This window comes from Vibrio sp. GLN_1 (genome assembly GCF_043106015.1).
GTDB lineage: Bacteria > Pseudomonadota > Gammaproteobacteria > Enterobacterales > Vibrionaceae > Vibrio > Vibrio parahaemolyticus.
In genome coordinates this window covers 1-51,232 of the sequence record NZ_JBICMD010000022.1, presented here as the reverse complement: position 1 = coordinate 51,232, position 51,232 = coordinate 1, and the positions used below count along the sequence as shown (strand labels likewise).

Below are 51,232 nucleotides of genomic sequence, written 5' to 3'. Positions count from 1 at the left end.
TTCTTCTTTGTGATTCACATCACTTCGGAAGAGGCGGCCATTCTAGCGAGATAATTTATTGTGTCAAACACTTTTTTAAAATTATTTCGTTTTTCTTTCTAGCCTTGCCAACCTTGCTGAAACCCTTGCGAGCCCTTGCCCTGTCGACGAGGTGGCATTATAGAGATCGCGCTCACATTGGCAAGTGTTATTTTGCAAAAATTGCAAAAATAATGATTAAACGACGACTTTTCGCCCAAAGCTTTATTTATCCAACTTTACCCAAAACTATCAAACAACTTATCCACAGAGTTATCCTAAAATGTGTATTTTTAATCCCATTATGTATGCCTATAAATAAAGAAAGCTGCGTGATCGCAGCTTTCTTATATAGATAGATATATCTTTAACTAGATACCTGAACCATCTTGTTCATTACCATCATCTTCATGAAGTCCACATTCACGCTTTAAACCAAAGAAGCGAGTTTCTTCCTCTGACATTCCTGGCTCCCATTTACGTGTCGTATGTGTATCCCCAACAGACAAGTAACCTTCTTCCCAAAGTGGATGATAGGTAAGACCATGTTGCTCGAGGTAGTAGTGAACATCTTTATTAGTCCAATCGATTACGGGCAGAAACTTAAACACGCCATTTTGAATCGACAGTATCGGTAAACCCGCTCGTGATTTACTTTGCTCTCTACGTAAACCTGAAAACCATGTTCCAACATTAAGTTCTTTCAATGCACGACGCATTGGCTCGACTTTATTTATTTTGTTGTACTTCTCGATCCCCTCAACGCCCTGCTCCCATAATTTGCCATAACGTGCTTCTTGCCATTGAGCACTTTGCTCCGCTCGATAAACTTTTAGATTAAGGTTGAGTTTTTCTGTCAACTCATCAATAAAGCGATACGTTTCTGCAAACAGATATCCGGTATCCGTAAGAATAATTGGGATGTCAGGTTTTTCTTGAGTCACAAGATGAAGCATGACAGCGGCTTGGATACCAAAGCTTGAGGATACCGCAAACTCTCCATCCAGATTTTCCAAAGCCCACTTTACTCGCTCTTGTGCCGACAGCTGTTCAAGTTCGACATTGATTTGTGCAAGACGGAGTATTTGCTCCGTCTTTGTTAATGTCAGTAACTCCGCCAGCTCCGGTTTGGAAGCCACAGAATCAAGCATAGAAGTCCCTCTTTGATACGAACACTTCTTGAATGATGCCTGCACGAATGGTGAAATCGCCAAAGGCTTCGCCTTCCTCACGCTCTTTCGACCATCGAGCCACCAGCAGATCAATCTCTTCTAGGATTTGTTTATCCGTGATGTTCTCTTTATACATTTTAGGTACACGTGTACCAGCACGATTCCCCCCCAAATGTAAGTTGTAACGACCCGGCGCTTTACCTACCAGACCAATTTCAGCCAACATCGCACGGCCACAACCATTTGGGCACCCCGTCACGCGCAGAATGATATTGTCATTTTCTGGCAATCCGTGTTTTTCCAGAATGCCTTCAACATCCGTGACAAACTGAGGGAGGAAGCGTTCAGCTTCTGCCATCGCTAGAGGACAAGTTGGGAATGCCACGCACGCCATTGAGTTTTTACGTTGCTCGCTGACGTTGTCATCCATTAAGCCATGTTCACGAGCGATCTTTTCAATCTTCGCTTTTTCGCTTTTAGGTACACCCGCAACAATTAGGTTTTGGTTGGCGGTCATACGGAAGTCGCCTTTGTGGATCTTCGCGATTTCAGCGACGCCCGTTTTCAGCGGCTTCCCCGGATAATCCAGCAATCGACCATTCTCGATAAATAACGCCAAGTGGAATTTACCATCGATACCTTCTACCCAACCAATACGGTCACCACGTTCAGTGAACTCATACGGGCGGCTAGCTTCAAACTGAATGCCCGCACGTTTTTCTACTTCTGCTTTAAAGACATCTGTACCGACGCGGTCGAGTGTGTATTTGGTTTTGGCGTTTTTACGGTTTGAACGGTTACCCCAGTCACGCTGAGTTGTTACAACCGCAGCCGCGACATCTAAGGTTTTTTCTAGAGGAATGAAACCAAAGTCATCAGCTCGACGTGGGTAAGTCGACGTATCGCCATGTGTCATCGCCAAACCACCACCCACTAGCACATTAAAGCCAACCAATTTGCCGTTATCGGCAATCGCAACGAAGTTCAAATCGTTCGCGTGGACATCCACATCATTTTGTGGAGGAATGACTACGGTTGTTTTGAACTTACGTGGTAAGTAAGTTTTGCCCAGAATCGGCTCATCTTCTTCGGTCGATTCGACTTTCTCTCCGTCTAACCAAATTTCAGCATACGCGCGAGTTTTAGGTAGAAGGTGTTCACTGATCTTCTTCGCCCACTCGTAAGCTTCTTGATGCAATTCAGACTCTACCGGGTTCGTGGTACACAGTACGTTACGGTTAACATCTCCTGCTGTCGCGATTGAATCAATACCGATGCTGTTTAGCGTTTGGTGCATCAACTTGATGTTTGGTTTTAGTACGCCATGGAACTGAAACGTTTGACGCGTCGTCAGGCGAATACTTCCATATAACGAGTGTTCTGTAGCAAACTTGTCGATCGCCAGCCATTGTGTTGGCGTAATAATACCGCCAGGCATACGAGCACGAAGCATCACGTTATGAAGAGGCTCAAGCTTTTGCTTGGTACGCTCGTTACGGATATCGCGATCGTCTTGCTGATACATACCGTGGAAACGAATAAGCTGGAAGTTATCCGCTGTAAAGCCGCCAGTGATTCGGTCTTGCAAATCTTCGGCGATGGTTCCACGTAATAGATTGCTTTGTTTTTTTAGGCGTTCGTTATCAGATAGTGGCCCTAGCTCTTCGCCTAATACAATCTGCTTGTTATTTTCAGTAGAAAAAGTCATTAGTACACATCCCTCTGATAACGTTTCGCTTTACGTAAATCATTAATAAATTGTTCTGCATCGTCACGTGGCATCTTGCCTTCTTGCTCCGCAACAATGACCAATGCGTCATGTACGTCTTTCGCCATACGAGTCGCATCACCACATACATAGATGTAAGCGCCATCTTGAATCCACTGCCATACTTGCGCGGCGTTTTCTAAAATGCGGTGCTGTACATAAACCTTTTCTACTTGGTCACGACTGAAAGCAACATCTAAGCGGCTTAACACTCCCGACTTAAGGTATTTTTGCCATTCCACTTGGTACAAGAAATCTTGTGTGAACGTGCGATCACCAAAGAACAACCAGTTTTTACCTTCAGCATCGCGGTTTTCACGCTCTTGAATAAAGCTGCGGAATGGCGCAATACCAGTGCCCGGCCCAACCATAATGATCGGTGTATTATCATTTTCTGGCAGTTTAAAGTTATTGTTGTGCTCGACAAATACTTTTACGTCACCGCCTTCTTCTAGACGTTGAGCTAAGAAGCTCGATGCGCCACCGTAACGTTTTTCATCGTTGTGGTCATATTCAACCAACCCGACGGTAAGGTGTACTTCTTCATCCACCTCAGCTTGGCTAGAAGCAATAGAGTAAAGACGAGGCGTCAAACGGCGCAATAAACCAACCAACTCATCCGCGGTCAGTTTGGTTTTCTTCTCTGCGAATACATCAACAATTTGAGTGTTGGCTGAGTACTCACGAAGCTTGTCTTTATCTTCCACCAGCTTTTGTAGTTTCTTGCTGCCAGATAACTCGGCAAACTTAGCCACTAGCTGTGGGTTAGATGTCGTGATCTCGAACTTACTCACTAAAGCACTGTGAATAGATAAGCTTTCGCCATCAACGTCAACTGTTTCAACACCAGACAAACCAACTTTGCCTAGAATTTGATTGGCAAGCTCAGAGCTGTTTTCGTACCACACACCCAAAGCATCACCTGGTTGGTATGTCAGACCCGAACCATCTAGATCGATTTCGATATGGCGAACATCTTTACCCGAGTCTCGACCCGTGATCTTTTGGCTGGTGAGTAACGTCGCTGTGTATGGATTTTGTTTGTTGTACTGAGAATGTGAAGCTGCCGCTTGTCCTACAGGAAGTTGAACAATTTCCGCTTCATTGCCAGAAGATAGTGTCTCTTTAACTTTACCTAGCGCATTCTTGCGCCATTCTTCCGCTGCCGCTTCGTAATCAACATCGCAGTCAATACGCTCAATAAAAGACGTCGCGCCCAGTTTTGCTAAGTAAGTGTCAAAGTCTTTACCAGTTTGGCAGAAGAACTCATAACTAGAATCACCCAATGCAATCACACCATATTGAAGGTTTGATAGCTTAGGCGCTTTCTTAGATTGTAAGAACTCGTGCAGCTCAATGGCATTGTCTGGCGCTTCACCCTCACCGTTGGTAGAAGCAACAATGATGACGTGCGTTTCTTTGGCTAAGTTTTTGCCTTTGTAGTCGCTTGCGTCAAACAGCTCTACTGCAATTCCTTCTGCTTTCGCTTCTTGTTCTAACGCTTCAGCAACACCTTTTGCGTTACCGGTTTGAGAAGCAAAAATGATGGTCAACTTACCGGCAGGCTTTGCTGATACTGCGGCAGCTGCTTGGGCGATTGGTGTTGCCGCCGCACTTGGTTGATGTTGAGCTAAACCCCAAAAGTACCCACTGACCCAAGCAAGTTGCTGCGAAGACAACTCAGAGACAGTTTGTTGGAGTGAATTAAATTGTTGGTCATTCAGAGGGCTTGCGATCGGAGGGTTTCCGCCTTGCCCATTATTATCTTCAGACACATTCTTGTGAGAATACTCATTCTTTTGAAAAGACATTATCACGACATCCCTATTCATTGCGTGACGATAGAGTACCCACTCTCCTTAATAACAAGAAAGAATAGAAGTGAATGTTTTATAACTTTTTGGAAGTAAGAACGGCTTACTTTTTGCTCAGCGATCTTCGATGCGGACTTGTTGAAAGCCCACCGCCATGGCTGATTTTGAGGCGGCATCTAAATCTTCATACAAACATTCTTCACCGTGACTGTCGGTCAGAAACACGAAACCACCTCGCGCATGCCTAAACTCAACAACCCATCCACCTTCTTGGATTGCTGGTTCAATAATGGCTTCAACAAGCTGGTTTTCACGAAATAGATGTCTTAGTTCATTTATTGTCATCGCTATCCCTGCTCTAACTTTCCCATTGCTCCTAAATAAGCATGGTCTACCTGAACAAAATAGGGAGAGAAATTCGAATAGATATAATGAAGTGGTATAAAAAAACGCCACTTATATCGTGGCGTTTTTAAAACTGAAGAAAGGAATCGAATTAAAATGAGTATTCCGCGCTAACAAAGAAGCCATTTGCGAAGATAAACTCTTTACCTAAGCTTGAAAGAAACACTTCCGACTCTAAATCGATCACGCGGTATCCACCACGGAAAGCCAACTGAGCGTCTTGTAATGGCACATGGTATTGAATGCCAGCCATTAAGTCCGTGCTCTTGATGCCTTTGTTGTCACCAAAGTTCATCTCACCAATCACATCAAAGTTCGTATTAGGCACTTGGATCTCTGCGTAGCCGTACCAAGCCCAGATAAGCTCATCAAACTCTTCAGTACGCTTATTTGTACCAGCATCAATGTATTTCGTATCGCTTAGATTGCTGAATGTAACACCCGCATCAAAATGCAATAGATCATGGTCTAGCACTTGGTAGTACATGGTTAAATCGAGTTTATCAAAGCCCATGTAATCGGCATCAACACTTGAGTAACGTAGACGTGCATTCGGTACGTATTTCACATCGTGCTCAATGGCAGCGTAAAAAGTACCCGTTGTACTGCTATCTCTTCTTACTTCATTAACTTTTGTATCTGCACCCCATACTTCTGCCCCCACTTTTGCGGAAAAAGAAGATTCTGCGAATGTAGGAAGAGATGCGGCTAATGATAATGCTGTTAAAGCGATGGTCGCTTTATTTGTCATGGAATGTGTACTCCGAGATAGCTGATATTCAACAATGAGGGCGTGAGGGGGAATATACCATACTCTCACGCCTCGCTATCAACTAAATCGTCTATACCCAACTATTTATAACGCGGTTGGGCAACGAAGTTTTTAAAGAACCAAATACCCAATGCTATGACTATCAGCCATGGCAATAGTTTGAGTACCGCGCCGATCATGCCAAGTAAAAACATCACAACCAACGCAATACCTGTTGCTGCGAACACTGTCATCATCGTGATGCCTGTTACTAACAAGGTCGCGGCAAATACTAAAATAAAGATCAGCTCCAACATAATCACTTCTCCATTTGTTTTAAACGACTAGAGCAGTTTCCATACCAACTTATCTAAAACAAATTAAGGTTATGATTTTTAAATAAAAATAAAGCCAGAGGCATTTCTGCGCTCCGGCTTCGCTGTCCGTAAGTTGGTATTTTTAACCAACCACTGGTGAATTTTACACATTCAGCTCTTTTGGAATCTTCGCTAACGCATCCTGCAGCACTTCTAGGCCAGAACCTGGCTTGTGCGCATTTTCACTGATGTGACGACGCCATTGTCTAGCACCCGGCATATTTTGGAACAAACCCAACATATGACGCGTGATATGACCAAGATACGCACCTTTCGCAAGCTGCGCTTCAATGTATGGGTACATCTCTTCAACAATTTCACTGCGCTTCTTCACTGGAGCATTAGAACCAAACAGTTCTTGGTCTACCGAGGCAAGCAAGTAAGGGCTTTGGTAAGCTTCGCGACCAATCATCACACCATCTAGGTGCTGGAGGTGCACTTTTGCTTCTTCCAGAGATTTCACACCACCATTAATAGCAATAGTTAAGTGAGAAAAATCTTGCTTCAATTGGTAAGCACGTGGGTAGTCCAGCGGCGGAATCTCGCGGTTTTCTTTCGGGCTCAGACCACTTAGCCACGCTTTACGCGCGTGAATAGTGAACTGCTCACAGCCGCCTTTCTCAGAGACGATCGATACGAAGTCCGTTAGGAACTCATAAGAATCTTGATCGTCAATGCCAATACGTGTTTTAACCGTAACAGGAACATCAACCACCTCTTTCATTGCAGCGACACACTCCGCGACCAATTGCGGCTCCACCATCAGGCAAGCACCAAAGCGACCGTTTTGCACACGATCAGATGGACAACCCACATTTAGGTTGATCTCATCATAGCCACGTTCTTGCGCCAACTTGGCACACTTGGCCAAATCTTCTGGGTTTGAACCACCCAACTGAAGGGCTAACGGATGCTCCTCTTCGTTGTAAGCGAGGAAATCTCCTTTTCCATGAATGATCGCACCTGTCGTCACCATTTCAGTGTACAGCAGGGTTTCTTTGGTCATTAAGCGATGGAAGTAGCGACAATGACGATCGGTCCAATCCAACATTGGTGCTACGGAGAGCCTGCAAGAATGAGTCATGATTTAAACACCCGTTTTTATGTTGCTAAGGTCGAGCGCAGCAGTACGCTCAAAAAATAAGTCGGGTATTGTATACCCAGTGTCCAGCGGATGCGAGCGTTGTCCATCAATCAAAGAAAAGTGAACAAGGGACGATTCCGGCACGGTTATCTCGTTCTGTGATGGCTATTCCGGCTTCAGACCCTGTGCGACTTGCTTTAATTCATGATTTTCGTTCTGATAGTGGGTAAAATGAAGCATTTCTAAACGAACTTCGTATAGAAATGATTTATCATAGAGCACGTCCGATAGTTATGGTGAAAGGTTTGAACCCAACAATCATTGAACAAATTGAAAGTATCTGCGCAGAGCGTGGAGTAAGATTGACTCCGCAACGCCGACGCGTGTTTGAACTCATTTGTTCTAATCGCCGCGCCTCAAGTGCGTATGAGCTATTGGAGCAACTAAAAGAGAGTGAGCCTCAGGCCAAGCCTCCAACTGTTTATCGAGCGTTAGATTTTCTCTTAGAGCAAGGTTTTATCCACCGAGTGGAATCGACAAATAGCTTTATTACTTGTTGTTCTTTCAATACTCAACAGCACTTTTTCCAATTACTAATTTGCGATAAATGTGGTGATGTCGTTGAACTCGAAGATGAGACACTGATATCCTTGTTAGCTGAAAACGCCGAGAAGCATGGATTCAAACTGACCAACCAAGTTATTGAAACTCATGGTGAATGCCAGGCCTGTTCCTCCGAGACGAAAGAAAAAGTATAGAAGAACGTTATGCGCGCTGAATTTGTAAACCCGTTTTTAGCTTCTTTAATGAACGTGCTAAAAACCATGGCTTCTCTTGAGCTGAAGCCACAAAAACCGCGAATCAAGAAGGATGAGATCGCACGAGGTGACGTTTCTGGTTTGATTGGCATGGTTGGCCCACAAACACGTGGTTCAATGTCAATTACCTTTGATGAAGCGTTAGCGCTAGAAATCATGCAGAACATGCTTGGTGAGCGTCCAAACGGACTCAACGAAGAAGTGACCGATATGGTGGGTGAGATCACCAACATGGTTACTGGTGGTGCGAAGCGCATTTTGGCTGAAAGCGGTTTTGATTTTGATATGGCAACACCCGTTGTGGTATCTGGCCGAGGCCATACGATTCGCCACAAGTGTGAAGGCTCAATCATCATCATGCCTTTCTCTTCCCAGTGGGGAAATGCCTTTATCGAAATCTGCTTCGAATAAAAGAGAAAAAATAGGTTGGCCAGTGCCAACCTATTTTGTTTCTGCCTCAGGCAATAAAAAGGTCAGCATTTGCTGACCTTTTCTTTTTCTTCTACTCAAACATTCACTAAGCTTTGAACGCTTTAAATGCGTTGATTAGACCGTTTGTTGAGCTGTCGTGCGAGTTGATTTGAGACGCATCTGCAAGCTCAGGTAGGATTTGGTTAGCCAGTTGTTTACCTAGCTCTACGCCCCATTGGTCAAAGCTGAAGATATTCCAGATAACACCTTGTACGAAGATTTTGTGTTCGTACATCGCAATCAAGTTACCTAGCGTACGAGGCGTGATTTGCTTCACTAGGATAGAGTTTGTTGGACGGTTACCCTCAAACACTTTGAATGGCGCAATCGCTGCCACTTCTTCAGCGTTCTTACCTGCTTTCACCAACTCTTCTTTCACCGTTTCTTCACTCTTACCAAACGCTAGTGCTTCAGTTTGCGCAAAGAAATTCGACATCAGTTTTTGGTGGTGGTCACCCGCAGGGTTGTGGCTGATTGCAGGTGCAATGAAGTCACATGGGATCAGCTTAGTGCCTTGGTGAATGAGCTGATAGAAAGCGTGCTGACCGTTGGTACCTGGTTCACCCCAAATGATTGGGCCTGTTTGGTAAGTAACAGCATTGCCTTCACGGTCAACGTATTTACCGTTTGATTCCATGTTGCCTTGCTGGAAGTACGCCGCGAAACGGTGCATGTACTGATCGTAAGGTAGAATAGCTTCTGATTCCGCACCGTGGAAGTTGTTGTACCAAATACCGATAAGCGCAAGGATCACAGGGATGTTGCTTTCTAGATCTGTTGATACAAAGTGCTTGTCCATCTCGTGAGCGCCATCAAGCAGCTCAACGAAGTTGTCGTAGCCTACCGCCAATGCGATTGATAGACCGATCGCAGACCATAGTGAGTAACGACCACCAACCCAGTCCCAGAATTCGAACATGTTCGCTGTATCGATACCGAATTCAGACACGGCTGTCGCATTCGTTGAAAGCGCAGCAAAGTGCTTAGCCACGTGAGCCTGATCGCCTGCTGACTCTAAGAACCAATCACGTGCTGTGTGCGCGTTAGTCATGGTTTCTTGCGTTGTGAACGTCTTAGACGCGATCAAGAATAACGTCGTTTCTGGGTTAACTTTCTTCAACGTTTCAACGATGTGAGTACCATCAACGTTAGATACGAAGTGAAGGTTTAGATGATTTTTGTACGGTGCTAGTGCTTCCGTCACCATGTAAGGGCCAAGGTCAGAACCACCGATACCGATGTTCACGATATCTGTAATTGCTTTACCAGTGTAACCTTTCCACTCACCGCCGATAACGCGGTCAGTGAATGATTTCATTTTTTCTAGAACCGCGTTCACTGCTGGCATTACGTCTTCGCCGTCTACCATTACTGGTGTGTTCGCGCGGTTACGTAGTGCAGTGTGAAGAACAGCGCGACCTTCTGTTTGGTTGATCGCTTCGCCACTGAACATCGCTTCAATTGCAGATTTCAGCTCAGTCTCGTTCGCAAGAGCGAACAGGTGCTTCAGAGTTTCCTCATTGATGAGGTTCTTTGAGTAATCGACTAGGATGTCTGAGCCGAAACGTGCAGAGTATTTGTCGAAACGCGCTGCGTCTTGAGCAAATAACTCTTTAAGATCCATATCTTGTGCAGATTCGAAATGCGCAGTTAGCGCTTTCCAAGCTTGTGTTTGCGTTGGATTGATATTTTTCAACATGGTCTTTATCCCGATGTTACAGTAGGTTCCATTCCTTACAGTCTAGCGAAAACTGTGGAATCCCCGATTTAGCAAATAGAATATTAATTAGATGTTTGGGCGAATTGCCACAAAACAAGTCTTTGTAATTTTTTTTCAGGCGCCAATTATGACCGAGTGCTTTTACACTCACATTGAGTTAGGTCACGTTCCCTGCCCTGAATTTGAACAATTCATTTATGGTGGCAAGAATCATATCATTTACTTATGACAGGCTCTAATTGGAATAGGATAGACGCCAATTTATAAATTTCCAAAGGAACACGTATGTGGGCACAAAAAACACTGCAATTAAAAGCGAGAAGTCGCGGTTTTCATCTAATTACTGATGAAATTGAACAACAATTACCGCAAATACACGAGCTTTCAGTAGGTTTGTTACATCTATTTATTCAGCATACCTCCGCCAGTCTGACCTTAAATGAGAATGCAGACCCAACTGTGCGCATGGACATGGAAGCGCATTTCAACAAGTTCGTGCCGGAGAGAGCTCCTTATTATCAGCACACCTATGAAGGTGATGACGACATGCCAGCACACATTAAAGCATCGCTGCTTGGCAGTAGTGTGACGATACCAATCAAAAATGGTCGATTAGCATTAGGAACATGGCAAGGTATTTACTTGGGAGAGCACCGAGACTTTGGCGGCAGCCGACGCATCATTGCAACCATCAATGGCGAGTAAGAGAGGTAAAAAAAGGCTAACCGTAAGATTAGCCTTTGTTTTTTTCATCTTGCTTAGAAGGGTTGATTAATCATCACTCGGAACGTCCCTTCGTCTGCGCCCTTGGCAACTTCAGCGCGAACCACAACACCTTCAACTTGGAAACGAACCGCGCCACCGACGCTCCATTTCATGTCTTCATGGAGTGTTTTTAAATCGTATTCGTCGGCAACTCGCCCCACCTCAACAAACGCTACCCATTGCCACCAAGGCATATCGTAGTAATTGATAATGGGAATATCGTCCAGAGGCTGCCAGTCTGGTAATACTCGATATTCGGCAGAATAGTGAATTGCAGAGCGTCCATGGTAACGACCTGCGGTATAGCCTCTCAAACGGTACAACCCACCCAAACGAACTTGTTCTTGTTCTGTCGGACGACTACAAACAACACCATCACATTGATTCCAAGTTGGTGTGTCGGCTGTATAAAAATCCAAGGCCAGCACTTGTTGATCAAACCAATCACCAAGAGGCCCCAGCGAGTAATATTGGCTATTTTGGAATTCCCACTTGAGCCACAGATCCTCTGATTGCCAACTTTCTGCGCCCGTCGTCAAATTCAAAGAGGTATGCGAGCCTCGGGTCGTGTTACGTGCGCTATCGCGGTTGTCCCAATCAAAACCCAATGTAAAACCGTAAGCTTGCTCTTTCTTATCATTGTATACATCCAACGCTCGTGATGAATAAAAAGGCGTCAGCAGGATAGAGCTAACGCCCGACGCCAAAGGCGATGCATAGCGAACGTCACGGCTGGGTAGAAACGCGCCTTTGAAACCATGATCTTTCACCGCGCCCCACGGCAACAGGTATTTGAATTCGAACTTATACTTTTGCTCATCACTGTTTGTGATCGTCTGAGATTCAAACGACGAGTTGTTATCGCCTTGATCACCTAAGTAATAGGGACTGTCATTAAAATGAGCTTGGTACATCTGAGTACTGAACAGCACATTGGGGGAGAGCGCATAATTAAATGCAGAGAGGAAACCAATATAGCTGTCTTTCTCCGAATACAGCCCCATACCAAATAGTGCAGCTTGAGGCTGACCAACCCCTTTAGCAACCCCCGCAACTCCAACGGTACTGCCCAACGTATCGGTACTGAAATAGAACGGGACAAAGGCTGAGTCTTTCTCTGAACTTAGCGCCGGAGAAGACAAAAAAATGCTGGCAGAAAGTGCCAGCATTGAGGTGATTCGTTTATTCATGGATTACTTGGTATATTCCATTTCGACGCGAGGCGTCAATTTGGTCACCAACTCATAAGCTATCGTACCAATGTGATTTGCAACCTCTTCGACAGGTAATTCTTTACCCCAAAGAATCGCTTCGTCACTGACCTTATCTGTGGCATCAGGACCTAAGTCTACCGTCAGCATATCCATTGATACTCGACCTGCAATCGGTACTGTACGCCCATTAACCCACACCGGTGTACCATTGGGTGCACTTCTTGGGTAGCCATCGCCATAGCCCACTGCGATAACACCGACTTTTGTGTCGCGTTCACTTGTCCAGATACCACCGTACCCCACGCTTTCACCTTTCTTGACTTCACGAACCGCAATAAGATGAGACTTCAACGTCATCACTGGCTGGTAACCCAAATCTTGGGCCGTCTTGTCGCTAAATGGTGATACGCCGTACATAATAATGCCCGGACGAACCCACTCTAATTGGCTTTGAGGCCATGCTAATAAACCCGCAGATGCCGCTAGCGAGCGCTCGCCCTGACAGCCCGAGGTTAATGACATAAACAGCTCAATTTGTTGCGGCGTGATGCTGCTATCAAGCTCATCCGCACAACCAAAATGGCTCATGTATCGCAATGGTTTCGCCACATTCGGGCACGTTTTTAAGCGAGAAATGAATTCATCATACTGCTCAGGGCGAACACCTAAGCGATGCATACCACTGTCGATCTTCAACCAAACGACCACTGGCGTTTCTAAATCCGCCTGCTCCAACGCGATAAGTTGCTCTTCACAGTGCACCACGGTTTGGATGTTGTTCGTCACTAACACAGGCAGATCGCCCGGCGAATAAAAACCTTCGAGTAAGAGAATTGGCTTTACCACGCCACAAGCGCGCAGTTGCAACGCTTCTTCAATGCGAGCCACACCAAAGGCATCGGCATGGTTAGCATGTTTCGCCACATGACGTAGACCATGGCCATAACCGTTGGCTTTCACTACCGCCATCACTTTACTTTCTGGTGCTTGCGCTTTCACACGCTGCAAGTTGTGCTGCAACGCAGACAAGTCAATGCATGCTTTTGCGGCTTTCATGTAGCTCATAGCATTACTCATCATCAATATCGAATGCTGGACCCGCGTAATTATCAAAGCGCGAGTGTTGTCCTTGGAATGTTAAACGCACCGAGCCAATAGGACCGTTACGTTGTTTACCGATAATTATTTCCGCCGTGCCTTTGTATGGGCTATCTGGGTGATAGACCTCATCACGGTAGATGAACATGATCAAGTCGGCATCCTGCTCGATGGAACCCGATTCACGCAAGTCCGAGTTAACAGGTCGTTTATCCGCTCGTTGTTCTAGGGAACGGTTTAGCTGCGATAGTGCAACGACAGGCACGTTCAACTCTTTCGCCAGTGCTTTAAGCGAGCGAGAAATCTCGGCAATCTCAAGAGTACGGTTATCGGTTAGCGACGGTACGCGCATCAACTGAAGGTAGTCGACCATGATCATTGACAGACCTCCGTGCTCACGAGCAACACGACGGGCACGTGAACGCACTTCGGTTGGCGTTAAGCCTGAACTGTCATCGATGTACATATTTTTCTTCTGCATCAGGATACCCATGGTAGAAGAAATTCGAGCCCAGTCTTCATCATCCAACTGACCTGTACGAATCTTGGTTTGATCTACGCGAGACAAGGATGCCAACATACGCATCATCAACTGTTCCGCCGGCATCTCTAGCGAGAAGATCAAAACGGGTTTGTCTTGCTGCATTGCCGCGTTTTCACACAAGTTCATCGCAAAGGTGGTTTTACCCATCGATGGACGCGCTGCCACGATAACTAAGTCAGAACCTTGGAGACCCGCGGTCTTTTTGTTGAGGTCAGTAAAACCAGTATCGACACCTGTCACGCCATCCTGCGGCGTTTTGTACAGCAGTTCGATACGTTCTAGCGTCTTTTCTAGGATGTTGTCGACGTTTTGTGGACCTTCGTTTTCACTGGTGCGAGACTCGGCGATAGCAAAAACTTTACTCTCCGCCATGTCTATCAAATCTTCAGAACTGCGACCTTGAGGATCGTAACCCGCGTCCGCAATTTCGTTCGCAACACCAATCAAACCACGGACGATCGCACGTTCAGCCACGATATCTGCGTAGGCATTAATGTTGGCAGCACTGGGCGTGTTTTTCGCTAAGTCAGCAAGGTAAGCAAAACCACCCACATCTTCTAGTTGCTCGTGTCGCTCTAGGTGCTCAGACAGAGTGATAAGGTCAAGCGGTTTGCCCGACTCAAGAATGGTTTTCACACCTTCAAAAATAAGACGGTGCGGACGGCTATAGAAATCACTGGCGACAACTCGCTCAGCAACGGTATCCCAACGTTCATTGTCCAGTAAGAGACCACCAATCACTGATTGCTCTGCTTCTAGTGAGTGAGGTGGCACTTTGATTGCGTCGACCTGACTATCTGAAGGTTTGCGATTTCTGTTTTCCGCCATGACTTTGCTCGATAACTACTAATGACCCACGATTATAACCTTAAAGTTAACTAAGATGCTTCCCCGAAGCGACAATTACTTGTTAAGAAATCAACATGCCGATAGCTAGCCTAAACGTTTTAAATTCACCCCTCTCATCAAAACATAGAACCCTTAGATAAAACGATTGAAGCGGAAGATTTGATGCAGGTGTCGCCTTAGCAATAAGTGGGAATTCCATTCAGCTCTAATAAAATTTAACCTACCATTGACCCAACAAAATATCTGTATCAGTATCATGCCCCTCCTTTTTAATTACGTTCGAGGTTGATGTGTCCCGATACTGGTTACTTGGCTTGAGCTTACTGTGCACGACTGCATCGTACGCTGAAGAATCAGTACAGCCAGAGCAAAATATTGATGTGCCCAACCCTCTACAAACTGAGGTAGAGTTTGGCTATCAAGCTCACACAGGTAACACGGACTCTCGTTCCCTGAATGCTCGTTTGAGTGCTGAATATACGTCTGGCAGGCACCGTTCAAACGGTGAATGGAAGTACTACAACCTGTACAAAGACGGCGAAGAAGACAAACGTTCATCGACATATTCTGTTCAAAGTGACTACAAGTTAGGACCAAAAACCTACTTGTATGGAAGCTTTAAAGGCGTTGATTCGCGCTATAGCGCCTATTTCAAAGATTACACCTTATCAGGCGGTCTGGGTTATCAGTTTTCCTACACCGAAAACTTTATCTTAGAAGCTGAGATTGGCCCTGGTTTTCGTTATCAGGAGCCGAACTTGGATGAGATTGATGATGACGATATCGTCTTCCCTAACATCGTTCGTGAAGGCATTTTCCGTGGCAACCTCAATACCACGTGGCACGCTCTGGATAACTTGAGCTTTGCCGCTGATATCACGCTTGTTACGGGTAAAAGTAATACGCGAGTGGATAGCGAACTCAGTGTCACTAATGACATTACCGAAGACATTGCCCTGAAACTGGCTCACTCGCGTCAATACCACGATAAAGTGCCAGAGGGATTAAGCAAAGCCGACAGTGTGTTCTCCGTCAATCTGCTTTTCGCGTTTTAATCTCCAATTTTTATCACTCAATTTCAGACCAAAAAAAAGCACCTCCGAAGAGGTGCTTTTTAGTATTTCGTCTTGATACTGAATTACTCAGCAGCAACAACCTGTACTTTCGCAGTAGCGAAAACTTCAGAGTGAAGTTGAACGCTGATCTCGAACTCACCAGTTGTACGTAGAGCACCTTCAGGAAGGCGAACTTCGCTCTTAGCAACTTCAACGCCTGCAGCTGTGATAGCTTCAGCGATGTCACGAGTACCGATTGAACCGAATAGTTTGCCTTCGTCACCAGCTTTAGAAGCGATAACAACTGCTTCTAGAGCGTTAACTTTCTCAGCGCGAGCTTCTGCAGCAGCTAGTTGCTCAGCAACTTTAGCTTCTAGTTCAGCACGACGTGCTTCGAACATTTCAACGTTGCCTTTAGTAGCCATAACTGCTTTACCCTGAGGGATAAGGAAGTTACGAGCGTAGCCAGATTTAACGTTTACTGTATCGCCAAGACCACCTAGGTTACCGATTTTATCAAGTAGAATAACTTGCATTGCTTAATCCTCTTTCTTAATAAACGGAACCGATTACTGATGCTTGTCAGTGTACGGTAGTAGAGCTAGGTAGCGTGAACGCTTGATAGCACGTGCTAGTTGACGCTGGTACTTAGCGCTTGTACCAGTGATACGGCTAGGTACGATTTTACCAGCTTCAGTGATGTAGTTTTTAAGAGTTGCTACGTCTTTGTAATCAATCTCTTGTACGCCTTCTGCAGTGAAACGGCAGAATTTACGACGACGGAAGAAACGAGCCATGGGCTATCTCCTGATCTTAAATTTGAGTAATATTGTCGGCATGTAACACTAATTTCCCAACGCCATTTCGGCCGGTCTGATAAGCGACAAAACCACTTACCTTAATGTTACTGCCTTGTACTAAATTCTGAGTAATTGTTTGTGACCTAAGCCCGCTGACGACTACCGGCATACGACAATAAACTTGTCTCGGTAAATCAGCTTCGATAACAGTAGAGCGATGCTCTAACCAAAACCGACAGTGTTCAATGCCACCAGGGCTTTTACTACGAATGGGCGGTTTGGCAATGGTGCCGCTCAGCTCCATTCGGTTGGTCATAACAAAACTTACTCAGCAGCTTCTGATTTAGCTTCAGGCTTAGCTTCAGAACGCTCTTCACGACGTGGAGCACGCTCTTCTTTTTGCTTAAGCATGATAGATTGCTCAGTGATCGCTGCTTTAGTACGCATGATCATGTTACGTAGAACTGCATCGTTGAAACGGAAAGCAGTTTCTAGCTCATCGATTACAGCTTGGTCAGCTTCAACGTTCATTAGAACGTAGTGAGCTTTGTGAAGCTTGTTGATTGGGTAAGCCAGTTGACGGCGGCCCCAGTCTTCTAGACGGTGGATTTTACCGCCAGCTTCAGTGATAGAACCAGTGTAACGCTCGATCATGCCAGCAACTTGCTCGCTTTGATCTGGGTGCACCATGAATACGATTTCGTAATGACGCATGGGTTGCTCCTTACGGATTATTCAGCTTCCACAAATGGCTCAGTCGTCCAGAGGAAGCAAGGAACTAAAGAAAATTGACTGAGTTTAAGGAGCACGAATAGTACAGAAAGGCCGCTAAATAGGCAAGTGATTATTTGCGCAGCGCGCGGGATATTTTTGTTTGGCTCGTGCCAGAAACGACAAAGGCTGCCAGCAAAGTGGCAGCCTTTAAAATCAGAGCGTTATAACGCTTATTTTTAGCACTTATTCTACTTGAGCAAGCTCAGTGCGCATTTGGTCGATCACTTGTTTGTAATCTGGCTGACTAAAAATCGCAGAACCCGCCACAAACATGTCCGCACCTGCTTCAGCAATTTCACGAATGTTGTCGACTTTCACACCACCATCAATTTCCAGACGGATATCGCGACCAGACTCATCGATCATCTTACGAACAGCGCGAAGTTTATCTAGCGTGTGAGGAATGAATGACTGGCCACCAAAGCCTGGGTTTACCGACATCAGTAGAATCAGGTCAACTTTGTCCATGATGAACTCAAGATGCGCAAGCGGTGTTGCTGGGTTTAATACCACACCCGCTTTACAGCCGTGTTCTTTGATAAGCTGAAGAGTACGGTCTACGTGATCAGAGGCCTCAACGTGGAAAGTGATCATTGATGCGCCAGCTTTTGCAAAATCAGGGATGATGCGATCTACCGGTTTCACCATTAGATGAACGTCGATTGGCGCAGTGATACCGTAATCGCGTAGCGCTTTACACACAGGAGCACCAAAAGTCAGGTTTGGTACATAGTGGTTATCCATAACATCGAAATGCACCACATCTGCACCCGCTGCGAGAACTTTTTCTACGTCTTCACCTAGACGTGCAAAATCAGCCGATAAAATGGATGGAGCAATAAGAAAATCTTTCATACCTGACCTCAGTAGTGACGAGCAAAACAGCAAACCAATTTGCGCGCAATTCTACCGAAGCCAGTGGGGAGATCCACTATTTAGAGAAAATAGTGTCAGAACTATGAAGCAGCGCTATCTGATTCCGGCGCTTTGAACAAGGCGAGCAGTTCGTCAACTTTGTTACGACCACTACCGTTTCGGCTAATGGTGCGTTTCACTTTCACCACACTTAAATCCGCACCGTGGTAAAGGCGGCGCGTTAATGTTGTGTCGTGGTTTGAAATCAACACCGGAATCCCACGCTCGGTAGCCGTTCTTTCTGCCATGTCGGCTAATGCCGCTTGGTCGTCCAACGTGAAACCATTACCTGCGTATGAAGTGAAGTTTGCCGTGTTTGAAAGTGGCGCATAAGGTGGATCGCAATACACAACGCTGCCCTTGCGCGCACGACGAAATGTTTCAGGATAACCTTCGCACACAAACGTGGCTTTTTTGGCTTTCTCAGCAAAAAACTCCAATTCCGCCTCTGGGAAATAAGGTTTTTTGTAAGAGCCAAACGGCACGTTGAAGCCACCTTTTTTGTTGTAGCGGCATAAACCATTAAAACCAAAGCGGTTCATGTAAAGGAACGCAAGTGAGCGATACATTACGTCATCGGTTTTATTAAACTCAGCACGAATGCTTAAGTACGCTTCTTTGCGATTGTTTTCGGCGACAAACCAGCGCTTCGCTTCTGAGATATATTCCTCAGGACGCTCTTTCAGCAGGTTGTAGAGATTAATCAGGTCGGGATTGATGTCTGCCAACAGATAGTGGTCATAGTCGGTATTAAGAAAAACCGAGCCAGCACCAACAAAAGGTTCAACCAGCTTTCGAGCCGGTGGCAAATGACGTTGGATGTCTTCAACCAGTCCGTATTTTCCTCCTGCCCATTTAAGAAAGGCTCGCTGCTTTTTCATCTACTGCTCTATCTATCGACCAAAAATTAAGGCTGCGGAATGTAACATATTTTTCAGCGAAGCTCAGGATTATTTCACGCGATCAATTTCTCGATGAACTTGGCCTAGCGATTTTGCCCATGGGCTCACCGACTTAAGTGAATCTGGCAGCTTCTCTACCGCGTCTCGAGCCATTTGAATTGTCGGATAATCTTGGTAAGTCACGATGTACCATTCCGTTCCACTGCGAACCGTCGGATAAATGCGTACCTTGTTATTCAGCTGATGCTCATCAAGAAAAGCTTGCACATCTTCCATTGATGTCATGGCTGCTAACTGCAAGGTGTACGCTCTTGGAGATAACGCTTTTAACTCTTCACGTGAAAACGAGAATTTGACGATAGGTTTACTTGAGGTCGTCTCTGTTTTCGCAACCTCTTCTGATGCGGCATCGCTTGGCTTCACCACTTTAATCAAAGAAGAGTTTGTCTCTGACTGGGTTTTCGCTTGAGGTTCAGCCCCTTCTACTAACGCTTTAATATTGTCTGTGTTCGCTTGCTCAGGCTTACCTTCTAACAGAGCATCAACCACGTCAGATTCAATCACTACACGCTGCTGGGTGTCATCATTTCCGACGCTTGCTACTTCTTCTGTCACCGTTGGTGGCAATGAGTTGGAATCGTCAGTCGCATCTGATAAATCGCCGTCATTTGGCAAGTCGTCAGTCACTGAGGTTAAATTAGATTCTGATGGCGAAAGAGTCGGCTCAGTGAGTGTCGGAATGGCAGTTTGCTCGATGCTTCCCGTGATCTGCTGCGCTTTGTCATCTGGGCTTGGCTGATTAAACATCCACCAATAACCACCAGCGGCCAGCAACAGTAGCACCAAAACCACTAATGCGATGTTGAGTGGCGATCCGACAATTGAACGGATAATGATCCTTTTTTCCACTTTCATCTCTCCTAATGCCATGATGTCACCCGGAATCGGGTCGACTTTCTTAAATGCATCTCGAACACGTTTCTCCGCATCGTCATCGACGTACCTAACCACTAGTGATTCGAAGAAACGACGCGCTTCCACTTCGGATAGCATATCGATATCAAGTTCAACTGGCTTAAGTTCTTGCCCATAACTCAATCGAGACAAGACCGACTCCAAACGCCCAGACTGAGTAAAAAGCAACACGTTGATCGTCCAGTTCGGCTTTTCATGCGCCTCTAAGACTAACGTCCATAACTCCGAAACGAGCGTTTCACTAAGTAAATGAGCGTCATCAATAACAATCGCAATATCGCAAGGCTCACCTTCGAGAATACGCTCTAGACTGTCGAGTAAAGGCTCTTGTTGATTAAACAATGCATCGGAAACCAGCTGACTCAAGATGAGGACGCGACGCTGCACGTCATCTTGGGTCGCATGGCAAAGTAACAAACATTGATTTTTGTTACTCGCACCCAGCTCAAGGTATCGTTGCGCCAGCCAAGATTTTCCATACCCATCAGGGCCATTGATCGCAATAAGGTTGGATCCAAAGTTAGTCAACAACTCCAATCTATCCAATAACTCGGTTTGAGAATCTAATTCCAGAACGTGAGCAAAACTCATCTAATAACCTTCTTAAACAACAAGAATGACGCCAGATGGCGTCATTACAAGGTTAAATACTGCGACCGAAATCAATAGCCTGCTGAATCACTTCTTGTGAAGTATCGGCTATCACTTCCGCACTGCCAATTCCGGTTGGTAGAACTAAGCGCAATTGACCTGACAGCACTTTTTTATCACGCATCATATGCTTGATAAAGTCATCAAAACTCATGCTGTCGGGTGTATGGACTGGCAATTTCGCTCTGCGCAACAATGCCACAATACGCTCAAACTGCTCTTCAGAAATCAGTCCACGCAGAAGTGACGTTTTGGCCGCCATCACCGTACCAGAAGACACCGCCTCACCATGTAACCAATTGCCGTAGCCTAATTCAGCTTCTATCGCATGACCGAAAGTGTGACCCAAATTGAGCAACGCTCGAATTCCAGACTCTTTTTCGTCTTGTGCAACCACTTCAGCTTTAATTTGGCAGCAACGTGCAATGGCATAGGTAAGCGCGTCTTCATCCAACGTGTATAAACGGTCTAAATTTTCTTCCAGCCAATCAAAGAATGCACCATCATAAATAATGCCGTATTTGATCACTTCAGCTATACCAGCAGCAAATTCACGCTCAGGTAGCGTCGATAAACAGTTGGTATCGATGATCACCGCTTTCGGTTGGTAAAATGCGCCAATCATGTTTTTACCTAGCGGATGATTGACTGCTGTTTTGCCGCCAACGGAAGAATCCACTTGGGACAACAACGTCGTTGGAATTTGGATAAAGTCCACACCTCGCTGATAACAGGCTGAAGCAAAACCGACGAGATCTCCGATTACACCACCACCGAGGGCGATAATGACCACATCACGAGCATAACTTCCCTCTAGCAGGAAATTCATGACTTGGTTAAACACATCCAGGTTTTTGTACTGCTCGCCATCAGGCAACTCAAGTAACGAAGCATCACAACCAAGTTGTTTTAGTTGATGAAGGATTTTATCGGCATACAAAGGTGCCACTGTGACATTACTGATCACAACGACTTTTTGATTGGTATTTTTGTTTGAGAGAACTTGAGAAAGGTACGCCGGGTCCTCAAACAACCCGGCGCCTATAGAGATTGGGTAGCTACGCTCTGCTAGATTGACCGTAATCCGTTCCATCGGTGTGCTCCAATTAAAAGAAGATAAGTACTTATCTCTCTTCTAGCATTTTTACGATCTGGTTGGCTACCACTTTTGCACTTTGATCGTCAGTGCGAACAGTGTAATCCGCTACTTCTTCGTATAACGGGTTACGTTCTTCAGCTAATTGCTCCAATACTTCACGAGGGTTGTCCGTTTGAAGTAGAGGACGCTTCTTGTCACGGTTAGTACGTGCAAGTTGCTTTTCAATTGTCGTTTCTAGGTAAACAACTACACCGCGAGCAGAAAGACGGTTACGGTTCTCTTTGCTTTTCACAGAGCCGCCGCCAGTTGCCAGCACGATGCCTTGTTCTTGAGTCAGATCTTCAAGTACCGCTTCTTCACGCTTACGGAAGCCTTCTTCACCTTCTACATCAAAAACCCAAGAGATGTCTGCACCAGTGCGTTCTTCAATCACTGTATCGGAGTCAACAAACTCCATATGCAGTTGCTGTGCTAGATGTCTACCAATTGTACTTTTGCCGGCGCCCATTGGGCCAACAAGGAAAATATTACGTTTCTCAGCCATGTTTAGCAGTAATTTACAACATTGATTCAATAAGATCGCCACAAGAAAACACAGCTAAACCGCTGTTCTACAAGGCTTGTGGCACCAGTTCCTCACAGATAATTCGTGATAAGACCCGAAATTATCCAAGCATGGTGCCACTAATGCAACTTTATTTTTGATCTAATCGCCTATTTACTTGATAGCCACTACTGAATAACGACCTTAGGCGTAACGAAAATTAGCAACTCACTTTTGCCAACGTTTTCGTAACTTCGGCGGAAAAGTGCGCCTAATAGCGGAAGATCGCCCAACAATGGCACTTTATCCACTGAGTTAGTAATGCTGTGCTGAAAAATACCACCGAGCACAACCGTCTCACCATTATTCACCAGAACTTGGGTGCCAATGCGCTGCGTATCAATTGCCATTGCCTCTCCTGTGCCCGTTTTCACTACCTTACCAGGTCGGTCTTGGGTCACACTCAGATCCAACACTAAACGATTGTCAGGTGTGATCTGCGGTGTCACCTTCAAGCTCAACACCGCTTTTTTAAAGGTCACTGACGTTGCACCACTCGATGAAGATTCTAGATAAGGAATTTCGGTACCTTGTTCAATGTACGCGGGCTTCTTATTGGTCGTGATCAATCGTGGGCTCGAAATGATTTCTGCTTTTGATTCTTGCTGCAATGCAGACAGCTCTAAGTCCAATAATGTATCAGAACCTAACTTTGCCACTTGAAACGCAATGCTCGCCGCATTCGGGTTGGTCGCGGCTAAATTCACATTAAGGAAATCATCGATACCAACACCATCACCCCCCTCTTCACCTTCGCCATCACCACCACCTTCGTACAAACCGATTGTCGCTAGGTTGTTCTCAATAGAGCCACCAACGGTGTTGTTACCATTAATAGAAGTGAAGCCCCAACGAATACCTAACTCGTCCATGTTACCTTCACTGATGGTCACAATTCGGGCTTCAATTTGTACTTGTTTGACTGGGATATCGAGCGATTCAATGATTTCGCGAATAACGGCGATGTTCTCTGGCAATTCTCTGATTAATAGCGAATTGGTTCGCTCATCAATGGTCATACTGCCACGCTCTGACAACATGCTAATGTTGCCTTCACCATTGATCATCTCTGCAATATCCGAAGCTTTAGCAAAATTGACTTTGATGATTTCTGATGAAAGTTCCCCCATTTCTTCCGTCAGCTTTTGTTTTTCTAACTGCTGCTTCTCGCGCAAATCCAGCTCATCGGTCGGGGCGACCAAAATCACGTTGCCATCAACACGCTTATCTAACCCTTTCACTTGCAAGATGATGTCGAGCACTTGCTGCCACGGCACACCATCAAGACGCAGTGTAAGGTTGCCTTCGACAGAATCCGAAACCACCAAGTTAAACTGGTTGTAATCTGCAATCAGCTGCAAAACGTTACGCACAGGAATATCTTGGAAGTTAATCGAGATCAGCTTGCCTTCTTTTTCTAAGATGCTCTTGTCTGGCACTTTTTCATTTGGTTTAAGCTTGCTGACAGTGATTTCAAGATAACGCCCCGTCAAACGATAGTCATGCGTGTATTCTTCATCGATATACGCAACTAATCGTGTGGTGGAGGTATCGCGGAACACTTCCACACTTTCCACCACCGTCGCGAAATCTTTCACGTCGAGAAGGTAAAGCTGTTCGTCTTTTACCGACGTGTTCATTAAATCAATGCTTAATCCTTCTTGAACACGTTTAACATCAACAATAGCCGCCGGGGATGCAAGCTCCACCACAATCACGGCATCTTTGCTTTTGTTAGTGCGAAAGTCGATGCTCTTGAGCGCATTAGACTGTACATCTTCTGCTGCTGCTAAAGGGGCTAGAAGTAAAAACAACCATAAGGAGAAGAGCCCAGTAAGCATCCTTGGTGTACGTGTTAATCCTTGTCTCATTTTCATTACTCAATATCAAAAATAAATGCAGCTATATCTATCTCAAAGCCAACTTAACTTTACGTTTTTGCCAGCACCCCAAACCATCGGGCAAGGTTTCATTAATCAACAAATAGGAGTGGGTAACATGGGTGACCTTACCGTTATTACGCCCGAGGTATTGACCTGGTTTCACTTTGTAAACCGTGCCATTCGGGGCTTGTACTAAACCAGAAACGGTGTTCCCCATACCCATCACTCCTTTTAAACGAAGTTGGCTGAGTGGGAATTTTTCTAACTTGCCAGATCTCGCTCGGTTCGGCGGTTGCCAACAATCTTTTCTCGCCACAGGTTGAGTCGCGATGGTCGCCTCTTTGGGCAATTCGAAAGGAGCACGCATCACTTCTGGGGCATACGCTACTGCGATGTATTTGTCAGCAGGTTTGAGCTTCTCCACATCTCGTCGCGCCTGACTCTCAACACCACGAATAAAATCCGTTAATGATTCATCATTCGCCTGGCACCCGACCAATAGAGCGCTTACCAACACCATCAGCAAAGATTTATTTCTCATCTTTCTTTTCCTCAGGCTTGAACTGATAAGTGTTTGCTCTCACTCGGAAGTGCAAAGTTTCACTCTCTTGGCTGACACGCTGCCAAGTCACATCTTTAAAGGTGATGATTCGTGGCAATGTGGCAATGGCCTGTGAAAAACGACCGATATCGTGGAAATCACCTGTTAGCTCGATATTTAGTGGCAATCGATACAGGAAGTTTTCAGATTGCTTTTCTCCCCAATCGATTCGAGTAAACGTTAACTTGTTGTCGATACCGAGTTCGTTTACCGACGCCAACATTGTGGCCAACTCTTTTTGTGCCGGTAGTTGTTGCAACAGCAACTCATAACGCGTAGTGAGCTCGTCCAGTTGAGATTGCAATTGAGGCAATGCAGCCACCTTGTTGGCTTTTATGCGCAATGCCACTTTTAATGTTTGCTCCTCTTGAATCAAATTGTTCAAGCGAGCCTCTTCTGGCTTTAAGTAAAACCAATAACCAAACCCTTGGATAAGAAGAACAAGCAGGCAGATCACTACAAGCTGAGGCAGTAATGGCCATTCAGCAATCTCATCCATTTCTAGATCTTGCCAATTAACCATGTTGTTTTCCCTCTTTCTGCTCTTCTACCGTGTTAAACATAAAGGACACTTTAAAGGTCTGAAACTCTTTACCGAAACGGGCTTTTCCGTGCACGATAGAGTGCATTTCAACGTCCAGTAGCTTGGCAGAACGCTCCATGTTATCGAGCATGGTTGCTAGCCGAGGTGTACTGTCTGAAATACCTGAGATTTCAATTTCTAGATCGTTCATTTTGATCTTGTCGACATACACGCCTTCTGGAATAACAGCAGGCATGAGGTTCATAAAATCAGTGGTTTTATTCCGACCATTTTGCAACGCTTCCACAACTTTCAAGCGTTCCAAGATTTTGCTGTGTTCAAGCTCCGCGATCTTCATCGCTTCTATCCGCTTATCTAGATCGGAAATGTACGTTGTTAGATAGTCGAGTCGCTCTTGTTGAAGATCTTGTTGATACTCATAATATTTGCCAACGCCCCACTGAATCCCCAACGCCACCATGACGCCCAATACCACTAAACCGACAAATCGACGACGATGCTCTTCCCTTTGATTTTCGCGCCAAGGCAATAAGTTAATGCGATAAAGCACGCACACCTCCTAACCAATGAATGCCACGGACCGCCAGCCCTGCAGCTGTCGAAAAATGTTGCCAATCAGCCGCTCGTCGCTTGCGTTTCGACACTTTCATTTCAAACAGTCCGAGTGGGTTTAGCAACTCGCACTCCAATGCCAACTGATGCGAGAGCTCTTCTGCCAACATTGGCGTCGATGCCCCCTCGCCCGATAACCAAATGCCTTTGATGTTTTGCGAACCATTGATCGAGGTATAGAGCTGCATTTGACGTTTTACGCGCTCAACCACTTGACGATTGAACTGTTCCGTTTTGGCTTGAGCATCATCAGAGAGTAAGTCTTCTTGTGACGTCCCCATTGAAATACGAGTACCGCACGCAAACTCCTTATGAAACAGTTCGCCTTGCTCGGTAAACATGGTGAATGAACTCGCTAGCGAGCCGATGTCTAACAAACAGTATTTGTTTTTTTCAGGAAAACGCTCTGCGGCAAGCTTCCAGATATGACCTAGGCTTTGAGAGTGCACGTCAACCAACACAGGCTTTAAACCAGACTGTTGTAACGCCTCAACTCGGCTTTCAACCACATCTTTGCGCGTAGCGAATACTTGATAACTGTCCGTTCCACGCATCCCTTCTTCAGCACGAAGGCGTACAAAATCCAAACTCAGTTCTTCCACAGGAAAAGGAGATTGATGAGAAAAAGCTTGTACCACTGCAAACTCGATTTCGCTCTCATCAAGGCTTTGTTCGATTTGCAGTTTCTTGCTAATAACTGAGTTGTCTGGAACAGAAATTGCCACTCGCTTGGCCCCAAAAGGCAGATCTTTTTTCATCTGCTTTAGGGTCTTTACAATTTCTTGATGATTTATAGTGTTATTTTCAGCGACAATACCTTCCTTAAGTAATATTTCTTTGTAACCCAGTAAGGCGTATTGATCGCCAATGGGTTTAAGTACTACGGCTTTGAGGCTGTTATGGCCAATATCTATGCCGGTAACGATTAGCTTATCCATCTCTACTCTCGCTCCGAAATTTCTTCGCGCAAAGGTTGTTATTAGCACCCAAATAAGAGTTAATATCTCTATGTGCTAAATTTTTGACCTAAGAGTACAAGGGTTTGCCGTTACACAGCCTCAACCAATCAGGGATTCTCCGGTGAAGTTCATAAAGCGTTTATTATTTTTAACATTGATTTGCATAATTCTTGGAGTCACCACAATTTTTGGCTTCTATCAGTACGTGAAGCCGGAATTGCCAGATGTTGCAACTCTAAAAGACGTTGAATTACAAACACCTATGCAGGTATTTAGTCAAGACGGGAAGCTGATCGCACAGTTTGGTGAAAAGCGTCGTATTCCTGTTACTTACGATGAAATTCCTCAAGATCTAATTCACGCACTGATCGCCACCGAAGACAGCCGTTTTTACGAGCACCCTGGTATCGATCCAATCGGTATTACTCGTGCAGCTGTCGTGGTTGCTCTTTCCGGCTCAGCAAAGCAAGGTGCGAGTACCATCACTCAGCAGCTAGCGCGTAACTTCTTCTTATCTAACGAGAAGAAACTAATGCGTAAGATCAAAGAGATCTTCATTGCCATTCACATTGAGCAACTGCTGAGCAAGCAAGAGATCATGGAGCTTTACGTTAACAAGATCTTCCTTGGCTATCGCTCATACGGTTTTGGTGCAGCAGCTCAGGTGTATTTTGGTAAGAGCCTAAATGAGCTCTCGCTTAGTGAAATTGCGACACTTGCGGGGATGCCAAAAGCCCCTTCAACCATGAACCCAATTTACTCGCTAGAACGTGCAACAAAACGTCGTAACGTTGTGCTAATGCGTATGCTCGATGAAAAGTACATTACGCAAGAGCAATTCGATGAAGCACGTAACGAACCAATCATTGCTCGTTACCACAGTGCAGAAATTGAAGTGTCTGCGCCTTACGTTGCCGAGCTTGCACGTGCATGGGCAGTAAAAGAGTACGGTGAAGAGAAAGCCTATACGTCGGGTTTGAATATCTACATGACGGTTGACTCTAAACTGCAAGACGCTGCCAATAACGCTGCGGTAAACAACCTAATGGCTTATGACGAGCGTCATGGCTACCGCGGCGCAGAAAAAGTGTTGTGGAAAGAAGGGGAAGCCGCTTGGGATGCAGAACAAATTGAGAAGCATCTAAAAGGCCAGCCAACTTACGGCGATCTTTACCCTGCTGTCGTGACAAAAGTGGAAGGCAAAACAGCGCAAGTTGTTGTGAAAAATAACGACGCACAAACCATCCCTTGGACTGGCATGAACTGGGCACGCAAATTCCTCACCGATAACCGTCAAGGTTCAACGCCAAAATCTGCACAAGAGGTTTTAGCTGCAGGTGAACAAATTTGGGTTCGCGAGCTAACGACCACCGATGAAGATGGCAACACTCAAAGTAGCTGGAAGCTAAGCCAAGTGCCTAGCGCGAACACCGCATTTGTCGCGATGAATCCTGAAAATGGCGGCATTTTGTCACTAGTAGGTGGTTTTAACTTTGTTCACAGCAAGTTTAACCGCGCAACCATGTCCGTGCGTCAGGTTGGTTCTAGTATCAAACCATTTATTTACTCAGCCGCTATCGATAAAGGCCTAACGTTAGCAACTCTAATCAACGATGCGCCAATCAACAAATGGGACGCAGGTTCAGGATCGGCATGGCGACCAAAGAACTCGCCTCCAACTTACGGCGGTCCAACTCGCCTTCGCATTGGCTTAGCGCAATCGAAAAACGTAATGGCGGTTCGTACCTTACGTGAAGTGGGTCTGGATGAAACTCGTCAGTACCTAACTCGCTTTGGATTCGATATCAACGAAGTACCTCGCTCAGAAACTATCGCATTGGGTGCGGGTAGCTTAACGCCAATGAAAGTGGCACAAGGTTACTCGGTTTTTGCAAACGGCGGTTACTATGTTGAGCCGTTCTACGTCGAACGCGTTGAAGATGCATTTGGCGAAGTTTTGTTTAAAGCCAACCCTAAGAGCGTTTGTCATCAAGATTGCCCACAAATGAGCCCACAACCAGAAATGGATCGCTTTGCCAGTGAGTTCGGTGAGCAAGACGTTGCCGTTGATGGCCAAGCTCCAGAGAACGCACTAGAAAATGATGAACCAAAATACGCACCACAAGTGATCTCTGAACAAAACGCATTCTTGATGCGTGAAATGATGTACAGCAACATCTGGGGTGGCGGCAACTGGCGTGAAGGAACTGGCTGGAACGGTACCGGCTGGCGTGCGCAAAAACTTGAGCGTCGTGATATTGGTGGTAAAACTGGTACGACTAACGATTCAAAAGATGCATGGTACAACGGTTATGGTCCGGGCGTGGTTGCTATTGCATGGGTGGGCTTCGATGATCACTCACGCGCGTTAGGCCGCACGACGGTGAACAGCAATTTGGGTCAAGGCCAAGTATCTGGTGCTGAATCAGGTGCGAAAACAGCAGAACCAGCATGGATTGACTTTATGCAAGTGGCATTGGAAGGCAAGCCAGAACAAGGCAAGAATATTCCAGATGACATCGTGCGCGTTCGCATCGATCGCAACAGCGGTCTGCTGACTCATAAAGTGGATAGCACGTCCATGTTTGAATACTTTGAGAAAGGCACGGAGCCAACCGAATACGTTGGTAACAGCCTCGAAGACAGCATTTATTCAAGCGGTTCTGGTGGCACAACGGAAGAGTTGTTCTAAACCAAACGAAAAAAAAGATAAGGGGAGAGCGTTGGCTCTCCCCTTTTTTATAACGTTAAGCGGCCATAGAAGATGGCTGCGACTCTAGAATTGCTTTGATTTTCGCTGCTAATGCTTCAAAACGAGCACGCAACGGAGAGCCAGGGCGGTACGCCAAAACAATGCTGCGTGAAGGCGTAGGGTTGACGGCAGGAATGTAGCAAACGCCATCTTTTTGTTTTTCGGCTGGAATAGAAAGCTGAGGCAACAAAGTAATACCCGCTCCCGCAGCAACCATATTACGCAAAGTTTCTAAACTGGTGGCTTTAAAGCGCTCATCATCTTTTGCTCCTGCCGCAAAGCAGAAACCTAACGCTTGGTCGCGTAAGCAATGTCCATCACCTAAAGCCAGCACAGTCTTCCCATTGAGCTCCAACATATCAACCTGGTCGAGCTGTGCCCATTCATGACCACATGGTACAGCAACACTAAGCGGTTCGTTGTACACTTCAATCTCTTTAAATGGGGCAGTTTCCGCCACAGAAGCCAATACCAAACAGTCCAGCTTCCCTTCCTCTAGCTGACGAACCAACTGATGAGTTTGAGCCTCATGCAGGAACAGCTCAAGCTCAGGGAACTCTTCTTTCAGCTGTGGAAGAATTTTAGGCAATAAGTACGGGCCAACTGTCGGAATAAAACCGATGTGCATTGGACCGGTCATCGCCCCACTCTGTCCGCTGGCCATATCTTTAAAGGTTTTCACCTCACTCAGAATGCGTTTAGCTTGATCCACCAGCTGTAAGCCAGAGTCGGTGAACAACACTCGGCGGCTGCTTCTTTCTAACAATGCCGTGCCGAGTTCATCTTCCAGCTTACGTATTTGACCACTAAGCGTTGGCTGACTGACAAAACACGCCTCTGCCGCTTTGCGAAAATGCTTGTGCTCCGCCAGTGCGACTAAGTACTCAAAATCCCGAATATTCATAACACACGATTCGCTTCTATTTGATGATAGTCAATGTCTATCAAAACCATAGCATCAAACGATTAGAGCTATCAAAGGATTTTTACAATAATGGGCTCAACAAAACGAAACAGAGCCAAACGACAAGTCACGCTCTAAACGCTTCACTCGAATATTTTAAAGGAATCAATATGTTTGTATCTAAAGAAGGTCAAAACGTACCACAGGTTACTTTCCCGACTCGCCAAGGTGATACTTGGGTGAACGTTACCTCGGATGATCTATTCAAAGGTAAAACCGTGATCGTATTCAGTTTGCCTGGAGCGTTTACACCAACTTGTTCTTCTAGCCACTTACCTCGTTACAACGAGCTATTCCCTGTGTTCAAAGAACACGGTGTTGATGAAATTTTGTGTATTTCGGTAAACGACACATTCGTTATGAACGCTTGGAAACACGACCAAGAAGCCGAGCACATCACCTTTATTCCAGATGGTAATGGAGAGTTCACCGATGGCATGGGCATGCTCGTGGACAAAAATGACATCGGCTTTGGTAAACGTTCTTGGCGTTACAGCATGCTGGTAAAAGATGGTGTGATTGAAAAGATGTTTATCGAACCAAATGAACCAGGAGACCCGTTCAAAGTATCGGATGCCGACACTATGCTGAACTACATCGCACCAGAGTACAGAACTCAGGAATCGATCACTGTATTTACCAAGCCTGGTTGTCCTTTCTGTATGAAAGCCAAACAAAACTTGATTGATCACGGTCTTCAATATGAAGAAGTCATTTTGGGGAAAGATGCAACTTCCGTCAGTCTTCGTGCTATTACAGGCCGTACGACCGTCCCGCAAGTATTCATCGGCGGTAAACACATCGGTGGTAGCGAAGAGCTAGAAACTTACCTAGGCTAACCTGTCCATAGCCTACACCCCCGGTCTCCGGCGTCTTTGACTCGGAGGCCACCCTGTTTCTTCCCGCTCAAATCTAAGTCCTTAGTTCTTAAATCGTTCTACTACCTGAATCAACGATTTTAAATACAACACTTTTTGTTCATCATAACGTCTTGTTTCTATTCCCAAGCCAAATACAAAAAAACCTCGCAGATACGAGGCTTTTTTCTGGACTAGAGTTTCATGGATTACATCATCGCATAACGACTCACTAGCACAATCGCGGTGAACCCAATGGTGAAAAATCCCCCGGCAAGTCCTAGTGCTACTCTCAGTTCTGTCGACATTATCTTTTCCTATTTTCGGCTGACGCGGCACCATACACCAGTTACGTGCTACAGAATTTCATCCAAGCTAATTTTTCATTTTTGGGTCCGTACCACCTAACAAGCGCACATGGTAAAGCCTATTCATCTTCTGCTAATCTTGGGCAAGTTGAATTGAGGTAAACATCATGGCTTGTCGTAGCTGCCAAGAACATTGGTTTTGGAAAAAGATCGGTCGTTGTCAACGATGCATGGATCAATTGACCGTACTTTCAGTTGTGTGTTGGATCATTTGGTGGTTTGCTTTTCGCGATCACCCACAAAGCATTGAATCGATCGCCCTGATCTTTGCGGGCTTTGCATTTAACATTTTATTGTTTCTGCACTTATGGATGCGTTTTGTCATCTTGCCGTGGCAGCGTCGTCGCGGGAAACAGAATGGAGAGGATCACCACAAATGACAGATAGAAAAAAGCCCCAAAATCAATCTCGATTCTGGGGCTCTCTTAGATTCTTCTAAGAAAAAGCAGTGGTACTTTAATAGACCGAGCTTCCTCTCAAAGGTTCAAAGTTTTTTCGATTTTTTTAGCAAAAACTTATGTAAATGATCGTTCTCTAATGATATCTGTTTAAATACTAACAAAATCAATACGCTATGCGACATGACTGCGTTGGATGATCTGTTCAACTAAATTGATCTCTAACGCCACTTCATCACAGGCATGTTGACGCGGGCATTGGTCGCAATCTTTCAACACTTTTTCTGGCAACAGAGACTTAGATGTTGGCAAGAAACTCTGCTTCATAAAGAACTCTGGCGTACGTGTTAGTACGAAGACTTTCTTAATCGCCATTTGACGTGCTTTATCCACCAAATAGTTCACAATCGCGCTGCCTTGCCCTTGTCCTTGCCAACCCGCCTCAATACCGAGCGAGCGAATTTCCGCAAGTCCAGAGTCATACACATACAGAGATGCGCAACCAGTCACTTCACCATGATGTTCAGCAACGGCAAATGAGCCAATGTCGCGAACGAGTTCATTACGAGAACGAGGTAAGTTTTCGCCCATATTCGCCCAGTACGCAACCATGCCCTCAAGCGTTTCGATATCCGTTAAACGTGCAGGACGTACTTTAACGGCCGAACTATCACGCTGCGCCAAACGCTTGTCCGCTTGATCAACGGCATAAGCGACTTGTTTTGGTGACACGCCACCAAGCGCGCTACGTTTTTCTAGACAAGACTCAATCGTTAGGATGTCGTACACATCGTTGTCGATGACGTCAGAGAACTCTTGTAACTCTTGCAGTGACAGCTCTTCCAGTGCACAACCTTTGGCAATCGCGCCAACGACAGCCACACCGACAATATGATGCGCTTCTCGGAAAGGAATGCCTTTCGCGACCAAGTAGTCCGCTAATTCTGTGGCATTGGCGTAGCCTTGTTTCGCGGCTTCTAACGTACGTTCGCCATTAACCTTAATCCCATCGAAACACAACGCTGCCATTTCCATACAGTCGTTCCATGTATCAAGAGCATCGAACAAACCTTCTTTGTCTTCTTGCATGTCTTTGTTGTACGCCAGTGGCAGGGCTTTGACTGTCATCATCATGCCAGCAAGTGCGCCGTACACGCGACCAGTCTTACCACGAATGAGCTCTAGCGCATCTGGGTTTTTCTTCTGTGGCATCAATGACGAGCCAGACGTCACTGTATCTGCCAACTCAATGAAGTTCGACTCACCTGAGTTGTAGAAAATCATATCTTCCGCGAGACGTGACAAGTGCAGCATAGAAATAGAAGCGACAGACATCAGTTCCATCACATGGTCACGATCCGATACCGAATCGAGTGAGTTACGCGTAGCACGGTGAAAACCAAGATTATGCGCCAGTTGTTCACGATCAATTGGGTAAGCTGTACCAGCTAACGCGCCAGAACCTAGCGGACAGGTATCTAAACGTTGCAGCGCATCACTCAGACGTGAGTAATCACGCTCAAACATTTCAACATACGCCAAACACCAATGAGCAAACGTCACAGGCTGAGCACGTTGTAAGTGAGTATAACCAGGCAAAACCGTACCTTGATGCTGTTTCGCCACTTGCACCATTTGCGATTGCAGACGATCAAGTGCAATAAGAAGTTGCTGCCCTTGCTGACGACACCAAAGCTTTAAGTCGGTCGCCACTTGGTCGTTACGAGAACGACCAGTGTGCAGCTTTTTACCTAAGTCGCCGACTTTGCTGATCAACTGCTGTTCCACCCACGAGTGAATGTCTTCAGCATCAGAGCGTAAAATCTGATGCGGATCTTCCATCACTTCGAGTTTCAACTCATTTAAAGCGAGCTCGAGCTTTTGCTGCTCTTCTGCTGATAATACACCAACCGAAAGCAATGCTTTAGACCACGCAATTGAGCCTACGATATCTTGCTCAGCCAATCGGTAGTCGAAACGCAACGAATCGTTGAACTCTTTGAATCTGGTATCTGCCGCTTGGGTAAATCTTCCGCCCCATAATGCCATTGCGTCTCTCCTGATGACTATTGCTTACTCTAACGTGTCTAATGAGTGATGACGAAATCGGTGGTCATTTGCTCACTTTTTCTTATACGCCAACGTTACGGCAATTCAATATAAAAATAAAGTATAAATTCAATATTTTTACATATATATTCACCCCCACTTAATTTGCGACTCTTTGGGTAATAAAAAAAGACCCGCCATATGTTGGCAGGCCTTTATTCAATCCGAGATGGGGAGTGATTATTTTTTCTGGCTATTCAATGCACGAATACGGCTTGATAGCGAGTAAAGACGGATGAAGCCACCAGCATGACTTTGATCGTAAACCTCATCTTCACCAAAAGTAGCGAACTCTTCTGAGTACAAGCTGTTGTCAGAACGTTTTTGCGTTACCGTTGCTTGACCTTTGTATAGCTTAACAACCACTTCGCCATTGACGTCTTGTGCTAGCTCTTCTGAGGCAGCAAGAATCGACTTACATAGCGGTGTAAACCAACGACCGTCGTACACAAGGTGAGAGGCTTTTAGACCAAGTTCTTCACGGAACTCGAATGACGATTTGTCTAGCACCAATTGTTCAACTGCGCGCAGAGCTTCCATCATGATGGTACCTCCCGGAGTTTCGTAACAGCCACGAGACTTCATTCCCACCAAACGGTTCTCTACGATATCAATACGACCCACACCGTGTTTTGCGCCTTTTTCGTTTAAGTAAACTAGCGCGTTGTATGGTGTCATCGCTTCACCATCCACTGCCACAACTTCACCTTTTTCGACTTTCAACGTAACGTATTCAGCTTCATTTGGCGCTTGTTCAGGGTCAACGGTCCAGACCCAGCAATCTTCGTTTGGTGCATTCCATGTATTTTCTAGCACACCACCTTCAGTAGAAATGTGCCATGCGTTCGCATCACGTGAATAAATCTTCGTTAGAGACGCTGAACAAGGAATGTTACGCTCTGCAAGGTAATCCAGACATTGTTCGCGGCTCACTAAATCCCACTCACGCCATGGAGCGATAACGTGTAGATCTGGTGCTAACGCAGCAAACGCGCCCTCGAAACGCACTTGGTCGTTACCTTTACCAGTACAGCCGTGACACAATGCGTCCGCGCCCACTTTACGTGCAACTTCAACCTGCGCTTTAGCAATGATAGGACGCGCCATTGATGTACCCAACAGGTATTTACCTTCGTAGTAAGCACCGGTTTTTAGTGTTGGGTAGATGTAGTCTGCTACCATTTCTTCTTTTAGGTCAGCGATGTAGCACTCTGATGCGCCAGATGCTTTTGCTTTCGCTTCGATGCCTTCAAGCTCTTCAGCACCTTGACCTACATCGGCCACGAAAGCGACGACTTCACAGTCATAATTCTCTTTTAGCCACGGGATGATTACTGAAGTATCTAGACCGCCTGAGTATGCGACTACCACTTTATTTACGTTCACTTTGCTCATGTTTTTTCTCCAAACTTAACTGGCGCTGCGCTCGGCGGTCAGTGCCAACCACTTCCTAATGTTGAATTCTTTAACTGTTTTGCTTCCGCTTATTGAGGCAGAAACTGTGTTCCAATACTTTCACCAGCAAATAACTGCGTGAGTTTTTCTGGGTAGCGCCACGTCGCCACTTCTATCGGACGACCAAGATCGTTTGCGGCTTCGAGAGCAGCTTTCACTTTGACGATCATCCCATCAGTGATCACTTGGCCTTCGATCAGCGCATTGGCTTCTTTCTCAGATAAGCTTTTAAGCAGATGACCTTTGCCATCTAACACACCGCTTACATCTGACAACAGCACCAACTCCGCGTCCAAAGCACCTGCGACGGCAACCGCTGCTTGATCCGCATTCACGTTCATCATTTGACCTTCAGTCGTGAGACCAATAGAGCTGATGATAGGCAGTGCGCCCGTATTTAAAATCGCTTGAAGTAGGCCTGAATCACCCGGCGTCGCTTTGCCCACCGCGCCTAATTCAGGGTCTAACTCTTCGACGTGACAAAGACCACCATCCGCTAGGCTCAAGCCCACCGCATTCAAACCATCGGCAATCGCTTGACCTTGCAGTAACTTATTTGCCGTTCCAGCCAGCGCACCGGCAATGACTGGAATTTGATCGTATGGCGTCACACGTAGACCATGTTTCTTTACGGTCTTAAGTTGAAGTTTCGCCATCAACTCATCCACCAAGTAGCCACCGCCATGAACGATGGCGATTTGTCGCTGCGCCGACTTCTGGTATGCCGCGATGGCACCAAACAGTTGGCTTAAGGTTTGAGTGCAAGATAAAGCCGCACCGCCTAGCTTAATGACTAAAGGAGCTTGATTGGTTTGCGTCATTGCTTTTCCCTCTTTCAACGACTATAGCAACGCTGTCAGTTCTGGGTAACCGTAATGAATATTTAAACACTGCATCGCTTGACTCGATGCACCTTTAAGTAGGTTGTCGATGGCCGAAATAACAATGATGTGTTCGCCTTGCACCCTCCAGCCGATATCGCAAAAAGGGGTATTTTCAACATCCTGAATACGTGGAATGCCATCACCTTTGAGGCGTACGGCTGGCTTACCTTGATAAGCTTGTTCAAAAGCTTGAGCAACTTGTTGCTCCGTTACACCTTGCGCCAACTTCATCGTGACAGTAGCAAGAATGCCGCGTTTAAAGTTGCCAAGATGAGGAGTAAAAATCACATCACATCCTAAATGCTGGGCAATTTCTGGTTGGTGACGATGATTGAATACACCGTAAGGCTGAAGGCTAACCTCACAAAAACTGTTGGTCATTGAGGCTTTACGCCCTGCACCAGAGACACCGCTTGTCGCGTTAATGACTGGCCATTGCTGAGTATCCAGCAAGCCACTGACAAGTAGTGGTTTAATTGCCAATTGCGACGCCGTTGGGTAGCAGCCAGCTACCGCAACTAAAGGAGCGCTTTTAATCTCTTCTTGGTTCCACTCCGCTAAGCCATACGCCGCTTTATCTAGCCAGTTGTTGAATTGATGCTCAAAGCCGTAAAAGGTGTCGTAAAAGCCATCGCTTTTGACACGAAACGCGCCGGACAAATCAAAGACCTGACATCCAGCGTCGAGAAAGATAGGAGCAAGATCATGGCTGACCTCATGAGCCGTAGCTAAAAAAACCACATCAGAGTCTTGCGCAACTTGCTTTGGATCGGTCAACGCATTCACCACCATATCGACCACGTTCGCCAATTTACCGTGTAACTGTGCAATGGTTTTTCCTGCATCGACACTGTTGGCGGAAACGTATAAACCTGATAGCGTGAGTTGTGGGTGTTTATTAACCATGAACGCTAACTCTGCGCCGGTGTAACCGCTGGCTCCGATAATTGTGGTTTTTAGCATTGTGTGACATCCATATACTTAAAGCTCAAAATGATTATTCATATTTAAAATTAGCTTTATTTTGATTTTTTATTCATTAAATATGAGTTAATATGTGTTTTACATTTTTGTGCTCTGTCTGTCAATAGGAGAATTGAAGAATCCATGCAATTACCAACTTTTCTAGAGGTCTATGAAGGACTCATTAGTACCTCTTCGATCAGCTCGACTGATCCAAGCTGGGATCAAGGCAATGCCAAAGTGATCGAGAAACTCGCCACTTGGTTTAAAGATCTTGGTTTTCACGTTGAGGTGATCGAAGTCGAATCAGGCAAACACAATATGATTGCACGCATGGGCGAAGGCGAAGGCGGTCTTTTGCTTGCTGGGCACAGCGATACCGTGCCATTTGATGAAGGACGCTGGAGCTTTGATCCCCATAAGCTCACTGAGAAAGACAACCGCTTCTACGGTCTGGGTACTGCAGACATGAAAGGCTTCTTTGCTTTCATTTATGAAGCAGTAAAAAAAGTGGATTGGAGCAAGCAAAACAAGCCGCTTTACGTATTGGCCACCTGTGATGAAGAAACTACCATGCTCGGTGCAAGACACTTCACCACAAACGCGCCGTTCAAGCCGGATTACTGCATCATTGGAGAACCCACTAGCTTAGTTCCTATTCGTGGCCACAAAGGGCATGTCGCCAATGCGATTCGGGTTACCGGTAAATCCGGCCACTCCTCTGACCCAGCTTTGGGCGTCAACGCGATTGAAATCATGCATGAAGTGTTGTTTGCGATGATGCAACTGCGCGACAAACTCATTAAAGAGTATCACCACCCAGGATTTGCCATCCCTAGTCCAACGTTGAACTTAGGCCATATCCATGGCGGTGATAGTGCCAACCGTATTTGTGGTTGTTGCGAGTTGCACTATGACGTTCGCCCATTGCCGGGCATCAGTTTGGACGGTTTAGAAAACATGCTGCGCAGCGCACTACAAGAAGTAGAAGCTAAATGGCCGGGACGAATCGACATCGTACCGTTGCATGAGCCAATTCCAGGATATGAATGTCAGCACGATCATCCATTTATCGGTGGTGTTGAAGAGATCTGTCAAACCAGTTCGCAAACCGTCAACTACTGCACGGAAGCGCCTTTCTTGCAGCAACTGTGTCCGACTCTGGTACTTGGCCCTGGTTCTATCGAACAAGCGCACCAACCAGATGAGTTTCTCTCCTTTGATTTTATCGACCCAACCATTGATGTGCTCTCAAAGGCGATGGTTAAGTATTGTTGTTGATTGAGTTTAAAAAAAGCCTTTATGCAGCTCCGATGAGCTGCATATTTTGGCTCTCAAAGCACAAGGTTTTATGCACCGTTAACACGAATTTAACTTGTTATTTTGTAATTAATTTTCACTTTTAATTCTATGCTCGTCGAAACTTTGCTCTAAATCAGGAGAGACGCCGAATAATTGCAAACTTAGTCTGCTTTATTTGACTAGAACTGGTGCTTTTCGCTAGATTGGAGTCTTAACAAGGACAATGGATGTAGTTTTTTTACGAGGCAGGACGACAATGAACGAGAAATACGCCGCACTTAAAAGCAATGTGCGCATGTTAGGCCACTTACTGGGTAACACGATTCGCGATGCCCACGGCGAAGAAATCTTCGAGAAAGTGGAGACCATTCGTAAATTATCCAAATCGGCTCAAGCAGGTAATCAAGCAGACAGGGAAAGCTTGATAGAAGAAATCAAACACCTACCCGATGAGCAACTAACGCCAGTCACCCGTGCGTTTAACCAATTTCTAAACCTCACCAATATTGCCGAGCAATACCACACCATTTCACGTCACTGTGAAGAGCACATCTGTGAACCAGACGCGATCAACTCGCTGTTTTCAAAACTGGTACAAAACGATGTTAGCAAACTCGATACGGCTCAAGCGGTACGTGATTTGAATATTGAACTGGTATTAACCGCGCACCCAACGGAAATCACTCGCCGCACCATGATCAATAAACTGGTCAAGATCAACGAGTGTTTATCCAAACTAGAACTCAGCGACCTGTCTTCTAAAGAACGCAAAAAAACAGAGCGTCGCTTAGAGCAACTTATCGCACAAAGCTGGCATTCTGACGTGATTCGTCAACAACGCCCTACTCCATTGGATGAAGCGAAATGGGGCTTTGCCGTAGTAGAAAACTCACTGTGGGAAGCAGTGCCAGATTTCCTACGTGAAATGAATGATCGTCTGAAGTCTTACCTAGGTGAAGGTTTACCAATTGATGCTCGTCCAGTGCATTTCTCTTCTTGGATGGGGGGTGACCGTGATGGCAACCCGTTCGTTACTCATAGCGTAACGCGTGAAGTACTGCTTCTGTCTCGTTGGAAAGCCGCTGACCTTTATCTCAATGACATCAATGAATTGATCAGCGAACTCTCTATGACCGTTTCTAACGATCAAGTTCGTGAACTTGCTGGTGAAGATCAACATGAACCATACCGCGCAATCCTGAAACAACTACGTGCTCTGCTCAATGAAACCAAAGATATTCTTGATGCGAAGATCCACGGTCAAAAACTGGCAGTCAAAGCACCGCTACAAAAAGTTGAACAGCTTTGGGATCCTCTGTACGCGTGTTACCAATCACTGCATGAGTGCGGCATGGGCGTCATCGCTGACGGTTCGTTGCTAGATACGCTGCGTCGTGTGAAAGCGTTTGGCGTTCACCTAGTTCGTCTTGATATCCGCCAGGAAAGTACGCGCCACGCAGATGTACTCTCTGAGCTGACTCGATACCTCGGCATTGGTGATTACGAACAGTGGAGCGAGCAAGATAAAATTGCTTTCCTCACCAATGAACTTGCGTCTAAACGTCCGCTACTGCCACGCGATTGGGAACCATCAGAGCCTGTCAAAGAGGTTTTAGACACCTGTAAGATCATCGCTCTGCAACCGCGCGAAGCGTTCGGTGCTTACGTCATCTCAATGGCTCGTACCGCCTCAGACGTACTCGCTGTGCACCTATTACTGCAAGAAGCGGGCTGCCCTTACCGTATGGATGTTTGCCCTTTGTTCGAAACTCTAGACGACTTGAACAATGCAGAATCGGTCATTAAGCAGCTAATGAGTATCGACCTTTACCGTGGCTTTATTCAAAACCACCAAATGGTTATGATCGGCTACTCTGATTCAGCAAAAGATGCAGGCGTCATGTCGGCAGGCTGGGCTCAGTACCATGCTATGGAATCTCTAGTTAAAGTGGCAGAAGGCGAAGGTGTTGAGCTGACTCTGTTCCATGGTCGTGGCGGCACCGTTGGTCGCGGCGGCGCACCTGCACACGCGGCTCTGCTGTCTCAACCACCAAAGAGCTTGAAAGGCGGGTTACGCGTAACAGAACAAGGCGAAATGATCCGCTTTAAACTGGGTCTACCAGATGTTGCGGTAAACAGCTTCAACTTGTATGCAAGCGCCATTTTGGAAGCAAATCTACTGCCACCACCAGAGCCAAAACAAGAATGGCGCGACTTGATGGAAGTGCTGTCGGAAGTGAGCTGTGAAGCTTACCGTGGCGTCGTCCGTGGCGAACCAGATTTTGTTCCATACTTCCGTCAAGCGACGCCTGAACTAGAGCTAGGAAAACTGCCGCTTGGTTCACGCCCTGCGAAACGTAATCCAAATGGCGGTGTAGAAAGCTTACGTGCAATTCCTTGGATCTTCTCGTGGAGCCAAAACCGTTTGGTGCTTCCGGCTTGGTTAGGCGCAGGTGAAGCTATTCAGTACTCAGTAGACAAAGGTCATCAGGCGCTACTGGAAGAAATGTGTCGCGAATGGCCGTTCTTCTCAACTCGCCTAGGTATGCTTGAGATGGTGTACACCAAGTGCAACATGGAAATCTCTCGCTACTATGACCAACGCCTAGTTGAACCTCAACTTCAACCATTGGGTGACCGACTGCGTGAACAGCTTCAACGTGATATTAAGTCCGTACTGAACGTAGAGAACAACGAAAACCTAATGCAAAGCGACCCATGGGGCCAAGAATCAATTCGCCTACGTAACATCTACGTAGAGCCATTGAACATGCTTCAAGCTGAATTGCTATACCGTACTCGTCAAACAGAAGAGGCGTCTGCAAACCTTGAAGAGGCTCTGATGGTGACCATCGCGGGTATTGCAGCAGGTATGCGTAATACGGGTTAAAAATAACCATTCGTAATACAAAAGGCTGAGTTCATACTCAGCCTTTCTTATATTCATAACTTCCCACCACATAATTGCGCAGCAAATAACCAGATATTTACACTACAAAAAACCCATAAAATACCAACAAATTAGAATTATTAACTACAAAATAACTCTATTGAGTATTATGTTAGTTTTTCAGGGTAATTTTGTCCTAGTATTCCACTTCATGCTTATTATTTATATACTACTTGCCTGCTGAGAGCTCATAAATCCAATCATACCTGCTCCAGCCCTGATGGGGATCCCCATCTCTAGGTGATAAACGGCTTTAAGGTGACAGGACCAACTTTGTTGGTGCTACTTATACATTAAAAAACTCAAGCGCCAGTAAGAGCGCAGCTGAAAGTGTAAGTAGCTTGTTTACAAGTTTATTGACCATTTGGATTGAAGACATGTCATTACCACACGTAATCTTAACTGTTCTTAGCACTCGCGACGCAACCGGTTACGATATCACTAAAGAATTCTCTGCTAGCATCGGTTACTTCTGGAAAGCAAGCCACCAACAAGTTTACCGTGAGCTAAATAAAATGGCCGAGAAAGAGCTGGTTACTTGCGTACTAGAACCTCAAGAAGGCAAACCAGACCGTAAGGTTTACTCCATCACAGATGCAGGCCGTAGCGCTCTTGGAGAATGGTTTGATCAACCAACTGCACACCCAACCGTTCGTGATGAATTTTCAGCGAAACTTATGGCTTGTGCAGTTCAACCATCAACACCTTTCCGTGATCAACTAGCAGAACTTGTTGAAGAGTCTCGTAAATTGGTTTCTCACTACAAAGAAATTGAAGCTGCTTACTACGCAACGCCTTCAACTTTGGACAAACAAGCTCGTTTAGAGCGCCTAACGCTTCGTCGTAACCTACTGTTACGTGAAACGTGGATCACTTGGGCAGAAGAAGTCCTAACAGAACTTGAAGTGATTGGTTAATTTCCTTTTACTTAGAGACAACGAAAAAGGCTTGCCACTTGGCAAGCCTTTTGTCTTTTTGAAACCGGATTTACGCTTCTACGGCTACACGAGGGCGAACACCCAAAGTATGGCATAGCGCATAAGTCATCTCCGCACGATTCAGCGTATAGAAGTGGAAATCTTTTACACCTTCGCGACTTAGTACACGAACCATATCAATAGCTTGGCTTGCACCTACAAGTTGGCGAGTCACAGGATCATCATCCAAACCTTCAAACTGTTTGCTCATCCATCCTGGCACTTTAACGTTATTCTGCGCCGCAAAACGTGAGGCTTGCTTAAAGTTCGAAACTGGCAAAATACCCGGTACGATTTCTACATCGATTCCCGCCGCAACACAGCGGTCACGAAAACGCAGATAAGATTCCACATCAAAGAAGAACTGAGTAATGGCACGGTTTGCACCAGCATCCACTTTACGCTTTAGGTTTAGCAGATCCGATTGAGCACTTTTTGCCTCTGGATGCACTTCTGGAAAAGCCGCCACAGAAATATCAAAATCGTGACGAGATTTTAGTAGCTCAACCAAGTCCGAAGCATACATATCTGGAGCACCGCCACCAGGTGGGATGTCACCACGCAGCGCAACGATATTTTCGATGCCGTTATTCCAGTAATCATCAGCAATCTCAATCAACTCTGAACGTGTTGCATCGATACAAGTGAGGTGAGGCGCAGCAACTAAGCCAGTCTCTGCTTTGATTTCCTTGATAATAGAGTGAGTTCTATCACGCTCACCAGAGTTTGCTCCGTATGTTACCGAAACAAATTTAGGCTTGAGCGTTTTGAGACGATGCACAGAGTTCCACAGCGTTTCTTCCATCTTTTCACTGCTTGGCGGAAAAAACTCAAACGAGACATTAATGTTATCTGACAACTCAGCGATATTCTGGTTTAAGGCGTCGATATGGCCTGCGTGCGTGTATCCCATCTTACTCTCCCTGTGGCACTCCGCCACGAAATCAAAATCCTTGAATCGACGTTTAGACGTCTATATGTCTACAGAATGTATTGAATGTTATTTAATGTCAACCTTGTGATTATGAATTTTTCTCGCGTTAATAATGAGGATAGTTCAAGTTAATTCGCATCTGCTATTTACTCATAACAACGTTTGAAAATGGCAAATCTTATTTTAAGTATGGCACTGAGGAAGGAATAAAAAACCCCGGATGAATTCCAGGGTTTTTAGGTATCTCGCAAAGTTTAGAATAATCCAGCTAAGCGGTTGAGATCCGATTGGATTGCACCAGCGGTCACCTCGCGTCCTGCTCCTGGGCCACGAATCACCAAAGGGTTGTCCTTGTACCATTTACTTTCAATCGCAAAAATGTTGTCGCATGGCAGCAAGTTAGCCAGTGCATGTTCGCGCGGTAATGCTTCTACGCCCACCGTCGCTTTGCCATTTTTCTCTAAGCGCGCCACATATCGAAGCACCTGCTCATCTCTTTGTGCTTTGGTTAGACGCTCTTGAAGAATCTCACTGAGCAGTGCGCCATTATCAAAGAACTCATCCAAACTCAGAGAGCGCAGCTCTTCAGGTACCAGTGATTCCACTTTTACGCTGTCCGGTTCAATATCCAGACCAGACTCACGCGCTAAGATAACCAGTTTACGCATGACATCCGAACCATCTAAATCAGCACGCGGATCCGGTTCTGTTAATCCTTGTTGCCACGCTAAATCGACCAACTCATTAAACGGCACCGAGCCATCAAACTGCTGGAACAACCAAGAAAGTGTTCCCGAGAAGATTCCGGATAACGCCACAATCTCATCACCACTTTCACGCAGATCTCGCACGGTATGGTTGATAGGTAACCCTGCCCCAACCGTCGCGTTGTAGAGCCAGTAGCGACCGATTTTCACGAATGCATCTTGCACTTGGTGGTAGTATTGACTGTCGGCAGAGCCTGCAACTTTGTTAGCAGAAATTAAATGGATGCCTTGTTGGGCGATATCAACATAACGTTGCGCCAACTCTTTGCTCGCGGTCACGTCCAATACCACGGCTTCATCATAACTTTGTAAATCGCCCAACCGACTCAGCCACGTCCCATCGTTCTCAATACTTTCATCATCAAACTTGTCGGCAACCGCCGCCGCATCGATACCCTTTTCAGCAAACCAATATGTCTGGCTATCGACGACGACGACTAAGTCAAAGCTCATACCGTGGCGTTTTTCGAGTTCTGTTTTCTGAGTCGCAAATAGATTTAACCAGCTAGAACCGATATTGCCTTTGCCACATAACGCTACCGCTACGCGCTTTTGCGCTTGGAATAACTGGCTGTGAATCAACTGCACTAATGCTTCGGTATCGGTGCGACGCAGTACCGCAACTAGGCTTAAACCTGATTCAGTTTCAGAAACAAATTCAACTGGTGCGTGCTTCAATTTTTGGTAAAAACCGAAACAATGGTTGGCATTCTTCGTTACGCCCGCTCCGACAGCTGCCACAAGTGAATAGCCTTCTTTGAGTTTGATTTCAGCTTCAACCGCAAGATCTTGTAGATACTTCAGCGCACCTGTCGCAATCTCTGTGGTGTACGCTAAGCGTAATTTTTGCTGATCGGCTTGGGCTTCGTAAGAGAGTGGCTCGAGTTGCGCACGTTGAAGAGACTTTAAAACATCACTTTGGGTTTTGTTGAAGTCATGACCATGTCTAAAGGACAATTGAATCAACAATACCTCATCCAAAGAAGTGATGATTTTCGCTCCACGCCCAGAAGCAAGTACACGCTCAATACGCGTTGACCCCGATTCAGGTTGATAACTGCACTTGAGGCTTAAGTCCATCGTGCTTTGCGCGACAGGTTGTAACGTACGGCTATGCAAGACCGGCGCTGCAAGGCGGGCCAGTTCACTCGCTTCGTCTAAGCGCAGTAAAGGCAACAGACATGCGTCCGACACCAAACGGGGATCCGCACTGTAAACACCAGCAACATCACTCCAAATGGTTACGGTTGTCACTTCCGCCAAAGCACCGATTACGGTTGCGGAATAATCCGAGCCATTCCGCCCCAACAGCACGGTTTCTCCTGCCTCATTTTGCGCCATAAATCCGGTGATGATGACGCGTTTGTGGCTGTGTTGCGCCAACGCCTCCTTAATCAGGGGATAAGAACGCGCACGGTCAACTTCTGGTTGAGTACCTGCTTCTGCACGTAAAAATGCACGTGCATCTTGTGCGACCGCAGGAACATTTTGCTGTGAAAGCAAGGAAGCCAATAAACGTGAAGACCACACTTCACCGTGACCCAACACTGCCGCTTTTTGCGCATCCGTCAGTGGCGCAGTCAGCTCGGCTAAGGTACTGAACTCATCATGCAAAGAAGCGAGCAATTGCGTCTGCACCTCGCCTTCTAATAAAGATTCAATTAGCTCCGACTGGAATTGTCTTAAGCCTTGCAGTGCTTCATGCGCAATACGGCCATCTTTGTCTAAACCTTCCAGAAACTCGATCAAGCGATTAGTGGTCTTCCCCGCGGCGGATACCACCACCAGATCATTCTCGGCAGAGTATTCTTTGAGAATATCGGCCACACGTAAGTAACATTCAGGGTTTGCTAAGCTGCTGCCACCAAATTTATGTAACTGACGTTGTACACTCATTTTTTAGTTCTCCTATTACTGAGCAGCTTTTACAAAGGCTTGATCGAGATCGGCAATCAGGTCTTGTGCATCCTCTAAACCCACAGACAGACGAAGCAGCTGATGCGACACGCCTGCTTCAGCTAACGCCTCTTCCCCCATGGCTCGATGCGTCATAGATGCGGGGTGACAAATCAAACTCTCCACGCCACCAAGCGACTCTGCAAGAGAAAACAGTTCGAGCTCTTTAACAAACACTTTAAGTTGCTCAAATGAGCCTGCAAATTCAAAGCTCAACATAGAACCAAAACCCGACTGCTGCTTTTTCGCGATTTCGTGACCAGAGTGATCTGACAAGCTCGGATGGTAAATCTTCGCGACCAAAGCCTGCTGTTGTAGGTAGTTGAGTACGTGTTGAGAGCTTTCTTCGTGCACTCGCATACGGGCGCCTAAAGTGCGGATCCCACGCAACGTCATGTAATTATCGAAAGGCGTACCCGTGGCGCCAATACAGTTTCCCCACCATGCAAGCTCTTCTGCGTGCGCTTCTGTTTTGGTGATCACCACACCACCAATCACGTCCGAGTGACCGTTAATGTATTTTGTAGTTGAGTGGATAACAAAATCAGCACCGAGCTCCAAAGGCTTTTGGTACACCGGTGTCAAAAAGGTATTGTCTACCGCAACCAAAGCGCCCACTTGTTTGGCTTTTCCGCATACCGCTGCAATATCAACCACACGAACCAAAGGGTTCGATGGAGTTTCTAACAAAATAAGCTTTGGCTTTTTCGCCAATGCGGCATCAAAAGCCTGCTCGTCGGATTGATCAACGAACTGCACTTTGAAGTCGCCTTTGTTAGCCCGTGTATTGAACAAACGGTATGTGCCACCATAGCAATCATGCGGTGCAACAATCAGATCATCTGGCCCAAGAAAAGCCGATACCCACAAGTTAAGTGCGGAAGTACCGCAGTTAGTCACCACTGCGCCTTTGCCAGACTCTAACTCTGATAACGCACTCTCTAGCAAACCACGGTTTGGGTTACCTGAACGCGTGTAATCGTATTTAGGGACTTCACCAAAAGCAGGGAAACCATAGTTGGTTGAAAGGTAGATTGGTGGAACAACAGCGTGGTATTGGCTGTCTGATTCGATACCAGTGCGTACAGCAATGGTCGCAGGCTTGCGGGTGCTCATGGGTGTATCCTTTCACAGGTGATGACTTCTAAATAGGAATGCGCTATATCTAATTTGTCAGATCTATCTGAACAACACTCTTCCTTAACTGTTCTGTTCACTTTACTTGTCAAAAAATGAGACGTCAACACTTCTAGACGTCCATATGTCTTTGCTTGTGGCAGTAAATGCGGCTAAAATCAGCACCTATATTAATTTTCAACTTATTACATAAATGAAGGTGTGCAATGGCTGACTGGAATGGTGAATACATTAGCCCATATGCTGAGCACGGTAAAAAAAGCGAACAAGTAAAAAAAATTACCGTTTCTATCCCGCTAAAAGTTTTAAAAGTGCTGACTGATGAGCGTACACGTCGTCAGATCAATAACTTACGCCATGCAACCAACAGCGAACTACTATGTGAAGCATTCCTGCACGCATATACAGGTCAGCCATTACCAACGGATGAAGACCTTCGTAAAGACAGACCGGATGACATTCCAACTGAAGCAAAAGCGTTAATGACGGCGATGGGTATCGAATTCGAAGCATTTGACGAAGAATAATTGCTTACAAATTCATCCGCTTTAGGAGCTGCGCCGGGGGCAGTTTTTGGAGATATAAAAAATGGGACGTCAATGCGTCCCATTTTTGTGTTCAATGTGGCTGAGTAAATTACTCTGCCATGTAGTTTTCTGGCATCTCGATACGAGCAACACCGGAATCTACTGCCGCTTGAGCTACCGCTTTTGCTACGCGAGGTAGTAGACGTGGATCCATTGGCTTAGGAATGATGTAGTCGCTACCAAATTCTAGCTTCTCAACACCTGCAGCTTTTAGTACCGATTCAGGTACAGGCTCTTTTGCCAATGCACGAATTGCGTCAACCGCCGCCAGCTTCATGTCGTCATTGATTTCACTCGCACGTACATCTAACGCACCACGGAAAATGAAAGGGAAACACAACACGTTGTTCACTTGGTTTGGATAATCACTGCGACCAGTACCCATAATTAAGTCATCACGTACTGCATGTGCTAGCTCAGGTTTAATTTCAGGATCTGGGTTTGAACAAGCAAACACAACTGGCTTGTCAGCCATGAGTTTCAACGCTTCTGGTGGCAATAGATTTGGACCAGATACACCTAGGAATAGGTCTGCACCTTCGATCACATCTTCTAGTGTGCGCTTGTCTGTATTGTTTGCGAACAGTTGCTTGTACTCATTCAGATCATCACGACGAGTATGGATCACCCCTTTGCGATCCAGCATGTAGATCTTCTCGCGCATTGCGCCACACTTGATAAGCAGCTCCATACACGCAACGGCTGCAGCACCAGCACCAAGACAAACAATCGTTGAATCTTCAAGCTTCTTACCCTGCAGCTCGATAGCATTGAGCATACCTGCAGCTGTCACGATAGCCGTACCATGTTGATCATCGTGGAATACTGGTACGTCACAACGCTCAATCAAACGCTTTTCAATTTCAAAACAGTCTGGTGCTTTGATGTCTTCAAGGTTGATACCACCGAAAGTGTCAGCAATGTTCGCAACCGTATCAACGAACTCGTCAATCGTGCGATGCTTCACTTCAATATCAATTGAATCAAGGCCAGCAAAACGCTTAAACAGTAACGCTTTACCTTCCATTACAGGCTTAGAGGCAAGTGGGCCAAGGTTACCTAGACCAAGAATAGCGGTACCGTTTGAAATAACCGCAACCATGTTGCCTTTCGCTGTGTACTTGTACACGTTGTCAGGGTTTTGTGCGATTTCACGTACAGGCTCAGCCACGCCAGGACTGTATGCAAGAGCAAGGTCACCAGCAGTTTCGGCTGGTTTAGTTAATTCGACAGCGATTTTACCCGGGGTTGGGTAAGCATGGTAATCCAGAGCTTTTTGGCGATGTTCTTCTTCTGGGGTGGCTGCTTGGCGATTGTCTTCAGACATGGATCGTTTCTCTTTGTTATTTTTAGGTAAGGGGGCATAAATTCTAAAGGATAGAAATCAATCTTCATAGGTAAGATTGCGAGCAATATCCTTAAAAAGCCGATAATAAAAGAGATTAGACCAGATAAGTGTGTTAAGCACCTGATTTTCTGGTCAGGTGCTCTTTTTATGATATGAATTCTTTTTGAACAATGCGTCAGTATGTTCGTTACTCTTCATCGACATACTGAGCTTGAAGGTAGTTTTCAATGCCTGACATTTCAATCAAGCCAAGTTGGGTCTCAAGCCAGTCCACATGCTCTTCTTCATCTTCGAGAATATCTTGAAATAAATCACGCGAAACATAGTCGCGAATATCTTCGGCATAGGCAATCGCATCTTTTAGATCCGGAATGGCCGCCATCTCCAGTTTAAGGTCGCATTCGAGCATTTCCTTAGTATCTTCACCAATCATTAGCTTTCCAAGATCTTGAAGGTTCGGTAATCCCTCCAAGAACAAGATCCGCTCGATAAGGTGGTCAGCATGCTTCATTTCATCAATCGACTCGTGGTATTCCTTATCGGCAAGGTGCTTTAACCCCCAGTCTTTATACATACGAGCATGAAGAAAATATTGATTGATAGCGATGAGCTCGTTACCGAGCACTTTATTGAGATGTTGGATGATGATTGGATCGCCTTTCATGACAAAGCCCTCCTATTTGGCTTCTATTAACTTTAGAAGCAAATGAGAAGGTGTCAAAGAGACCAAGTAATCCTCAAAAAGCAATGAGGTAGTTAACTGGCTTGTCTTAATTCTGTGTAATGTGTTTCTGCTAGGATTTCTTTCGCCTGCTTAATGCACTTACCACACTGGCTCCCCAAAGCAGTGCATCTCTTAATACCTCGAATATCAGTGACACCTTCATCTATCGCCAACTTCCTAATTTTTTTGTCGGAGACGCCATGGCAAAGACAAACGTACATATAAAAACCTTTCTAATAAAAACCGAAGACAAGAATATAAACGGGAATGGTTCTTGTTACCACTCGTATTGAGAACGTGTTGAGAACATTTCGTTATATAGGTTTTTGTTGGGAAAGAGAGGATCAATCACTTATGAGGGAACTGCGAATCAGAAAAAACATACTTCAAGTAAGAGGTTGTTTTTTTTAAAACAAGAAGGGAGCACCTTCAGTTTGTGCTTATAACTAAATAAAAAACAAATACGAAAAAGGGAAGCCGAAGCCTCCCTTTTCTTGATGCGCTTTCTTCAAAAAGAAGAAGAGTGCAAGATTTCGTTTAATTCGTTAAGAATTATTC

The 51,232-nt window shown here is 45.7% G+C and carries 47 protein-coding genes; 11 read left to right on the top strand and 36 right to left on the bottom strand.

Features of this window, described 5'->3' with window-relative positions:
* Window positions 1-389: 389 nt before the first annotated feature.
* From ACF8OV_RS11685 to dusA, 7 genes are all read right to left on the bottom strand, one after another.
* Window positions 390-1,169 (bottom strand): phosphoadenylyl-sulfate reductase, encoded by a 780-nt coding sequence (locus ACF8OV_RS11685; RefSeq protein WP_021449750.1) that lies wholly within the window; start codon window positions 1,167-1,169, stop codon window positions 390-392.
* A complete protein-coding gene (gene cysI, locus ACF8OV_RS11680; protein WP_015297344.1) occupies window positions 1,162-2,898 on the bottom strand; it encodes an assimilatory sulfite reductase (NADPH) hemoprotein subunit in 1,737 nt (578 codons plus the stop codon). The genes ACF8OV_RS11685 and cysI overlap by 8 nt, the downstream gene beginning before the upstream one ends.
* Entirely contained in the window at window positions 2,898-4,769 is a 1,872-nt protein-coding gene (locus ACF8OV_RS11675; RefSeq protein WP_203505228.1) for an assimilatory sulfite reductase (NADPH) flavoprotein subunit, read from the bottom strand. Before ACF8OV_RS11675 ends, cysI begins: the two co-directional genes overlap by 1 nt.
* A gap of 117 nt (window positions 4,770-4,886) precedes the next feature.
* Window positions 4,887-5,117 (bottom strand): hypothetical protein, encoded by a 231-nt coding sequence (locus tag ACF8OV_RS11670; RefSeq protein ID WP_005455817.1) that lies wholly within the window; start codon window positions 5,115-5,117, stop codon window positions 4,887-4,889.
* A 151-nt stretch (window positions 5,118-5,268) separates the two neighbouring features.
* Window positions 5,269-5,928 carry a TIGR04219 family outer membrane beta-barrel protein gene (locus tag ACF8OV_RS11665; protein WP_005455819.1) on the bottom strand — a complete coding sequence of 220 codons (660 nt, stop codon included), beginning with the start codon at window positions 5,926-5,928 and terminating at the stop codon, window positions 5,269-5,271.
* A 101-nt stretch (window positions 5,929-6,029) separates the two neighbouring features.
* On the bottom strand, window positions 6,030-6,245 hold the full coding sequence (gene pspG, locus ACF8OV_RS11660; protein WP_005496590.1) for an envelope stress response protein PspG: 216 nt from the start codon (window positions 6,243-6,245) through the stop codon (window positions 6,030-6,032).
* A 163-nt stretch (window positions 6,246-6,408) separates the two neighbouring features.
* Window positions 6,409-7,389: a tRNA dihydrouridine(20/20a) synthase DusA gene (gene dusA / locus ACF8OV_RS11655; protein WP_203505230.1), complete on the bottom strand. Its 981-nt coding sequence runs from the start codon at window positions 7,387-7,389 to the stop codon at window positions 6,409-6,411.
* Window positions 7,390-7,682: 293 nt separating this feature from the next.
* Between dusA and zur the strand changes: the two genes are divergently transcribed.
* Window positions 7,683-8,147, top strand: a complete 465-nt coding sequence (zur, locus tag ACF8OV_RS11650; protein WP_005381268.1) for a zinc uptake transcriptional repressor Zur — start codon at window positions 7,683-7,685, stop codon at window positions 8,145-8,147.
* A gap of 9 nt (window positions 8,148-8,156) precedes the next feature.
* The gene (locus tag ACF8OV_RS11645) at window positions 8,157-8,618 is read left to right on the top strand and encodes a chemotaxis protein CheX (RefSeq protein ID WP_005381269.1); all 462 of its coding nucleotides are present in this window, start codon (window positions 8,157-8,159) and stop codon (window positions 8,616-8,618) included.
* A gap of 106 nt (window positions 8,619-8,724) precedes the next feature.
* Here the strand turns inward: ACF8OV_RS11645 and pgi are convergent, their stop codons facing one another.
* Window positions 8,725-10,377: a glucose-6-phosphate isomerase gene (gene pgi / locus ACF8OV_RS11640; RefSeq protein WP_029784682.1), complete on the bottom strand. Its 1,653-nt coding sequence runs from the start codon at window positions 10,375-10,377 to the stop codon at window positions 8,725-8,727.
* Between the two features lie 306 nt (window positions 10,378-10,683).
* Here pgi and ACF8OV_RS11635 point away from each other — a divergent pair, with 306 nt between their 5' ends.
* Window positions 10,684-11,103 (top strand): secondary thiamine-phosphate synthase enzyme YjbQ, encoded by a 420-nt coding sequence (locus ACF8OV_RS11635; protein WP_023622890.1) that lies wholly within the window; start codon window positions 10,684-10,686, stop codon window positions 11,101-11,103.
* Between the two features lie 53 nt (window positions 11,104-11,156).
* Here the strand turns inward: ACF8OV_RS11635 and ACF8OV_RS11630 are convergent, their stop codons facing one another.
* Genes ACF8OV_RS11630 through ACF8OV_RS11620 form a run of 3 tightly spaced genes read right to left on the bottom strand, consistent with a single transcriptional unit; the run spans window position 11,157 to window position 14,847 of the window.
* Complete coding sequence (locus ACF8OV_RS11630) at window positions 11,157-12,353, bottom strand: BamA/TamA family outer membrane protein (RefSeq protein WP_029795351.1); 1,197 nt, start codon at window positions 12,351-12,353, stop codon at window positions 11,157-11,159.
* A 3-nt stretch (window positions 12,354-12,356) separates the two neighbouring features.
* Window positions 12,357-13,433, bottom strand: a complete 1,077-nt coding sequence (gene alr, locus ACF8OV_RS11625) for an alanine racemase (protein WP_005496583.1) — start codon at window positions 13,431-13,433, stop codon at window positions 12,357-12,359.
* A 13-nt stretch (window positions 13,434-13,446) separates the two neighbouring features.
* Complete coding sequence (locus ACF8OV_RS11620; protein ID WP_005455859.1) at window positions 13,447-14,847, bottom strand: replicative DNA helicase; 1,401 nt, start codon at window positions 14,845-14,847, stop codon at window positions 13,447-13,449.
* Window positions 14,848-15,158: 311 nt separating this feature from the next.
* On the opposite strand from ACF8OV_RS11620, the gene ACF8OV_RS11615 reads away from it, so the two are divergent.
* Window positions 15,159-15,923, top strand: coding sequence for a DUF481 domain-containing protein (locus tag ACF8OV_RS11615; RefSeq protein WP_005455861.1), 765 nt, complete (start codon window positions 15,159-15,161; stop codon window positions 15,921-15,923).
* 83 nt (window positions 15,924-16,006) lie between these two features.
* On the opposite strand, the gene rplI is transcribed toward ACF8OV_RS11615, so the two are convergent.
* The 14 genes from rplI to pilM form a co-directional block, all read right to left on the bottom strand.
* Complete coding sequence (gene rplI, locus ACF8OV_RS11610; RefSeq protein WP_005480442.1) at window positions 16,007-16,459, bottom strand: 50S ribosomal protein L9; 453 nt, start codon at window positions 16,457-16,459, stop codon at window positions 16,007-16,009.
* A gap of 33 nt (window positions 16,460-16,492) precedes the next feature.
* The gene (gene rpsR / locus ACF8OV_RS11605) at window positions 16,493-16,720 is read right to left on the bottom strand and encodes a 30S ribosomal protein S18 (RefSeq protein WP_000090472.1); all 228 of its coding nucleotides are present in this window, start codon (window positions 16,718-16,720) and stop codon (window positions 16,493-16,495) included.
* Between the two features lie 16 nt (window positions 16,721-16,736).
* Window positions 16,737-17,039, bottom strand: a complete 303-nt coding sequence (gene priB / locus ACF8OV_RS11600; protein WP_203505232.1) for a primosomal replication protein N — start codon at window positions 17,037-17,039, stop codon at window positions 16,737-16,739.
* Between the two features lie 8 nt (window positions 17,040-17,047).
* The gene (gene rpsF / locus ACF8OV_RS11595) at window positions 17,048-17,437 is read right to left on the bottom strand and encodes a 30S ribosomal protein S6 (protein ID WP_005381299.1); all 390 of its coding nucleotides are present in this window, start codon (window positions 17,435-17,437) and stop codon (window positions 17,048-17,050) included.
* Window positions 17,438-17,680: 243 nt separating this feature from the next.
* Window positions 17,681-18,352, bottom strand: coding sequence for a ribulose-phosphate 3-epimerase (rpe, locus tag ACF8OV_RS11590; RefSeq protein ID WP_005496581.1), 672 nt, complete (start codon window positions 18,350-18,352; stop codon window positions 17,681-17,683).
* Window positions 18,353-18,453: 101 nt separating this feature from the next.
* Entirely contained in the window at window positions 18,454-19,293 is an 840-nt protein-coding gene (locus tag ACF8OV_RS11585) for a Dam family site-specific DNA-(adenine-N6)-methyltransferase (RefSeq protein ID WP_005486862.1), read from the bottom strand.
* A 69-nt stretch (window positions 19,294-19,362) separates the two neighbouring features.
* Window positions 19,363-20,880 (bottom strand): SPOR domain-containing protein, encoded by a 1,518-nt coding sequence (locus tag ACF8OV_RS11580; RefSeq protein WP_025532850.1) that lies wholly within the window; start codon window positions 20,878-20,880, stop codon window positions 19,363-19,365.
* A gap of 52 nt (window positions 20,881-20,932) precedes the next feature.
* The gene (gene aroB, locus ACF8OV_RS11575) at window positions 20,933-22,033 is read right to left on the bottom strand and encodes a 3-dehydroquinate synthase (protein WP_023622897.1); all 1,101 of its coding nucleotides are present in this window, start codon (window positions 22,031-22,033) and stop codon (window positions 20,933-20,935) included.
* Between the two features lie 31 nt (window positions 22,034-22,064).
* Window positions 22,065-22,583 carry a shikimate kinase AroK gene (aroK, locus tag ACF8OV_RS11570; protein WP_005381319.1) on the bottom strand — a complete coding sequence of 173 codons (519 nt, stop codon included), beginning with the start codon at window positions 22,581-22,583 and terminating at the stop codon, window positions 22,065-22,067.
* A gap of 188 nt (window positions 22,584-22,771) precedes the next feature.
* On the bottom strand, window positions 22,772-24,520 hold the full coding sequence (locus ACF8OV_RS11565; RefSeq protein ID WP_005488227.1) for a type IV pilus secretin PilQ: 1,749 nt from the start codon (window positions 24,518-24,520) through the stop codon (window positions 22,772-22,774).
* A gap of 31 nt (window positions 24,521-24,551) precedes the next feature.
* Complete coding sequence (locus ACF8OV_RS11560; RefSeq protein WP_025554074.1) at window positions 24,552-25,067, bottom strand: pilus assembly protein PilP; 516 nt, start codon at window positions 25,065-25,067, stop codon at window positions 24,552-24,554.
* The gene (locus tag ACF8OV_RS11555) at window positions 25,057-25,650 is read right to left on the bottom strand and encodes a type 4a pilus biogenesis protein PilO (protein WP_005480482.1); all 594 of its coding nucleotides are present in this window, start codon (window positions 25,648-25,650) and stop codon (window positions 25,057-25,059) included. The genes ACF8OV_RS11560 and ACF8OV_RS11555 overlap by 11 nt, the downstream gene beginning before the upstream one ends.
* Window positions 25,643-26,221 carry a PilN domain-containing protein gene (locus ACF8OV_RS11550; protein ID WP_005480484.1) on the bottom strand — a complete coding sequence of 193 codons (579 nt, stop codon included), beginning with the start codon at window positions 26,219-26,221 and terminating at the stop codon, window positions 25,643-25,645. Before ACF8OV_RS11550 ends, ACF8OV_RS11555 begins: the two co-directional genes overlap by 8 nt.
* Window positions 26,205-27,221 (bottom strand): type IV pilus biogenesis protein PilM, encoded by a 1,017-nt coding sequence (gene pilM / locus ACF8OV_RS11545; RefSeq protein ID WP_140067326.1) that lies wholly within the window; start codon window positions 27,219-27,221, stop codon window positions 26,205-26,207. Before pilM ends, ACF8OV_RS11550 begins: the two co-directional genes overlap by 17 nt.
* A gap of 142 nt (window positions 27,222-27,363) precedes the next feature.
* Between pilM and ACF8OV_RS11540 the strand changes: the two genes are divergently transcribed.
* Complete coding sequence (locus tag ACF8OV_RS11540) at window positions 27,364-29,934, top strand: penicillin-binding protein 1A (RefSeq protein WP_140265672.1); 2,571 nt, start codon at window positions 27,364-27,366, stop codon at window positions 29,932-29,934.
* A 55-nt stretch (window positions 29,935-29,989) separates the two neighbouring features.
* On the opposite strand, the gene oxyR is transcribed toward ACF8OV_RS11540, so the two are convergent.
* The gene (gene oxyR, locus ACF8OV_RS11535) at window positions 29,990-30,898 is read right to left on the bottom strand and encodes a DNA-binding transcriptional regulator OxyR (RefSeq protein WP_005465160.1); all 909 of its coding nucleotides are present in this window, start codon (window positions 30,896-30,898) and stop codon (window positions 29,990-29,992) included.
* Window positions 30,899-31,068: 170 nt separating this feature from the next.
* Here oxyR and ACF8OV_RS11530 point away from each other — a divergent pair, with 170 nt between their 5' ends.
* Window positions 31,069-31,797: a redoxin family protein gene (locus tag ACF8OV_RS11530; RefSeq protein ID WP_015297397.1), complete on the top strand. Its 729-nt coding sequence runs from the start codon at window positions 31,069-31,071 to the stop codon at window positions 31,795-31,797.
* 493 nt (window positions 31,798-32,290) lie between these two features.
* A complete protein-coding gene (locus tag ACF8OV_RS11525) occupies window positions 32,291-32,563 on the top strand; it encodes a DUF3624 domain-containing protein (RefSeq protein WP_005480479.1) in 273 nt (90 codons plus the stop codon).
* Window positions 32,564-32,755: 192 nt separating this feature from the next.
* On the opposite strand, the gene argH is transcribed toward ACF8OV_RS11525, so the two are convergent.
* The 4 genes from argH to argC all read right to left on the bottom strand — a co-directional run bounded on the left by argH (window position 32,756) and on the right by argC (window position 37,992).
* Window positions 32,756-34,630, bottom strand: coding sequence for an argininosuccinate lyase (argH, locus tag ACF8OV_RS11520; protein WP_005465154.1), 1,875 nt, complete (start codon window positions 34,628-34,630; stop codon window positions 32,756-32,758).
* A gap of 240 nt (window positions 34,631-34,870) precedes the next feature.
* Window positions 34,871-36,085, bottom strand: a complete 1,215-nt coding sequence (locus tag ACF8OV_RS11515; protein WP_005465152.1) for an argininosuccinate synthase — start codon at window positions 36,083-36,085, stop codon at window positions 34,871-34,873.
* A gap of 89 nt (window positions 36,086-36,174) precedes the next feature.
* On the bottom strand, window positions 36,175-36,966 hold the full coding sequence (argB, locus tag ACF8OV_RS11510; RefSeq protein ID WP_025442306.1) for an acetylglutamate kinase: 792 nt from the start codon (window positions 36,964-36,966) through the stop codon (window positions 36,175-36,177).
* Between the two features lie 21 nt (window positions 36,967-36,987).
* Window positions 36,988-37,992, bottom strand: coding sequence for an N-acetyl-gamma-glutamyl-phosphate reductase (gene argC, locus ACF8OV_RS11505; protein ID WP_062852349.1), 1,005 nt, complete (start codon window positions 37,990-37,992; stop codon window positions 36,988-36,990).
* A 144-nt stretch (window positions 37,993-38,136) separates the two neighbouring features.
* Between argC and argE the strand changes: the two genes are divergently transcribed.
* The 3 genes from argE to ACF8OV_RS11490 all read left to right on the top strand — a co-directional run bounded on the left by argE (window position 38,137) and on the right by ACF8OV_RS11490 (window position 43,161).
* The gene (gene argE, locus ACF8OV_RS11500; RefSeq protein ID WP_005465145.1) at window positions 38,137-39,273 is read left to right on the top strand and encodes an acetylornithine deacetylase; all 1,137 of its coding nucleotides are present in this window, start codon (window positions 38,137-38,139) and stop codon (window positions 39,271-39,273) included.
* A gap of 277 nt (window positions 39,274-39,550) precedes the next feature.
* Entirely contained in the window at window positions 39,551-42,184 is a 2,634-nt protein-coding gene (gene ppc / locus ACF8OV_RS11495) for a phosphoenolpyruvate carboxylase (protein WP_017449458.1), read from the top strand.
* Between the two features lie 437 nt (window positions 42,185-42,621).
* A complete protein-coding gene (locus tag ACF8OV_RS11490; protein ID WP_005395734.1) occupies window positions 42,622-43,161 on the top strand; it encodes a PadR family transcriptional regulator in 540 nt (179 codons plus the stop codon).
* A 70-nt stretch (window positions 43,162-43,231) separates the two neighbouring features.
* Here the strand turns inward: ACF8OV_RS11490 and metF are convergent, their stop codons facing one another.
* The 3 genes from metF to ACF8OV_RS11475 all read right to left on the bottom strand — a co-directional run bounded on the left by metF (window position 43,232) and on the right by ACF8OV_RS11475 (window position 47,994).
* On the bottom strand, window positions 43,232-44,134 hold the full coding sequence (gene metF, locus ACF8OV_RS11485) for a methylenetetrahydrofolate reductase (protein ID WP_005465139.1): 903 nt from the start codon (window positions 44,132-44,134) through the stop codon (window positions 43,232-43,234).
* Window positions 44,135-44,409: 275 nt separating this feature from the next.
* Window positions 44,410-46,818, bottom strand: a complete 2,409-nt coding sequence (locus ACF8OV_RS11480) for a bifunctional aspartate kinase/homoserine dehydrogenase II (RefSeq protein WP_140268928.1) — start codon at window positions 46,816-46,818, stop codon at window positions 44,410-44,412.
* A 15-nt stretch (window positions 46,819-46,833) separates the two neighbouring features.
* The gene (locus ACF8OV_RS11475) at window positions 46,834-47,994 is read right to left on the bottom strand and encodes an O-succinylhomoserine (thiol)-lyase (protein ID WP_203505236.1); all 1,161 of its coding nucleotides are present in this window, start codon (window positions 47,992-47,994) and stop codon (window positions 46,834-46,836) included.
* A gap of 227 nt (window positions 47,995-48,221) precedes the next feature.
* Here ACF8OV_RS11475 and metJ point away from each other — a divergent pair, with 227 nt between their 5' ends.
* Window positions 48,222-48,542 carry a met regulon transcriptional regulator MetJ gene (gene metJ / locus ACF8OV_RS11470; protein WP_005432736.1) on the top strand — a complete coding sequence of 107 codons (321 nt, stop codon included), beginning with the start codon at window positions 48,222-48,224 and terminating at the stop codon, window positions 48,540-48,542.
* A 109-nt stretch (window positions 48,543-48,651) separates the two neighbouring features.
* Here the strand turns inward: metJ and ACF8OV_RS11465 are convergent, their stop codons facing one another.
* From ACF8OV_RS11465 to ACF8OV_RS11455, 3 genes are all read right to left on the bottom strand, one after another.
* Window positions 48,652-49,929, bottom strand: coding sequence for a malic enzyme-like NAD(P)-binding protein (locus ACF8OV_RS11465; protein WP_005465132.1), 1,278 nt, complete (start codon window positions 49,927-49,929; stop codon window positions 48,652-48,654).
* Window positions 49,930-50,137: 208 nt separating this feature from the next.
* Complete coding sequence (bfr, locus tag ACF8OV_RS11460) at window positions 50,138-50,614, bottom strand: bacterioferritin (protein WP_005395745.1); 477 nt, start codon at window positions 50,612-50,614, stop codon at window positions 50,138-50,140.
* Window positions 50,615-50,706: 92 nt separating this feature from the next.
* Complete coding sequence (locus ACF8OV_RS11455) at window positions 50,707-50,895, bottom strand: (2Fe-2S)-binding protein (RefSeq protein WP_005496545.1); 189 nt, start codon at window positions 50,893-50,895, stop codon at window positions 50,707-50,709.
* Between the last annotated feature and the right edge of the window lie 337 nt (window positions 50,896-51,232).

What these genes read in the sequence shown, in the direction of transcription:
- rpsF (WP_005381299.1), bottom strand. Translation starts at nt 17,437, where the DNA reads ATGCGTCATTACGAAATCGTATTCATGGTGCACCCAGATCAAAGCGAG.
- ACF8OV_RS11685 (WP_021449750.1), bottom strand. Translation starts at nt 1,169, where the DNA reads ATGCTTGATTCTGTGGCTTCCAAACCGGAGCTGGCGGAGTTACTGACA.
- argC (WP_062852349.1), bottom strand. Translation starts at nt 37,992, where the DNA reads ATGCTAAAAACCACAATTATCGGAGCCAGCGGTTACACCGGCGCAGAG.
- zur (WP_005381268.1), top strand. Translation starts at nt 7,683, where the DNA reads ATGGTGAAAGGTTTGAACCCAACAATCATTGAACAAATTGAAAGTATC.
- rpsR (WP_000090472.1), bottom strand. Translation starts at nt 16,720, where the DNA reads ATGGCTCGTTTCTTCCGTCGTCGTAAATTCTGCCGTTTCACTGCAGAA.
- oxyR (WP_005465160.1), bottom strand. Translation starts at nt 30,898, where the DNA reads ATGAATATTCGGGATTTTGAGTACTTAGTCGCACTGGCGGAGCACAAG.
- ppc (WP_017449458.1), top strand. Translation starts at nt 39,551, where the DNA reads ATGAACGAGAAATACGCCGCACTTAAAAGCAATGTGCGCATGTTAGGC.
- cysI (WP_015297344.1), bottom strand. Translation starts at nt 2,898, where the DNA reads ATGACTTTTTCTACTGAAAATAACAAGCAGATTGTATTAGGCGAAGAG.
- alr (WP_005496583.1), bottom strand. Translation starts at nt 13,433, where the DNA reads ATGAAAGCCGCAAAAGCATGCATTGACTTGTCTGCGTTGCAGCACAAC.
- metF (WP_005465139.1), bottom strand. Translation starts at nt 44,134, where the DNA reads ATGGGATACACGCACGCAGGCCATATCGACGCCTTAAACCAGAATATC.
- ACF8OV_RS11675 (WP_203505228.1), bottom strand. Translation starts at nt 4,769, where the DNA reads ATGTCTTTTCAAAAGAATGAGTATTCTCACAAGAATGTGTCTGAAGAT.
- ACF8OV_RS11585 (WP_005486862.1), bottom strand. Translation starts at nt 19,293, where the DNA reads ATGAAAAAGCAGCGAGCCTTTCTTAAATGGGCAGGAGGAAAATACGGA.
- bfr (WP_005395745.1), bottom strand. Translation starts at nt 50,614, where the DNA reads ATGAAAGGCGATCCAATCATCATCCAACATCTCAATAAAGTGCTCGGT.
- ACF8OV_RS11580 (WP_025532850.1), bottom strand. Translation starts at nt 20,880, where the DNA reads ATGAGTTTTGCTCACGTTCTGGAATTAGATTCTCAAACCGAGTTATTG.
- dusA (WP_203505230.1), bottom strand. Translation starts at nt 7,389, where the DNA reads ATGACTCATTCTTGCAGGCTCTCCGTAGCACCAATGTTGGATTGGACC.
- ACF8OV_RS11620 (WP_005455859.1), bottom strand. Translation starts at nt 14,847, where the DNA reads ATGGCGGAAAACAGAAATCGCAAACCTTCAGATAGTCAGGTCGACGCA.
- ACF8OV_RS11630 (WP_029795351.1), bottom strand. Translation starts at nt 12,353, where the DNA reads ATGAATAAACGAATCACCTCAATGCTGGCACTTTCTGCCAGCATTTTT.
- ACF8OV_RS11565 (WP_005488227.1), bottom strand. Translation starts at nt 24,520, where the DNA reads ATGAAAATGAGACAAGGATTAACACGTACACCAAGGATGCTTACTGGG.
- ACF8OV_RS11455 (WP_005496545.1), bottom strand. Translation starts at nt 50,895, where the DNA reads ATGTACGTTTGTCTTTGCCATGGCGTCTCCGACAAAAAAATTAGGAAG.
- ACF8OV_RS11645 (WP_005381269.1), top strand. Translation starts at nt 8,157, where the DNA reads ATGCGCGCTGAATTTGTAAACCCGTTTTTAGCTTCTTTAATGAACGTG.
- rpe (WP_005496581.1), bottom strand. Translation starts at nt 18,352, where the DNA reads ATGAAAGATTTTCTTATTGCTCCATCCATTTTATCGGCTGATTTTGCA.
- ACF8OV_RS11530 (WP_015297397.1), top strand. Translation starts at nt 31,069, where the DNA reads ATGTTTGTATCTAAAGAAGGTCAAAACGTACCACAGGTTACTTTCCCG.
- argB (WP_025442306.1), bottom strand. Translation starts at nt 36,966, where the DNA reads ATGACGCAAACCAATCAAGCTCCTTTAGTCATTAAGCTAGGCGGTGCG.
- ACF8OV_RS11525 (WP_005480479.1), top strand. Translation starts at nt 32,291, where the DNA reads ATGGCTTGTCGTAGCTGCCAAGAACATTGGTTTTGGAAAAAGATCGGT.
- ACF8OV_RS11555 (WP_005480482.1), bottom strand. Translation starts at nt 25,650, where the DNA reads ATGGTTAATTGGCAAGATCTAGAAATGGATGAGATTGCTGAATGGCCA.
- pspG (WP_005496590.1), bottom strand. Translation starts at nt 6,245, where the DNA reads ATGTTGGAGCTGATCTTTATTTTAGTATTTGCCGCGACCTTGTTAGTA.
- ACF8OV_RS11560 (WP_025554074.1), bottom strand. Translation starts at nt 25,067, where the DNA reads ATGAGAAATAAATCTTTGCTGATGGTGTTGGTAAGCGCTCTATTGGTC.
- ACF8OV_RS11490 (WP_005395734.1), top strand. Translation starts at nt 42,622, where the DNA reads ATGTCATTACCACACGTAATCTTAACTGTTCTTAGCACTCGCGACGCA.
- argH (WP_005465154.1), bottom strand. Translation starts at nt 34,630, where the DNA reads ATGGCATTATGGGGCGGAAGATTTACCCAAGCGGCAGATACCAGATTC.
- ACF8OV_RS11480 (WP_140268928.1), bottom strand. Translation starts at nt 46,818, where the DNA reads ATGAGTGTACAACGTCAGTTACATAAATTTGGTGGCAGCAGCTTAGCA.
- ACF8OV_RS11465 (WP_005465132.1), bottom strand. Translation starts at nt 49,929, where the DNA reads ATGTCTGAAGACAATCGCCAAGCAGCCACCCCAGAAGAAGAACATCGC.
- metJ (WP_005432736.1), top strand. Translation starts at nt 48,222, where the DNA reads ATGGCTGACTGGAATGGTGAATACATTAGCCCATATGCTGAGCACGGT.
- pilM (WP_140067326.1), bottom strand. Translation starts at nt 27,221, where the DNA reads ATGGATAAGCTAATCGTTACCGGCATAGATATTGGCCATAACAGCCTC.
- aroK (WP_005381319.1), bottom strand. Translation starts at nt 22,583, where the DNA reads ATGGCTGAGAAACGTAATATTTTCCTTGTTGGCCCAATGGGCGCCGGC.
- pgi (WP_029784682.1), bottom strand. Translation starts at nt 10,377, where the DNA reads ATGTTGAAAAATATCAATCCAACGCAAACACAAGCTTGGAAAGCGCTA.
- priB (WP_203505232.1), bottom strand. Translation starts at nt 17,039, where the DNA reads ATGACCAACCGAATGGAGCTGAGCGGCACCATTGCCAAACCGCCCATT.
- rplI (WP_005480442.1), bottom strand. Translation starts at nt 16,459, where the DNA reads ATGCAAGTTATTCTACTTGATAAAATCGGTAACCTAGGTGGTCTTGGC.
- aroB (WP_023622897.1), bottom strand. Translation starts at nt 22,033, where the DNA reads ATGGAACGGATTACGGTCAATCTAGCAGAGCGTAGCTACCCAATCTCT.
- ACF8OV_RS11665 (WP_005455819.1), bottom strand. Translation starts at nt 5,928, where the DNA reads ATGACAAATAAAGCGACCATCGCTTTAACAGCATTATCATTAGCCGCA.
- ACF8OV_RS11515 (WP_005465152.1), bottom strand. Translation starts at nt 36,085, where the DNA reads ATGAGCAAAGTGAACGTAAATAAAGTGGTAGTCGCATACTCAGGCGGT.
- argE (WP_005465145.1), top strand. Translation starts at nt 38,137, where the DNA reads ATGCAATTACCAACTTTTCTAGAGGTCTATGAAGGACTCATTAGTACC.
- ACF8OV_RS11635 (WP_023622890.1), top strand. Translation starts at nt 10,684, where the DNA reads ATGTGGGCACAAAAAACACTGCAATTAAAAGCGAGAAGTCGCGGTTTT.
- ACF8OV_RS11670 (WP_005455817.1), bottom strand. Translation starts at nt 5,117, where the DNA reads ATGACAATAAATGAACTAAGACATCTATTTCGTGAAAACCAGCTTGTT.
- ACF8OV_RS11475 (WP_203505236.1), bottom strand. Translation starts at nt 47,994, where the DNA reads ATGAGCACCCGCAAGCCTGCGACCATTGCTGTACGCACTGGTATCGAA.